This window comes from Planococcus ruber, from assembly GCF_022819085.1.
In the GTDB taxonomy this organism is placed as follows: Bacteria; Bacillota; Bacilli; order Bacillales_A; family Planococcaceae; genus Planococcus; species Planococcus ruber.
In genome coordinates this window covers 145,395-203,065 of the sequence record NZ_JALHAG010000001.1, presented here as the reverse complement: position 1 = coordinate 203,065, position 57,671 = coordinate 145,395, and the positions used below count along the sequence as shown (strand labels likewise).

At 45.8% G+C, this 57,671-nt stretch carries 57 protein-coding genes (1 of these 57 only partly in view); 18 read left to right on the top strand and 39 right to left on the bottom strand.

Annotated features, from left to right (window positions below; genetic code table 11):
- The 3 genes from pyc to MTR82_RS00955 all read right to left on the bottom strand — a co-directional run.
- Positions 1-2,564: the 5' portion of a pyruvate carboxylase gene (gene pyc, locus MTR82_RS00965; RefSeq protein ID WP_246807410.1), read on the bottom strand. Its footprint begins 877 nt before the window's first position; only the first 2,564 of its 3,441 coding nucleotides appear in the window; its start codon is at positions 2,562-2,564; its stop codon lies beyond the left edge, outside the window.
- 16 nt (positions 2,565-2,580) lie between these two features.
- Positions 2,581-3,747: an FtsW/RodA/SpoVE family cell cycle protein gene (locus MTR82_RS00960; RefSeq protein ID WP_052651063.1), complete on the bottom strand. Its 1,167-nt coding sequence runs from the start codon at positions 3,745-3,747 to the stop codon at positions 2,581-2,583.
- Between the two features lie 65 nt (positions 3,748-3,812).
- A complete protein-coding gene (locus MTR82_RS00955; protein WP_052651062.1) occupies positions 3,813-4,094 on the bottom strand; it encodes an Fpa/YlaN family protein in 282 nt (93 codons plus the stop codon).
- Between the two features lie 166 nt (positions 4,095-4,260).
- Between MTR82_RS00955 and MTR82_RS00950 the strand changes: the two genes are divergently transcribed.
- From MTR82_RS00950 to MTR82_RS00940, 3 genes are read left to right on the top strand one after another with little or no spacing between them, the layout of a single operon-like run.
- Positions 4,261-4,767 carry a hypothetical protein gene (locus MTR82_RS00950; protein ID WP_052651061.1) on the top strand — a complete coding sequence of 169 codons (507 nt, stop codon included), beginning with the start codon at positions 4,261-4,263 and terminating at the stop codon, positions 4,765-4,767.
- Positions 4,768-4,778: 11 nt separating this feature from the next.
- A complete protein-coding gene (locus MTR82_RS00945) occupies positions 4,779-4,982 on the top strand; it encodes a YlaI family protein (protein WP_052651060.1) in 204 nt (67 codons plus the stop codon).
- Positions 4,982-5,431: a hypothetical protein gene (locus MTR82_RS00940; RefSeq protein ID WP_246807409.1), complete on the top strand. Its 450-nt coding sequence runs from the start codon at positions 4,982-4,984 to the stop codon at positions 5,429-5,431. Before MTR82_RS00945 ends, MTR82_RS00940 begins: the two co-directional genes overlap by 1 nt.
- Here the strand turns inward: MTR82_RS00940 and MTR82_RS00935 are convergent.
- Both MTR82_RS00935 and typA read right to left on the bottom strand, forming a co-directional pair.
- Positions 5,425-5,754, bottom strand: coding sequence for a YlaH-like family protein (locus MTR82_RS00935; RefSeq protein ID WP_052651058.1), 330 nt, complete (start codon positions 5,752-5,754; stop codon positions 5,425-5,427). The genes MTR82_RS00940 and MTR82_RS00935 overlap by 7 nt on opposite strands.
- Positions 5,755-5,781: 27 nt before the next feature.
- A complete protein-coding gene (gene typA / locus MTR82_RS00930) occupies positions 5,782-7,629 on the bottom strand; it encodes a translational GTPase TypA (protein WP_052651057.1) in 1,848 nt (615 codons plus the stop codon).
- A 110-nt stretch (positions 7,630-7,739) separates the two neighbouring features.
- Between typA and MTR82_RS00925 the strand changes: the two genes are divergently transcribed.
- Positions 7,740-7,925, top strand: coding sequence for a YlaF family protein (locus MTR82_RS00925; RefSeq protein WP_052651056.1), 186 nt, complete (start codon positions 7,740-7,742; stop codon positions 7,923-7,925).
- 116 nt (positions 7,926-8,041) lie between these two features.
- On the opposite strand, the gene MTR82_RS00920 is transcribed toward MTR82_RS00925, so the two are convergent.
- Positions 8,042-8,833, bottom strand: a complete 792-nt coding sequence (locus MTR82_RS00920) for an inositol monophosphatase family protein (RefSeq protein WP_279576945.1) — start codon at positions 8,831-8,833, stop codon at positions 8,042-8,044.
- A gap of 85 nt (positions 8,834-8,918) precedes the next feature.
- Positions 8,919-9,113 carry a hypothetical protein gene (locus MTR82_RS00915; RefSeq protein WP_052651054.1) on the bottom strand — a complete coding sequence of 65 codons (195 nt, stop codon included), beginning with the start codon at positions 9,111-9,113 and terminating at the stop codon, positions 8,919-8,921.
- A gap of 158 nt (positions 9,114-9,271) precedes the next feature.
- Between MTR82_RS00915 and MTR82_RS00910 the strand changes: the two genes are divergently transcribed.
- Positions 9,272-9,910, top strand: a complete 639-nt coding sequence (locus MTR82_RS00910) for a YktB family protein (protein ID WP_246807408.1) — start codon at positions 9,272-9,274, stop codon at positions 9,908-9,910.
- A 13-nt stretch (positions 9,911-9,923) separates the two neighbouring features.
- On the opposite strand, the gene MTR82_RS00905 is transcribed toward MTR82_RS00910, so the two are convergent.
- On the bottom strand, positions 9,924-10,199 hold the full coding sequence (locus MTR82_RS00905) for a UPF0223 family protein (protein WP_052651052.1): 276 nt from the start codon (positions 10,197-10,199) through the stop codon (positions 9,924-9,926).
- Positions 10,200-10,219: 20 nt separating this feature from the next.
- The gene (locus MTR82_RS00900; RefSeq protein ID WP_246807407.1) at positions 10,220-11,185 is read right to left on the bottom strand and encodes an NAD(P)H-dependent flavin oxidoreductase; all 966 of its coding nucleotides are present in this window, start codon (positions 11,183-11,185) and stop codon (positions 10,220-10,222) included.
- 132 nt (positions 11,186-11,317) lie between these two features.
- Here MTR82_RS00900 and MTR82_RS00895 point away from each other — a divergent pair, with 132 nt between their 5' ends.
- Positions 11,318-12,787 carry an aminotransferase class I/II-fold pyridoxal phosphate-dependent enzyme gene (locus MTR82_RS00895; RefSeq protein ID WP_246807406.1) on the top strand — a complete coding sequence of 490 codons (1,470 nt, stop codon included), beginning with the start codon at positions 11,318-11,320 and terminating at the stop codon, positions 12,785-12,787.
- A 330-nt stretch (positions 12,788-13,117) separates the two neighbouring features.
- Here MTR82_RS00895 and MTR82_RS00890 read toward each other — a convergent pair whose 3' ends face one another.
- The 6 genes from MTR82_RS00890 to MTR82_RS00865 all read right to left on the bottom strand — a co-directional run bounded on the left by MTR82_RS00890 (position 13,118) and on the right by MTR82_RS00865 (position 19,919).
- A complete protein-coding gene (locus MTR82_RS00890) occupies positions 13,118-13,981 on the bottom strand; it encodes a polysaccharide deacetylase family protein (RefSeq protein ID WP_246807405.1) in 864 nt (287 codons plus the stop codon).
- Positions 13,982-14,067: 86 nt separating this feature from the next.
- On the bottom strand, positions 14,068-15,477 hold the full coding sequence (gene lpdA, locus MTR82_RS00885) for a dihydrolipoyl dehydrogenase (RefSeq protein ID WP_052651049.1): 1,410 nt from the start codon (positions 15,475-15,477) through the stop codon (positions 14,068-14,070).
- Positions 15,478-15,482: 5 nt separating this feature from the next.
- Positions 15,483-16,853, bottom strand: a complete 1,371-nt coding sequence (locus tag MTR82_RS00880) for a dihydrolipoamide acetyltransferase family protein (RefSeq protein ID WP_052651048.1) — start codon at positions 16,851-16,853, stop codon at positions 15,483-15,485.
- Between the two features lie 28 nt (positions 16,854-16,881).
- Positions 16,882-17,859: an alpha-ketoacid dehydrogenase subunit beta gene (locus tag MTR82_RS00875; RefSeq protein WP_052651047.1), complete on the bottom strand. Its 978-nt coding sequence runs from the start codon at positions 17,857-17,859 to the stop codon at positions 16,882-16,884.
- A 3-nt stretch (positions 17,860-17,862) separates the two neighbouring features.
- Positions 17,863-18,975 carry a pyruvate dehydrogenase (acetyl-transferring) E1 component subunit alpha gene (pdhA, locus tag MTR82_RS00870; protein WP_052651046.1) on the bottom strand — a complete coding sequence of 371 codons (1,113 nt, stop codon included), beginning with the start codon at positions 18,973-18,975 and terminating at the stop codon, positions 17,863-17,865.
- Between the two features lie 299 nt (positions 18,976-19,274).
- Positions 19,275-19,919, bottom strand: coding sequence for a YkyA family protein (locus MTR82_RS00865; RefSeq protein ID WP_246807404.1), 645 nt, complete (start codon positions 19,917-19,919; stop codon positions 19,275-19,277).
- A 342-nt stretch (positions 19,920-20,261) separates the two neighbouring features.
- Here MTR82_RS00865 and def point away from each other — a divergent pair, with 342 nt between their 5' ends.
- A complete protein-coding gene (gene def / locus MTR82_RS00860) occupies positions 20,262-20,828 on the top strand; it encodes a peptide deformylase (RefSeq protein ID WP_052651044.1) in 567 nt (188 codons plus the stop codon).
- A gap of 29 nt (positions 20,829-20,857) precedes the next feature.
- Here def and MTR82_RS00855 read toward each other — a convergent pair whose 3' ends face one another.
- Positions 20,858-21,628, bottom strand: coding sequence for a Cof-type HAD-IIB family hydrolase (locus MTR82_RS00855; protein WP_246807403.1), 771 nt, complete (start codon positions 21,626-21,628; stop codon positions 20,858-20,860).
- A gap of 284 nt (positions 21,629-21,912) precedes the next feature.
- On the opposite strand from MTR82_RS00855, the gene MTR82_RS00850 reads away from it, so the two are divergent.
- Both MTR82_RS00850 and rnjA read left to right on the top strand, forming a co-directional pair.
- On the top strand, positions 21,913-22,125 hold the full coding sequence (locus tag MTR82_RS00850) for a DNA-dependent RNA polymerase subunit epsilon (protein ID WP_052651042.1): 213 nt from the start codon (positions 21,913-21,915) through the stop codon (positions 22,123-22,125).
- A gap of 2 nt (positions 22,126-22,127) precedes the next feature.
- Positions 22,128-23,795: a ribonuclease J1 gene (gene rnjA / locus MTR82_RS00845; protein WP_052651041.1), complete on the top strand. Its 1,668-nt coding sequence runs from the start codon at positions 22,128-22,130 to the stop codon at positions 23,793-23,795.
- A gap of 209 nt (positions 23,796-24,004) precedes the next feature.
- Here the strand turns inward: rnjA and MTR82_RS00840 are convergent, their stop codons facing one another.
- The gene (locus MTR82_RS00840) at positions 24,005-24,664 is read right to left on the bottom strand and encodes a potassium channel family protein (RefSeq protein ID WP_052651040.1); all 660 of its coding nucleotides are present in this window, start codon (positions 24,662-24,664) and stop codon (positions 24,005-24,007) included.
- Between the two features lie 86 nt (positions 24,665-24,750).
- A complete protein-coding gene (locus MTR82_RS00835) occupies positions 24,751-25,044 on the bottom strand; it encodes a hypothetical protein (RefSeq protein WP_052651039.1) in 294 nt (97 codons plus the stop codon).
- 299 nt (positions 25,045-25,343) lie between these two features.
- Between MTR82_RS00835 and MTR82_RS00830 the strand changes: the two genes are divergently transcribed.
- From MTR82_RS00830 to MTR82_RS00805, 6 genes are all read left to right on the top strand, one after another.
- Positions 25,344-25,886, top strand: coding sequence for a helix-turn-helix domain-containing protein (locus MTR82_RS00830; protein WP_052651038.1), 543 nt, complete (start codon positions 25,344-25,346; stop codon positions 25,884-25,886).
- Between the two features lie 17 nt (positions 25,887-25,903).
- Positions 25,904-27,007 carry an ABC transporter ATP-binding protein gene (locus tag MTR82_RS00825; RefSeq protein ID WP_052651037.1) on the top strand — a complete coding sequence of 368 codons (1,104 nt, stop codon included), beginning with the start codon at positions 25,904-25,906 and terminating at the stop codon, positions 27,005-27,007.
- Entirely contained in the window at positions 26,997-27,821 is an 825-nt protein-coding gene (locus MTR82_RS00820) for an ABC transporter permease (RefSeq protein ID WP_052651036.1), read from the top strand. Before MTR82_RS00825 ends, MTR82_RS00820 begins: the two co-directional genes overlap by 11 nt.
- On the top strand, positions 27,805-28,605 hold the full coding sequence (locus MTR82_RS00815; RefSeq protein WP_246807402.1) for an ABC transporter permease: 801 nt from the start codon (positions 27,805-27,807) through the stop codon (positions 28,603-28,605). Before MTR82_RS00820 ends, MTR82_RS00815 begins: the two co-directional genes overlap by 17 nt.
- Before the next feature lies 1 nt (position 28,606).
- Positions 28,607-29,683, top strand: coding sequence for an ABC transporter substrate-binding protein (locus tag MTR82_RS00810; RefSeq protein ID WP_246807401.1), 1,077 nt, complete (start codon positions 28,607-28,609; stop codon positions 29,681-29,683).
- A 108-nt stretch (positions 29,684-29,791) separates the two neighbouring features.
- Complete coding sequence (locus MTR82_RS00805) at positions 29,792-30,982, top strand: MFS transporter (protein WP_246807400.1); 1,191 nt, start codon at positions 29,792-29,794, stop codon at positions 30,980-30,982.
- Positions 30,983-31,143: 161 nt separating this feature from the next.
- Here MTR82_RS00805 and MTR82_RS00800 read toward each other — a convergent pair whose 3' ends face one another.
- The 14 genes from MTR82_RS00800 to fadH form a co-directional block, all read right to left on the bottom strand.
- Positions 31,144-33,726, bottom strand: coding sequence for a VWA domain-containing protein (locus MTR82_RS00800; protein WP_246807399.1), 2,583 nt, complete (start codon positions 33,724-33,726; stop codon positions 31,144-31,146).
- Complete coding sequence (locus MTR82_RS00795; protein WP_246807398.1) at positions 33,707-35,440, bottom strand: vWA domain-containing protein; 1,734 nt, start codon at positions 35,438-35,440, stop codon at positions 33,707-33,709. The genes MTR82_RS00800 and MTR82_RS00795 overlap by 20 nt, the downstream gene beginning before the upstream one ends.
- Positions 35,441-35,452: 12 nt before the next feature.
- Positions 35,453-36,313, bottom strand: coding sequence for a DUF58 domain-containing protein (locus MTR82_RS00790; protein ID WP_246807397.1), 861 nt, complete (start codon positions 36,311-36,313; stop codon positions 35,453-35,455).
- Positions 36,310-37,302: an AAA family ATPase gene (locus MTR82_RS00785; protein ID WP_246807396.1), complete on the bottom strand. Its 993-nt coding sequence runs from the start codon at positions 37,300-37,302 to the stop codon at positions 36,310-36,312. Before MTR82_RS00785 ends, MTR82_RS00790 begins: the two co-directional genes overlap by 4 nt.
- A gap of 18 nt (positions 37,303-37,320) precedes the next feature.
- On the bottom strand, positions 37,321-38,721 hold the full coding sequence (locus tag MTR82_RS00780; RefSeq protein ID WP_246807395.1) for a cell envelope integrity TolA family protein: 1,401 nt from the start codon (positions 38,719-38,721) through the stop codon (positions 37,321-37,323).
- 12 nt (positions 38,722-38,733) lie between these two features.
- Entirely contained in the window at positions 38,734-39,576 is an 843-nt protein-coding gene (locus tag MTR82_RS00775) for an ABC transporter permease (protein WP_246807394.1), read from the bottom strand.
- Positions 39,573-40,508, bottom strand: coding sequence for an ABC transporter ATP-binding protein (locus tag MTR82_RS00770; protein WP_246807393.1), 936 nt, complete (start codon positions 40,506-40,508; stop codon positions 39,573-39,575). Before MTR82_RS00770 ends, MTR82_RS00775 begins: the two co-directional genes overlap by 4 nt.
- Positions 40,505-42,859: a nitroreductase family protein gene (locus MTR82_RS00765; RefSeq protein WP_052651025.1), complete on the bottom strand. Its 2,355-nt coding sequence runs from the start codon at positions 42,857-42,859 to the stop codon at positions 40,505-40,507. Before MTR82_RS00765 ends, MTR82_RS00770 begins: the two co-directional genes overlap by 4 nt.
- Before the next feature lie 102 nt (positions 42,860-42,961).
- The gene (locus tag MTR82_RS00760) at positions 42,962-44,077 is read right to left on the bottom strand and encodes an N-acetyldiaminopimelate deacetylase (RefSeq protein ID WP_246807392.1); all 1,116 of its coding nucleotides are present in this window, start codon (positions 44,075-44,077) and stop codon (positions 42,962-42,964) included.
- Between the two features lie 13 nt (positions 44,078-44,090).
- The gene (gene dapD, locus MTR82_RS00755; protein ID WP_052651023.1) at positions 44,091-44,804 is read right to left on the bottom strand and encodes a 2,3,4,5-tetrahydropyridine-2,6-dicarboxylate N-acetyltransferase; all 714 of its coding nucleotides are present in this window, start codon (positions 44,802-44,804) and stop codon (positions 44,091-44,093) included.
- Between the two features lie 64 nt (positions 44,805-44,868).
- On the bottom strand, positions 44,869-45,744 hold the full coding sequence (locus tag MTR82_RS00750; RefSeq protein ID WP_052651022.1) for a LysR family transcriptional regulator: 876 nt from the start codon (positions 45,742-45,744) through the stop codon (positions 44,869-44,871).
- Positions 45,734-47,212 (bottom strand): MDR family MFS transporter, encoded by a 1,479-nt coding sequence (locus tag MTR82_RS00745; RefSeq protein WP_052651021.1) that lies wholly within the window; start codon positions 47,210-47,212, stop codon positions 45,734-45,736. Before MTR82_RS00745 ends, MTR82_RS00750 begins: the two co-directional genes overlap by 11 nt.
- Positions 47,213-47,279: 67 nt before the next feature.
- Complete coding sequence (cbpB, locus tag MTR82_RS00740) at positions 47,280-47,723, bottom strand: cyclic-di-AMP-binding protein CbpB (RefSeq protein ID WP_052651020.1); 444 nt, start codon at positions 47,721-47,723, stop codon at positions 47,280-47,282.
- Positions 47,724-47,826: 103 nt separating this feature from the next.
- Positions 47,827-48,594 (bottom strand): 2,4-dienoyl-CoA reductase, encoded by a 768-nt coding sequence (gene fadH, locus MTR82_RS00735; protein ID WP_052651019.1) that lies wholly within the window; start codon positions 48,592-48,594, stop codon positions 47,827-47,829.
- Positions 48,595-48,754: 160 nt separating this feature from the next.
- Here fadH and MTR82_RS00730 point away from each other — a divergent pair, with 160 nt between their 5' ends.
- Positions 48,755-49,216: a YkyB family protein gene (locus MTR82_RS00730; protein WP_052651018.1), complete on the top strand. Its 462-nt coding sequence runs from the start codon at positions 48,755-48,757 to the stop codon at positions 49,214-49,216.
- Positions 49,217-49,268: 52 nt separating this feature from the next.
- On the opposite strand, the gene MTR82_RS00725 is transcribed toward MTR82_RS00730, so the two are convergent.
- The 5 genes from MTR82_RS00725 to MTR82_RS00705 form a co-directional block, all read right to left on the bottom strand.
- Positions 49,269-50,132, bottom strand: coding sequence for an NAD(P)-dependent oxidoreductase (locus MTR82_RS00725; protein ID WP_246807391.1), 864 nt, complete (start codon positions 50,130-50,132; stop codon positions 49,269-49,271).
- A gap of 226 nt (positions 50,133-50,358) precedes the next feature.
- Positions 50,359-51,582, bottom strand: coding sequence for a hypothetical protein (locus MTR82_RS00720; RefSeq protein ID WP_246807390.1), 1,224 nt, complete (start codon positions 51,580-51,582; stop codon positions 50,359-50,361).
- Entirely contained in the window at positions 51,579-52,733 is a 1,155-nt protein-coding gene (locus MTR82_RS00715; RefSeq protein WP_246807389.1) for a DUF58 domain-containing protein, read from the bottom strand. Before MTR82_RS00715 ends, MTR82_RS00720 begins: the two co-directional genes overlap by 4 nt.
- Before the next feature lies 1 nt (position 52,734).
- Positions 52,735-53,670 carry an AAA family ATPase gene (locus MTR82_RS00710; protein ID WP_246807388.1) on the bottom strand — a complete coding sequence of 312 codons (936 nt, stop codon included), beginning with the start codon at positions 53,668-53,670 and terminating at the stop codon, positions 52,735-52,737.
- Positions 53,671-53,697: 27 nt separating this feature from the next.
- A complete protein-coding gene (locus tag MTR82_RS00705) occupies positions 53,698-53,886 on the bottom strand; it encodes a hypothetical protein (protein ID WP_052651013.1) in 189 nt (62 codons plus the stop codon).
- Positions 53,887-54,112: 226 nt separating this feature from the next.
- Between MTR82_RS00705 and MTR82_RS00700 the strand changes: the two genes are divergently transcribed.
- Complete coding sequence (locus tag MTR82_RS00700) at positions 54,113-54,727, top strand: CPBP family intramembrane glutamic endopeptidase (protein WP_246807387.1); 615 nt, start codon at positions 54,113-54,115, stop codon at positions 54,725-54,727.
- A 55-nt stretch (positions 54,728-54,782) separates the two neighbouring features.
- Entirely contained in the window at positions 54,783-55,523 is a 741-nt protein-coding gene (locus MTR82_RS00695; RefSeq protein WP_246807386.1) for a hypothetical protein, read from the top strand.
- Between the two features lie 85 nt (positions 55,524-55,608).
- Here MTR82_RS00695 and MTR82_RS00690 read toward each other — a convergent pair whose 3' ends face one another.
- A complete protein-coding gene (locus tag MTR82_RS00690; RefSeq protein WP_052651010.1) occupies positions 55,609-56,052 on the bottom strand; it encodes a MarR family winged helix-turn-helix transcriptional regulator in 444 nt (147 codons plus the stop codon).
- 115 nt (positions 56,053-56,167) lie between these two features.
- A complete protein-coding gene (locus MTR82_RS00685; protein WP_246807385.1) occupies positions 56,168-57,517 on the bottom strand; it encodes a TrkH family potassium uptake protein in 1,350 nt (449 codons plus the stop codon).
- Between the last annotated feature and the right edge of the window lie 154 nt (positions 57,518-57,671).

Sequence of the window (57,671 nt, the reverse complement as noted above, 5' to 3'; positions counted from 1 at the left end):
TCTTCCCAGCGCATGCCGAGCCCGACAGCTTTTGCTTGCTGCTGCAGATTGCTGTACTGGCCGCCAGGCATTTCGTGGACATAGATCTCGGAATGCGGACTATTCATGCCGCTTTCAAAATCGCTGTAGTATTTGCGGACATCCTCCCAGTAATGGGACAGTTTTTCGATGGATTCAATATCCGTTTTCACTTCGCGCCCCGTGCCTTTCATGGCATAGTACAGGGAGTTCGCACTCGGCTGGGAAGTCAAACCGGCCATAGTGCCTAGAGCCGTATCAACGATATCCACTCCTGCTTCAATCGCTTTTGCGTACATATAGATGCCGTTGCCGCTTGTATCATGTGTGTGGAGATGGATCGGCAACGAAATGGTGTCTTTCAGTTCTGAAATCAAACGGTAAGCGGCTTCCGGCTTCAATAGGCCGGCCATATCTTTAATAGCCAGGATATGGGCACCAGCGGCTTCCAGTTCTTTTGCCATTTTCTTGTAATAATCGACTGTATATTTGTCTCTGCTCGGATCCAATATATCGCCCGTATAGCAAATAGCCGCTTCGGCCACTTTGCCGGATAAACGGACTTCATCAATTGCCACTTCCATGCCTTTAATCCAGTTTAGGCTGTCGAAAATTCGGAAAACATCAATGCCGGCTTCTGCCGAATTGCGGGCAAATTCCCGGATGACATTATCCGGATAATTTTTATAGCCGACGGCATTGGCGCCGCGGAAGAGCATTTGGAACAGGACATTCGGCACTTGTTTCCGCAGCTTTTCAAGGCGCACCCACGGGTTTTCTTTCAAGAAACGGTAAGAAACATCAAACGTGGCGCCTCCCCACATTTCCATAGAGAATAAATCATGCTGCAAACGTGCTGTTTCGTTGGCGATATTGAACATATCGTGAGAGCGCACGCGCGTCGCCAATAACGATTGGTGTGCATCGCGGAAAGTCGTATCGGTCAAGAGCACATCCTTTTGTTCATGAATCCACTTCGTCAGCCCTTCAGCTCCTTGCTCGTCCAAAATCTGCTTGGTGCCTGATGGCGGTGCATCCGCTAGAATGATCTGCGGCTTTCTTGGAGCTGTATGGATCGGCTTCGCCTTTTTCTCGATTCCCGGGAATCCGTTGATCGTCACATTGCCGATATAACTCAATAATTTCGTTCCGCGGTCTAAGCGAACCGGGAATAGGAACAGCTCTGGCGTAGAGTCGATAAAACTTGTATCAAACTCCCCTTTAATGAAGTTTTCGTGTTTTACCACATTTTCAAGAAACGGGATGTTTGTTTTGATCCCGCGGATCCGGAATTCCTGGAGATTGCGGTCCATTTTCGCCGCTGCTTCTTTGAATGTCACTGCCCAAGTGGATAATTTAACCAATAAAGAATCATAGAAAGGCGAAATGACAGCTCCCTGGAATCCATTTCCGGCATCCAGACGAACGCCAAAACCGCCGCCGGAACGATAAACCATCAGCTTGCCGGCATCGGGCATGAAATCGTTCAGTGGATCTTCTGTCGTCACGCGGGACTGGATGGCATAGCCGAAAAGCGGAATTTCTTTCTGCTCGGGAATGCCGATCACGTCACTGTGCAGCTCATGGCCGCGGGCGATATTGATTTGGGCATGGACGATATCAATTCCGGTAACCATTTCCGTAATCGTATGTTCCACTTGAATTCTTGGGTTTACTTCAATGAAATAAAATTCATCGTTTGCTACCAAGAATTCAACGGTTCCCGCATTTATGTAATCGATATTTTTCATCAGTTTAACAGCAGCGTCGCAAATGCGGTTGCGCAGTTCGTCGCTTAATGAATTGGAAGGAGCAATTTCCACGACTTTTTGATGTCGCCGTTGAATCGAGCAATCCCGCTCATACAAATGGACAATATTGCCGGCCGTATCCCCTAGAATTTGAACTTCAATATGTTTCGGTTTATCCACAAATTTTTCTACATACATTTCGTCGGAGCCAAACGCCGCTTTCGCTTCTGATTTCGCCCGTTCATATGCAGATGCCAATTCTTCCTCCGTTTTGACGATGCGCATGCCACGTCCGCCGCCGCCAAGAGAAGCTTTGATCATTAATGGGAATCCGGCCTTTTTGCTGAATTCAACCACTTCATCCAGCGATTCTACGGGTCCGTCTGTCCCTGGAATTACTGGAATGCCGGCTTGTATTGCCTGTTCGCGGGCTTTAACTTTATCCCCGAACATATCGAGGTGCCTAGAAGTCGGTCCGATAAAGGCAATCCCTTCCTCTTCGCAGCGCCGCGCAAAGTTCACATTTTCAGATAGGAAGCCATAGCCCGGGTGGACCGCGTCAGCTCCTGAATCTTTGGCAATACGAATGATGTCTTCAATGTCCAGGTAAGCGTCAATCGGTTTTTTCCCTTTGCCGACCAAATAGGATTCGTCAGCTTTATAGCGGTGATAAGAACCACTATCTTCTTGCGAATAAATCGCAACTGTTGGAATTTTCAGTTCAGTACACGCGCGGAAAACCCGAATTGCGATTTCTCCGCGGTTTGCTACTAAGATTTTGTTGATTTCTCTCACACCGCAGCAACCCCTTTTATTTTTTCGATTTTTCAACTTTATGGAACATGGAAACATTCATCAATACTCCCATAGCTAAAGATAACAAAATTACGGACGTTCCGCCATAACTTATAAACGGAAGCGTCACCCCTGTCAGCGGAATCAGCCCAGTCAAGCCGCCTAAGTTGACAAAGGACTGGATGCCGATCATGCTGGCGATGCCTGCGGCCAGCATGCGCGCCAATGGATCTTTGGTTGTCATGGCGATGGAAAGTCCGCGCAAGATGATAAAAGCCAAACCGCCTAAAACGAATAATACTCCGAACACACCGAGCTCCTCAGCAATGATCGACATGATGAAATCCGTATGCGGCTCCGGTACATAGCCAAGTTTTTGGATCGATTGGCCAAGCCCAAGCCCTTTCAACCCGCCTGATCCGATGGCCAAGTAGCCGTTGACGATCTGCAGCCCAAAGCCCAATTCATCTGTAAACGGATTGAAGAAAGCATCCAGCCGGCCCAGCCGCTTTTCGGTGAAAATGGCATCTGAAGCAAACACCATAATCGGGACGATAAAAATGGCTGCTGCACCAATTACGATAGAGGCAAGCTTTGCAAAAGATTTAAAGCGGATGCCGCTTGCTGCCATTACCGACAACCCGACCGCACCAATAATCATCATAGAACCCAAATCGGGCTCGAAAAACACTAAAATCAATACAAATGTCAAAATACTGACAGGCGGGATGATGGAATTGCCCAGTTCATTGATGGTGCCATTTCGGTATTTATTCGAGAATACGCCTGCCAAATAGAAGATGATGCCAACTTTTGCCACTTCTGACGGCTGGACATTCCCAAAGCCCAAGTTGATCCAACTGACGGCTCCACCGGCTGCCGAACCGATAAAGTGGACGAGAATCAAGCCGAGAAAAACAACTCCAAGCACGGTCATCATCATCCATTTTTTGTTGAAATGCTTATAAGGAAAAAACGCCGCTACGACAAAAACCGGGAAAGCGAACGCCAAGTTCTGGATCTGCTGTATGTAAAAACGGTCGGGCTCGCTGCCATACCGATTCACCGACCAGGCCATGCTCGAACTGTAGATCATGACCAGTCCGAAAAGGGTTAGCGCTATGTAGACAAAAAATAAAGGGTAGTCAAAGTTCTTTGCATATCTCTTGATGTATTGTTTCATGATTTCTATACCTCGATTTATTGGATTAGTAAAAAAACTCAAACAGGGTTCGTTTGAGTTTTAAGTCATTTATTTGTGTACGCATCATGAAGGATGGAAAGTTTCTTCTCCAGCGTATCCATTAGAATTTTGCCGGTTTCACGTTCAATAAGACCCAGCTTTACTGCAAAGTCGATTTCGCGCGAGAGGCCGAACATCTGAGTATCGAGCACTTCTTCGTATAAGGGGCATGAAGGCAAAGTCAAATGGTCCATTTGGACTTTGATCAGTTGCTCGATTTTTTCCGCATCTGCTTTGAGGAGTTCCAAAGCCTTCGCCTGATATGTTTGTTCTTCTGTATGTTCCATGAGGACTCCCCCATTAATTGATATTTATACCTAATAACCTGTTTAAAGTGTATCTTTTAATAGATGAAAATGCAAGCGTCTATCGGGCATAGAATTAATCCCTTTAGGATTTTGGCAGGAAAAGGTATACTTAATGGAGATCGATTATTTGATGGAGGGTTTTAGCATGGAAACTATCGTACCGTTTAAAGGTAAAGTGAAATTTAAGATTACATTGGATCCGACTGTTTGGATTTTTGATGACCGCAAACTTGACCTCACTACGTATTTCAGTGAAGAACGCATCATAAAAGACGAACTGGAAGAATATAAGCGCGGAATGGGTGAACATTGGTCGCGTGAAATTATGGAAGGCGCCACTGTACCGCCCACGCTGAATTCCGAAAAAAAATACAAAAGACAGGAAAAGCAGGAGATGATGACCGGAACTTTCGGCATGGTCTTAAAACCGTTCATTGAAACCGCAGAACCGGGAAAAGACGCGTCAAAAGCCGTCTTCGAAACCGCTTCCGGGGAATACAGCTTTCCTCTTGAAAGCGCCAAAGAACTGATTTTCAAGTTCAGCGAAAACGGAAAGCCGTTAAAAGAAAACGGCCCTGTCCACATTTTGCTGCCGGATGGATCGAACCAAGACGAGCCAATAACGGATGTGTTCGCCATCCGGGTTGAGTAGGAGGATGGAATATGCGAGTCCAATGTGTAATCTGCGATAAAATGGAAGAATTGGTCGATGATACGCTGGAGGCAAAACGCCTGCGCAACCGGCCCATCCATACCCATATGTGCAAGGAATGCCATGACCGGATATCCGAGAGAACGAAAGAACGGCTCGCAACGGGGGCGTTCCATTTTTACCGGAGTTCCCGCCAAATTGAGGATGACTTCTGATGAAGGCACTAAAAGGCATATGGATCGGCTTTTGGAGCGGGCTGCTTCTCGGGCTGCTCTTGAAGTGGATTCAGAAGGTCACAGGCGAACAAGTATACACATTATTATTAAATGTTGATTTCATCCCGGTCATTGGAAAGGCCAACTGGTCGGAGCCGGTGGAATTCACTTTTCATCTGGCCATCTCCCTGTTGATCGCCATTGTCTATGTATATTTGGCGAAACGCCGTCCTTATACCTTTGGCCAAATGACCTTGCTGAGCCTGTTTTTGTGTATTCCGACTTTTATCCTCTTTTTCCCTTTGTCTTCTTTGGCCGTTCGAACCGATGTGCCGGCCCTTACCGATATGGGCGCCTACCTTTACTGGATATTGGCGCATTTGACTTATGCCCTTGCGCTTCCCATTCTTTATAAAACATTTGAACGCAAAAACGCTGCATCTCAATGAGATGCAGCGTTTTCGCGTTTTTCACGCCATAGGCGGATTTTGTAGAGAATCAAAATCAACGCAGCAATGACTAGTCCTTCTACTACCGGAAGGAAGAAGGCCAAGAACGTTAAGCCTAATCCCCCGACAAAAAGGAAGATGCCGATTACTACATTTTTTCCGATAGGTAGTTTTTTTGCAAATCCTAGCTTATAAACGAAAGCCGACAGCAAGAAGATGACTGCAAAAAGTGCATATCCCGCAACTGTAAAATTCGGCAGATTTTCATATAAAACTCGGGCTACGGGATACATTCTGTCATAGACAAAAGCTTGCTCGTCCACAGATTATACATCCTTCCTATAAATCAATTATTCTTCGATCGCAACTTTCTTTTTCTTAGCCATGCGCTCGCGTTCGTTTTTATCTAGAATTTTCTTGCGCAAACGGATGTTTTGCGGCGTAATTTCGCAATACTCATCATCCGCCAAATATTCAAGCGCTTCTTCAAGACTCATTAAGCGAGCTTTTTTCAAAGTAGTTGTCTGGTCTTTGTTTGCTGAACGGATGTTTGTCGCAGCTTTAATTTTGACGATGTTCACTGTCAAATCGCTGTCGCGGTTATGTTCGCCGACAATCATGCCTTCATAGATTTCTGCACCGACTTCAACAAAAGCCGTACCGCGGTCTTCAATGCCTGTTAGGCCATAAGTTGAAACTTTTCCGCGTTCCATAGAAACCAACACCCCTTGACGGCGTCCGCCAACACGTCCTGAAACCACTGGCTGGTAGCTGTCGAACGTATGATTGATGATTCCGTATCCACGGGTTTGAGTCAAGAACTCAGTTGTGTAGCCGATCAAGCCGCGCGCTGGTACGTTGAATACCAAACGGACTTGGCCGTTTCCGTTGTTGACCATATCAAGCATTTCGCCTTTGCGTTCACCAAGCGATTCGATGATTGATCCTGTATACTCTTCCGGTACGTCGACTTGAACTCGCTCAACCGGCTCACAGCGAACGCCGTCCACCATTTTAACGATAACTTCAGGTTTTGATACTTGAAGCTCGAAGCCTTCACGGCGCATGTTTTCGATTAAGATGGATAAATGCAGCTCGCCGCGTCCTGATACGATCCAAGCGTCTGGCGAATCTGTCGGGTCAACGCGCAACGATACGTCCGTTTGCAATTGAGCATCTAAACGTTCCTGGATTTTTCTTGATGTGATCCATTTACCTTCTTTACCGGCAAACGGGCTGTTGTTTACTAGGAAAGTCATTTGCAATGTCGGCTCGTCAATGCGAAGGACCGGCAATGCTTCCTGATGGTCTGCCGGGCAGACTGTTTCTCCAACGTTGATATCTTCCATACCAGAGATGGCAATTAGATCGCCAGCTTCTGCTTTTTCAATTTCAACGCGTTTAAGGCCCATAAACCCGTGCATTTTCGTTACACGGAAGTTTTTGACGCTGCCGTCCAGTTTCATCAAGGCAACAGATTGGCCGACTTCGATCGTTCCGCGGAAAACGCGGCCGATTCCGATACGTCCAACATAGTCACTGTAATCAAGAAGTGCTACTTGGAATTGAAGTGGCTCATCTCTGTTATCGATTGGCGCTGGCACATGTTCCATGATTGCATCATAAATAACCTGCATATTTTCTTCTTGATCTGCAGGATCTGATGAAAGACTTGCAGTACCGTTCATACCTGAGGCGAAAACTACTGGGAATTCCAATTGTTCGTCATTAGCTTCAAGTTCGATGAACAATTCGATGACTTCGTCAACCACTTCTTCCGGACGAGCGAAATCACGGTCAATTTTGTTGACAACGACGATCGGCTTCAAATTCTGCTCAAGAGCTTTTTTCAAAACGAAGCGTGTTTGCGGCATACAGCCTTCATATGCGTCAACTACCAACAAAACACCATCAACCATTTTCATGATCCGTTCAACTTCGCCGCCGAAGTCAGCGTGTCCCGGTGTATCCAAGATGTTGATTTTAGCATCTTTATATTGAATCGCAGTGTTCTTCGCAAGAATAGTAATCCCGCGTTCTCTCTCGATATCGTTAGAGTCCATAGCACGTTCTTCAACGTGTTCGTTTGAACGGAAGATTCCGGATTGTTGTAGCAGCTGATCCACTAGAGTTGTTTTACCATGGTCAACGTGGGCAATAATAGCAATGTTTCTTAAATCGTTACGTAAGTTCGTCATACTTTCACTCCAATATTCTTTTTTCATGTCCATAACTGTGTTAGTATAGCACATGTAGGGGAAAAACCCTAAGATTTTATTTCGACTATAGGCGGCAGGAGGAAAAAAGATTGAAAAATATAAAATGGATTTTCGTATTCTATTCGTTTGCAGCTCTTGTATGCATGGCCGCAATCGGTGTTGCCGTGGGCTTCCGCAGCATTCCAGGAATTCTTTTTGCAATCATATTGCTTTGTGCAGTCATGGGAATGGGCTTTAAAAAGAAAAAAGAGATGCGGGAAGCTGGATTGCTGTAAATCCCCTCCCCTTAAATCTTCGCGCAATAAAGGAGTTGGCTCTGGAGAAAATCCAAAGCAACTCCTTTTTTTATTTCCTTTGGCCAGTGTCGGGTCTCACCGGAAGCCATTCCGCTTTACTTGAGGCGGATGTATTCCGACAATATACGATGATGGATCGATGGATTGGCTACAATAAAAGTATCTTGCTTCATCAGATTGGCGGGCTCTCCCTTGAAATTGGAAGTGACAGCTCCGACTTCTTCAGCAATCACTTTTCCGCCTGCTATATCCCAAGGCGATAAGCGCATCGAAATATAGGCGTCCATTCGGCCGCTCGCGACATAGGCAAGCTCAAGCGCAGCAGATCCGTAAGATCTTGTGCCTCTGACATGCTGGACTAAACGGATGGTGGCTTCATGGTCAATATAGCGGTTTGGCGTAATCCACGTGGCATTGATGCCGACAATCGATTCTTCGATGGAAGTATCGAACAAAGGCCGCAGCCGTTCATCATTGTAATAAGCACCGCCTCCTTGGATTCCATGGTACAAGTCATCATTTACCACATCGTATATGTATCCCAATTTGCCGATTCCATTCTCATAAATCCCTAACGAAATGGCGAAATTTCTTTTTTGATGCACAAAATTCATCGTGCCATCAATTGGGTCGAGCATCCAAACAACGCCTTCCAGATCTTCGAACGTATCTCCAAACCCTTCTTCCCCCAATATGCGGTGACCGGGAAAATCACGCCGAATGCGGCTAATGAAAAATTGTTCGATTTCTTTATCGATATTCGTTACCAGGTCATTTGCATCTGATTTCGTTTCAATGGTGATATCCACTAAAAATGAATTTCTGATGCGGTGGCCCGCTTCTTTAATTAGCGATTTAATATAAGTGTCCATGCTGTGCAAATCCAAGTTATTGCCTCCCTTTTTCCCTTCATTATAACGAAAAAGGCACTTACTGTCTTATCTCAGTAAATGCCCTTATATAATCAGTTTATTAAAGCGCATGAAGTGCCTCCAACTCTACATGTATTTCTTGAAGACGCTTTTTGCTTTTATCTTTTTGGTGTTCATCTTTTTGCTTCATAGCATCGAACAAAGAAGCAAGTTCGTAATCAAGTTCCAATTTCAAAACATGGATGTATTCTTTTTCTACTTCGGCTTTGCGAATGATTTGAATCATCTGTTTCATACTAAGCACCCCTTTCTCTCCACTTTTCGATAATTCAGTTTAATAATATGATTATTAGACCAATACCCCTTTAGCAGCTCAGGAAAACTTATTTATATTCTTTCTTCCCAAAGTTCGTTAAAATGAAACCTATGATTGCTATTTAAGGAGGAAAATAAGTGGAAACTTTTTGGACCCAACAAGACTTCGAAGTATTTGAAACGCCAGGCTTGGAACAGCGGATGGAACTGCTGGTTTCGAGGGTGCGCCCGAAATTTGAACAGCTGGGCACTGCATACTCAGCATTCTTTTCCGGAAAATCCGGCGAAGAGTTTTTCCCTCACGTCGCAAAGCATATGCGCCGTACGGTCAATCCGCCAAATGACAGCTGGGTAGCATTCGCTCCACACAAAAGAGGATACAAGGCTGTGCCCCATTTCCAAATCGGCTTATGGGAAAGCCATGTTTTTATTATCTTAGCCGTTATTTACGAAGCCCCTAACAAAAAAGCGATGGCGGAAGAATTGCTGGCATCTGATGTGCTTTCATCACTTCCGAAAGACTTTATGCTTTCTGGCGACCACATGAAACCGGAAGCCCAGCCGCTTGCAGATTTGGAAGAGGCAGGCGTTGAAAAGCTCGTGACAAGGCTTCGCGATGTGAAAAAAGGCGAACTGGTTATCGGGCGCCATATTTCAAGAGACGACGCTGCGGCTATGTCGCCTGAAGATTTTCATGCTTTTGCCGAAAGAACATTTACCGAATTATTGCCGGTCTATGACACGATGCTACAAAAAATAAAAATTCCGCAGCGCTAAGCTGCGGAATTTTTTATTTCTTCATTTTAATGATGTCTTCGTCGCTTCGCACTTTCATTTCTTTGATGACCGGAAAACTGGCATAGCCGCTTTCTTCTTCGAACTCGCGGAAATACGTTTTCTCTTCCGCTATCGACGGCACGATTTCTTTGAACCGGCGGTATTTTGCCATTAAGCTTTTCCGTTTGACTCCTTTCTCGTAGGCAAGTTCGATTGCTTCGAAAAAGGCAACGACATCCACAATTTCTTCCGTAGTCCAATCAATTGAAAAAGGGTATGAATAATCCATTTTACTTCCTCACTTTCGTGTCATGATGGCCATGACCATTTTTTCCGAATTTCTGTAGCTTGCGCTACCATTCGGTCGATTAATTCCTGTACAGAAGGCACGTCCTTGATCAGTCCGGTAACTTGTCCGGCCCAGCCAAATCCTTCTTCCTGCTTTCCTTCATATATATATTTCTTGTTGGCTTCTCCACTAACATAGTCTTTGATTGCTTCATAGCTCGGCTGTTCCGCTTCAATCTCCAAAATCCTGTCGGTCCAGCCATTTCTTAGCGTCCGGGCTGGGCTGCCGATGCTTCTTTTAATGATGACCGTGTCTTGCTCAGAACTTGCGATTAATGCGTTCTTATAGACAACCGAGGCGTGGACGCATTCTTTCGTCGCGATAAAGCGCGTTCCCATTTCGATCCCTTCTGCCCCAAGCGCATGGGCGGCCATCCAGCCGCGGCCGTCTCCAATGCCTCCGGATGCAATGACGGGAATGGAGACAGCATCCACCACTTGCGGGATGAGCACCATCGTCCCGATATCGTCTCTCCCTAAATGCCCGCCGCCTTCATGTCCGACCACCATGACGGCATCGGCTCCAAGCTCTTCCGCTTTTTCCGCCTGTCTTCTGGCTGCTACCAGCACGAGCTTTTTAATCGGCGTTCCTTCCAGCTGCTTGAAGATTGGCGTCGGATTTCCGCCAGTCATCGAAACGACCGGAACGTTTTCATCAATCGCCACTTGAAGCATATGGGAAAATTCACGGCCGTGGTCACCGATTGCAAAGTTGACGCCGAAAGGCTGGTCTGTCAATTCGCGGACTTTGCAGATTTCCTCTCTTAATTGTTCTGGCGTTGCAAGGCTCATCGCCGTGATTTGCCCAAGTCCTCCTGCATTTGATACGGCTGCAGCGAGGTCTGCATAGGCAAGATAAGCAAGGCCGCCTTGAACGATCGGCAGACGGATCCCGAGTAGTTCTGTTATTCTTGTTTGAAACTGCATGAAATCATTCCCTCCTCTGTCTTTATGTTATTCGGCAGGCAAAAACAATTTCCTTTTATTTTTATAGTATAGCGTTAATCAACATGCTATAATTCTTTTTGTTTTCATTTTTATAAAGCGAGGTGGCCCTTTGTGTCTCAATTAGAAACTCCGTTATTCGATGCGCTTCTTAAGCATCGCAACCGGCACCCCATTCAATTCCATATTCCTGGCCATAAAAAAGGCCAAGGCGTCGACCCGGCTTTTCGGGAATTTGTCGGCGATAATGTTTTATCGATAGACTTGATCAATATCGCCCCTTTGGATGATTTGCATTCGCCAAAAGGTGCGATTAAAGAAGCGCAGGAATTAGCTGCTAAAGCATTCGGCGCAGACCATACATTTTTCTCTGTCCAAGGCACGAGCGGGGCGATCATGACGATGATTTTAAGTGTTGTTGGACCAAACGATAAAATCCTGGTGCCGCGCAACGTCCACAAATCGATTATGTCGGCAATTGTTTTCGCCGGCGCGATTCCGATTTTCATCCACCCGGAAGTGGATCCGGAACTTGGAATTTCACATGGCATTTCGGCAGAAGCGGTTGAAAAAGCATTGAATGAATATCCGGACGCAAAAGCGGTCCTTGTCATCAACCCAACCTATTTCGGCGTCGCAGCTGATTTAAAGCGGATTGTGGACATCGCCCATGAGCGCGAGATACCGGTTTTGGTAGACGAAGCACACGGTGTCCATATCCATTTCCATAAATCGTTGCCGATTTCCGCGATGGAAGCAGGTGCTGATATGGCAGCGACTTCGGTTCATAAACTCGGCGGTTCCATGACGCAAAGCTCGGTGCTGAATGTCCGCGAAGGCCTGGTTTCTGCCAAGCGCGTTCAGTCGACGCTTTCCATGCTGACCACGACTTCGACGTCCTACCCGATTCTGGCGTCCCTGGATACTGCCCGCAGACAGCTGGCGATCCACGGTTTTGATTTGATCGACCACGCCATTCGCTTAGCGCAGGATGCACGAAAGCGAATCAATAAAATTCCACATCTCCATTGCGTAGGAAAAGAGATTTTAAACAGCTCCGCCACTTATGATATGGATCCGACGAAATTATTGATCAGCGTGAAAAATCTTGGCATCACCGGCCACCAGGCAGAAGAATGGCTGCGTGAAAATGCCAATATCGAAATCGAATTATCGGATCTTTATAACATTCTATGCTTGGTGACTCTTGGAGACAGCCGAAAAGAATTGAACCTCCTGATCAATGCCTTGCAAAGAATGAGCGTGGCTTTCGAGAGCGACGCCGCAATCATCGAACCGGTCGTTCTCTTGCCGGACATCCCGCGCCTTGCCATGACGCCGAGAGATGCTTTTTACGCGACCACAGAAGTTATCTCGATTGAAGAAGCCGTAGGCAGAATTTCAGCTGAGTTCATCATGGTTTATCCTCCCGGCATCCCGATTTTTATTCCCGGTGAGATCATTACGCAGGAAAACATCGAGTATATCGATATGAACATCAAAGCCGGCTTGCCGGTACAAGGGCCGGAAGACGATACACTGAAAATGCTGCGGGTCATTAAAGAACAGCAGGCGATCCGGTAATAGGAAAAGCGGAAGCAGCCGTTTAGATCCGAAAGGCATAAGACGGGCTGGCGCAGCGGCGGTTTTCAGCCGCTTAGCTAGAACGGCTTATGACCCGAGGATCTGGCTGTTGGAGTCTGGACAAAGAAAAGTGGAAGCGCCCGGTAAGCCCCGACAAGCGCTGGAGGGCTTTCAGGCTATGGCGTTCTTTGCCATTGCCTGAAAGACCGAAGCGTCTCGAGGGGCTGGGCGCTGGAGTCTGGACAGAGAAAAGCGGAAACAGCCGTTTAGGTCTGACAGGCAAAAGAATAGAAAAAAGTCCGGAAGCTAAAAGCTCCGGACTTTTTTTACTTAAGGCTGAAGTTCAATTTCATGCGGATCGACGAACGTATAGCCTTTTGCTTTCAGGCCATCGACGATCCCTGGGAGAGCTGCAGCCGTCCATTCCCGGTCATGCATCAACAAGTTTGATCCATTGTGCAAAAACTCCGTATTGACCATGATATCCGTCAAAGCTGCAGGGTCCATGTACTGTTTTTCCCAATCGTAGCCGTAAGACCAATTCATCAGCATCATGCCTTCTTGCTGTACAAGGGCCCGGCTGAAATCCGTATTGGCTCCGTGGGGTGCACGGAAGAATTTCGGCTTTTCGCCAATCACTTGTTCCACGGTTTCATTGACAGTCAAAATCTCCTGTTTTTGCTGGTCCTCAGAAATTGTCGTCAAATTCGGATGGGTCTGCGTATGGTTGCCAATCAAAAAGCCCATTTCATGGATTTTCTTCAAGTTCTCTTTTTCTGCCTCACTATCCAAAAAATGCCCATTGACAAAGAAAATGGCCGGTACATTCAGCTCTTTTAAAGTAACCGCCATGTCTACTGCATGTTTGTCCGGTGCGTCATCAATAGTGAGCAATACCGCTTCTGCCGGAGCATCTGCAATCGGCTCTACTCCCCAAGTAGCAGGATTTAAGCGATATTGAGGTTCTGGTTCTGCTTCTGACTCTACTTCTTCTTTTTCAATTTCTTCTTGCTCCGCTTCTTCTGCTTGTCCACTTTCTTCTTCATTTGCATTTTCAGTTTCTGCCGGCGTTTCTTCTGCCTGTTCTTCTACTGGCGCTGTTTCTTTTTCATTGACCGTTTCAGTCTGTTCATCGCTGCACGCTGCAAGCAGCGAAATACCAACTGTCAGTATTAACCATTTCATATGTACCATATCACTATCACCCTTTCGGTGCCATTCTATCATGAATAAAGGCATAAAAAAAGAAACCCGCATGAAAATGCGGATTTCTTCTTTCATTATTTAATGATATGGATTGGAGTTCCAAGTGCCACTTCTGCAGCTTCCATTGTAATTTCAGCCAATGTTGGGTGAGCGTGGATCGTCATTGCGATGTCTTCGACTGTCATACCCGCTTCAATAGCAAGGCCTAATTCAGCGATCATATCAGACGCACCAGCACCAACGATGTGAGCACCAAGCAATAAACCATCTGATTTGCGTGAAACAAGTTTCACAAAACCTTCAGATGCATTAAGTGCAAGTGCACGGCCATTAGCTCCGAATGGGAATTTAGCAGCAGCCGCTTCAAATCCTTGTTCTTTTGCCTGCTCTTCAGTTAAGCCGACGCTTGCAAGTTCAGGATCTGTAAAGCAGACCGCAGGAATTGCCAAGTAATCCACTTCTGATTTTTCTCCAGCAATCGCTTCTGCAGCGACTTTGCCTTCATAAGATGCTTTATGAGCAAGTTGAAGGCCAGGTACAACGTCTCCGATTGCATAGAAGTTAGGGATGTTTGTACGGCATTGTTTGTCGACTTCGATCAGACCGCGTTCAGACATTTTCACGCCGACTTCTTCAAGTCCCATTTCATCTGTGTTCGGACGGCGGCCAACTGTTACCAATACGTAATCCGCTTCAACGGTTTTTTCTTCCCCGCCAGCTTCGTATTTTACAGTAACGCCGTTTTCAGTTTCTTCTACACCTTTAGCAGATGCTTTTGTGATAACTTCAACGCCTTTTTTCTTCAAGCCTTTTTTAACGATAGCCGTCATTTGCTTTTCGAATCCAGCTAAGATATCAGGGGCACCTTCAAGGATAGTTACTTCAGATCCAAGGTTTGCATAAGCAGTTCCAAGTTCAGTTCCGATATATCCCCCGCCGATAACGACAAGTTTTTTAGGAACTTCTTGAAGTGCTAGAGCACCTGTTGAGTTGATGACGCGTTTAGAGAATTTGAAAGTTGGAATTTCCACTGGACGAGATCCTGTCGCAATGATTACATTTTTAAAAGTGTAAGTTTGCGAAGACTTTTCGTCCATCACACGTACTGAATTTTCATCTACGAAATAAGCTTCACCGCGAACGATTTCAACTTTATTTCCTTTTAGAAGCGATTCAACACCGCCAGTCAATTTTTTCACAACGCCGTTTTTGAAAGCCTGCGCTTTTTCAAAGTTAATAGATACTTCTTTTGCGACAATACCCATATCATCTGAATGCTGAGCTTCTTCAAAACGGTGACCCACTGAGATTAGAGCTTTCGAAGGGATACAGCCGACGTTCAAGCAAACGCCTCCGATATATTCTTTCTCAACGATTGTTACTTTTTGGCCAGTTTGCGCTGCGCGGATGGCTGCTACATATCCCCCAGGGCCTGAGCCGATGACGAGCGTATCTGTTTCGATTGGAAAATCTCCTACTACCATAATTTTTACGCCTCCATTAATAATAATTCAGGTTCGCTTAATAAGCGTTTGATGTGATTCAATGCGTGTTGCGCTGTTGCTCCATCAATCATGCGATGATCGAAGCTCAATGATAATGCTAACACAGGTGCAGCAACAATTTCACCATTTTTAATTACAGGCTTCTCAGCGATGCGGCCGATTCCAAGAATTGCCACTTCAGGGTGATTAATGACTGGAGTGAACCATTGGCCGCCGGCAGAACCGATATTCGTGATTGAGCACGATGCGCCTTTCATCTCAGCAGCAGTCAGTTTGCCTTCACGCGCTTTTGTTGCAAGTCCATTGATTTCATCAGAAATGGAGAATACGGATTTACGGTCTGCATTTTTAATGACAGGAACCATTAAGCCTTTCTCAGTATCTGCTGCGATTCCGATGTTGAAATAGTGTTTTTGGATGATTTCGCTTGTTTCATCATCGAAAGATGTATTCAATGCCGGGAATTCACGCAATGTGCTCACTAAAGCTTTAACGACATAAGGCAAGTAAGTCAGCTTGATTTCTTTTTCAGCTGCAATATCTTTGAACTTTTTGCGGTGTGCTACTAGTTCGGTAACGTCCACTTCGTCCATTAATGTAACGTGAGGAGCCGTATGTTTTGAATGCACCATCGCTTTTGCAATCGCTTTGCGGATGCCTGACATCTTCTCGCGCGTTTCCGGGAAGTCGCCTTCGGGAACAGCCGGCGCTTTTGGAGCTGCTGTTTCTTTAGCTGATTCTTTTTCAACCGCTTCTGCTTCAGGAGCAGTTTCAGCTGCCGCTTGCTCTTGCCCGCCGCTCAAGAACGATTCGATATCTTCTTTCAAGATGCGGCCATTATTGCCTGATCCTGAAACTTGTGTGATATCGACGTCTTTTTCTCTTGCAAATTTACGGACTGAAGGCATCGCGATCACGCGTGCATTCGGATCAGCTGGCGTTTTTGCCTGAGGCTGTTCGCCGGCTCCCGTTTCCGCATTTTTAGGCGCTTCTTCTTTTACGGGTTCTTTATCAACATTCTGGGCAGATTCAGCTGTTCCAGCCTGAACTTGCTCTTCTGTTTCTTCTTTGCTTTCAGAAGGGGCTGCATCTCCGCTTCCTTCGTTATCTGAAGCATCGTCGCTTTCGATCCGGACCAGCACGTCACCAACAACTGCTACTGTTCCCTCTTCAACGATGATCTCTTTGATTGTTCCTGATACAGGTGAAGGCATTTCGACAACTGCTTTGTCGTTTTGCACTTCAAACATGATGTCATCTTCTTCGATTCGATCTCCTGCTTTTACGAACCATTTTACGATTTCACCTTCATGGATACCTTCTCCGATATCCGGTAAACGAAATTCAAAAGCCATTAGTTTCACCCTTTCTTTTCTAAACGAATTAGAACGTTAACACTTTCTTAGCTGTTTCTATTATATCCTTCGAGTTTGGAAGCCAAACTTGTTCAGCTTGTGAGAATGGGAAAATGGAATCTGGAGCTGCTACGCGAAGTACAGGAGCTTCTAAGCTCAAAATCGCACGATCCATGATTTCAGCTACAACGTTTGCAGCAATACCCGCTTGTTTTTGGGCTTCTTGGACAACCATTGCGCGTCCAGTCTTTTCTACTGAAGCGACAATCGTTTCAATATCCAAAGGCTGGATCGTACGAAGGTCGATTACTTCTGCAGAATAGCCTTCTTTTTCAAGTTCTTCAGCTGCTTTCAAACTTTCTTGCACCATTGCACCGTATGCAATAATCGTCAAATCTTTGCCTTCACGTTTAATATCCGCTTTCCCTAAAGGAATTGTGTAAGCTTCTTCCGGAACTTCCTGGCGGCCTGAGCGATATAATTTCAAATGCTCAAGGAAAATAACCGGGTCGTTGTCGCGGATTGCAGAAATTAACAAACCTTTTGCATCATACGGAGTTGACGGCACAACCACTTTTAAACCTGGCTGTGAAGTCATCAGCAATTCTAGAGAGTCTGCGTGCATTTCAGGTGTGTGAACACCACCGCCGAAAGGTGAACGCAGCGTAATTGGTGCATTTAAGCTACCGCCGCTGCGGAAGCGCATACGAGCCATTTGGCCGCTGATTGAATCCATTACTTCATAAACAAACCCGAAAAATTGGATTTCCGGAACCGGACGGAAACCTTGCAGCGCAAGACCGATAGCTAGGCCGCCGATCCCTGACTCAGCTAGAGGCGTATCGAATACACGGTCTTCACCGAATTCTTTTTGCAATCCTTCTGTTGCACGGAAAACACCGCCGTTATTTCCTACGTCTTCCCCGAAAACAAGCACATTTTCATCGTTTTGCATCTCTGTTTTCAGAGCGTCGGTAATTGCTTGAACCATAGTCATTTGTGCCATCGCTTACTTCGACTCCTTTGCTTTGTAGATATCAAGTTGCTCTTGAACGTTGAATGGAACCTCTTCGTACATGATTTCCAATAGGTTAGTAACCGTTTGTTTCGGAGCACTATCGGCTTTTTTGACAGCCGCTTTAATTTCTTCTTTTGCTTTTTCAATTACTTCGTTTTCTTTTTCTTCGTTCCAAATGCCTTTCGCTTCTAAATATTTACGGAAGCGGATAAGCGGATCTTTCTTTTCCCATTCGCTGTCTGTGTCAGAAGTACGGTAGCGAGTCGGATCATCACCAGCCATTGTATGCGGGCCGTAGCGGTAGCAAAGCGTTTCGATCAATGTCGGACCTTCGCCACGAATTGCGCGTTCACGTGCATCGCGTGTTACTGAATAAACCGCTAATGGATCCATGCCGTCAACTAGAACGCCTGGGATTCCGGCAGCTACTGCTTTTTGTGCAATTGTTTTCGCAGAAGTCTGCAATTCACGCGGTGTAGAAATTGCATATTGGTTATTTTGTACAAAGAAAATGGCAGGTGCACGGAATGAACCGGCAAAGTTAATGCCTTCATAGAAGTCACCTTGTGAAGAACCGCCGTCTCCTGTATAAGTAACAGCAACTGCTTCTTTTTTGCGTTTTTGCATACCTAATGCAACACCTGCAGCCTGGATGTACTGTGCCCCGATAATGATTTGCGGCGGCAAGATGTTCAAGCCTTCAGGCATTTGGTTCCCCATGAAATGTCCACGCGAGAACAAGAATGCTTGGTGCAACGGCCAACCGTGCCAGATTAGTTGCGGAACATCACGATAGCCCGGCAAGATAAAATCTTCTTTTTTAAGCGCAAAATGAGACGCTAATTGAGACGCTTCCTGTCCAGCAGTCGGCGCGTAGAAACCTAGACGACCTTGGCGGTTCAATGAAATTGAACGCTGATCCAAAATACGCGTATAAACCATACGGCTCATTAATTCCTGTAATTCTTCATCGGATAATTTCGGGTCTGCCTGTTCGTTGACGATTTCACCTTCTTCGTTCAGAACCTGGACCATTTCAAACTTTTCTTCGATTGCGTGCAGTGTTTCCACTGGATCAAATTGCTGTGATTTTTTCGCAGCCATAAAAGCAACTCTCCTTTTATCTGTATTAAGATTTCTTTATTGATATAGTAATACAATTGCACATTCCTTCTCAGTATACGTTACTTGAATTGCATGGTCAATCATTGCGAACCGTTAGTTATCAAGCCTATTCTATAGAAGGAAATGCTTTGCGCTTAAAAACTGTACTACCGTTTCCAATAGCCCTGTATTATATCACAGGAAGAGTTAATCCTTCCTTTTATAGGACAGAAAAAGAGCTGCCCAAGTCTATAAGGCAGCTCTTTTCGTCTCTCTATTTAGGGTTTCTAAGCATTTCTTCATTTCTCTTCTTTTTCAAGCTCTTCAATCACATTGTCTTTCATCTCATTGAACTGTTCGGTCCGTTCATTGAAAACTGCCACAGTTTCTTGGACCGCTGTGTTTTTCTCATTTACTTCCATCGCTTTTTCCTGCAAAGCTTGAAGTTCTGTTTCTTCGTTCAGGAGCATATCGTAAAGCTCTTTTTGAAGGGCTGTCAGTTCTTCATAAGCTTCTGCAAAATCCGCATGCGCTTCGAAGCGTTCCTGCATTTTCGTTTTCAGCTCCGTTAAATCCGTTTTCAGCGAATCTTCATCGGTTTCTTCGATTACCGTGTCAATTGCCTTAAATTCTTCTTCGGCATTCTGCATCGATTCGTTTTCATTTTTCAGGAGTTCTAAACGCTGATCAGCCGATTCCATCGCCTCCTGCGCTTGGCTGCTTACTTCTTCTTGCTGCTCCTGAGTCAAGCCCATAATGGACTCGAATAATTGCTGTTCGTTCTTTTCCAGCTTTTCCATTTCACTTTGCGTATCCCGGTACTCTTTTTCAGCAGAAAATGTGTCTTGTAATACATTATCCAATTGTTCTCCGGCGTATTGCCCTGAACAAGCACTTAGCAATAAAGCACTCGAAAAAATCGTTGTCATAAAAACTTTTTTCACAAAAAAACCTCCTTATTACATAAATTAACTATAATATTCGTGATAGAAAAGCGCAAGTAGCCATGTAAGTTCGACGGGCATAAGACGGATTGCCGAAGCGGCGTATTCTGCCGCACAGGTGAGACGGCTTAAGTCCAGAGAACTTGGCTGCTGGAGTCTGGACAATAGAAAAGCGCAAGCGCCCAGAGAGCCCCGGCAGGCTTAAAACAGAGCAGGCAAATTTTAAGCCTATAAAATAGGCGCAAACGCAAATTCACGGGCAGTGTTGCTTTTTTCTTTCCGGCTTTCCCGTTCGTGCGTTATACTTAAGTGTAATGTGTCAGTATGAAAGGATGAATACACTTGATACTCATGAAAGATATAATCCGCGAAGGCCATCCTACGCTCCGTCAACGTTCGGAAGAAGTAAGCTTTCCGCTTTCCGAAGAAGACCGTAAACTTGCCGAGGACCTTTTGCAATATGTCATTAATAGCCAAGACGATGAAATGATCGAAAAATATGATCTGCGCCCAGGTGTTGGGATTGCAGCTCCTCAAGTCAACCAGGCGAAACGGATTTTCGCGCTGCATTTTGATGAAACAAGCGGCGAAAATCTAAGCTTGATTGCCATCAATCCTAAAATCGTCAGCCATTCTGTCGAAAAAGCTTATTTGACTGCTGGCGAAGGCTGTTTATCCGTAGACCGCGCTATTCCGGGATATGTTCCCCGCCATGCCCGCATCACCATCAAAGCTTTCAATCTAGAAGGCGAAGAATACAAAATGCGTTTAAAAGGGCTGCCGGCTATTGCTTTCCAGCATGAGCTCGATCATTTGAATGGCGTTATGTTCTTTGACCACATCAATCCTAAAAACCCGTTTGCCGAAATTGAAAATGCCATGCCAATAGGAAGAGACTCGGATGAATAATCCGAGCCTCTTTTTTTTGCTTATTCTATTTAAATTAGCTTCAAATGTTTGAATGCATTGGCGAGCCCGTCTTCATCCACATGATCCGTTACATAGGTTGCGCGCTTTTTCGTTTCTTCATGGCCGTTTGCCATCGCTACGCTAATGCCTGCCTTCTCCATCATCTGCAAATCATTCAAGCCGTCGCCAAAAGCAATTGTGTCTTCGAGGGTGTGGCCGGTTGCGCGGATTAAATGTTCAATGCCGCTCGCTTTTGTTCCGCCTTTCGGCAAGATGTCGCATGACACGCGGTGCCAACGGACAAATTGCATTTCCTTGAATGTATCATGATATTGCTGCTCTTCGTCTTCCTCACAAAAAACAAGCGCCTGGTAAATGTCATGGTCTTTATGAAAATCTTCCACCATTTCAGGATGAGGGAATTTTAAAGTTTTGATGCTTTCATCGATATCAGGATGGTAGTCAATGGATGAAACCATTTTTTTCTCATTCATGAAAACAATCGGGTGCGCGCGCTTTTCTGCAAATTCAACAATCGATGACAAAAGATCTGTATCTAGCGCTTCCCTGTGGATGCACTCATCTTCATGGACAATGTATTGGCCATTAAAAGTAATATATGTACGAATGCCCGTTTCTTTTAAAACTTTATTAATCATAAAAGGAGCCCGTCCGGTAGCGATAGCCAAATCATGTCCGTTTTCTTTCGCCTGGATCAATGCAGCTTTTGCACTTTCCGGAATTTCTTTTTTCGAATTCATCAATGTTCCATCAATATCCAATAACAATAATTTACTCATGCATCATTCTCCTATCAATTTTTTATTATAAAACAGCCCTCAATCTTTACATTTATCTGAAAATACAGTATAATGCATTTAAGGAGTGAGATAGCCATGCTGAAACTGAAACGTATGAAAAGAAGACTTCTCAGACAGCTAAACGGCATTATGAACAAAAAGAAAATCGCATAATCGGTTTAGCCCTTCTTAATAAATAAGGAGGGCTATTCTTTATTTTAAAACACGGTCATGATAATATAAAGAAAGTGAATTTAATTGAACGTGCAAAAGGAGAGCAAATTATGATTTTTAAAGTATTGTATCAAGAAAACCGTGCAGAGGTCCCAGTTCGCGAAAACACCAAGAGCCTCTATGTAGAAGCATCATCCGAGCGAGAAGTAAGATTCCACTTGAAAGACCGCAACTATAACATCGAATTTATCCAGCTGCTTGAAGGAAGCCATTTGGAATATGAACAAGCCAGCGAAAATTTCGAAGTTGAGAGCTTGGACTGACTATGAAATTTGTTAAGAATGATCAAACAGCTGTATTCGCACTCGGCGGACTAGGCGAAATCGGCAAAAATACGTATGGTGTCCAGTTCCAGGATGAAATCATTCTGATCGATGCGGGCATCAAATTTCCGGAAGACGATTTGCTCGGAATCGATTATGTTATTCCGGATTATACTTATCTCGTAAAAAACGCAGACAAAATTAAAGGCTTGTTCGTGACACACGGACATGAAGACCATATCGGCGGAATCCCTTACCTCTTGAAAAAGATCAACATTCCGGTCTATGGCGGCAAACTGGCTTTAGGCTTGCTGCGCAAGAAATTAGAAGAACATGGTTTGCTTCGCCAAACTAAAATGATTGAAATCGAAGAGGAAGATGTCATCAAATTCCGGAAAACTTCAGTCAGTTTCTTCCGTACGACCCACAGTATACCAGATGCTTTCGGAGTCGTCGTCAAAACGCCTCCCGGCAACATCGTCCATACTGGAGATTTCAAGTTCGATTTCACGCCGGTAGGCGAACCTGCCAACTTGTTGAAAATGGCTCAAATCGGAAGCGAAGGCGTGCTATGCCTGCTTTCTGATAGTACAAATGCTGAAGTTCCCGACTTCACGATGTCTGAACGCAAAGTCGGCGAGTCCATCAAGGACATTATGAGAAAAGTGGATGGCCGCTTAATTTTTGCAACATTCGCATCTAATATTTATCGCCTTCAGCAAGTGACAGACGAAGCTGTGGCTCAAGGCCGCAAAATTGCGGTATTCGGCCGAAGCATGGACAACGCGATAACAATCGGCCGTGAACTTGGCTATATTACCGCACCAGAAGATGCTTTCGTAGATACGCAAACATTGAACCGCCTGCCTGCCAATGAAGTGCTGATTCTATGTACAGGTTCCCAAGGCGAGCCGATGGCAGCTCTTTCAAGAATTGCCAACGGGACGCATCGTCAAATCCAGATCCAGCCGAATGATACGGTCGTTTTCTCGTCTTCCCCGATTCCGGGCAATACGAGCAGCGTCAACCGGACGATCAATTTGCTGTTCCGCGCCGGAGCAGATGTGATCCACGGCTCATTGAACAACGTCCATACTTCCGGACACGGTTCACAGCCGGAAAACAAATTGATGCTTCGTTTGATCAAACCAAAATTCTTTATGCCGATCCACGGCGAACACCGCATGCAAAAAATCCATGCCCAGTTAGCCGTGGATTGCGATGTGCCGCTGGAAAACACGTTCATCATGGAAAACGGCGATGTCTTGGCACTTAGCCAAAATGAAGCTTCTGTTGCCGGACGCATTCCTGCCGGAGATGTTTACATCGACGGAAGCGGCATCGGCGACATCGGCAATATCGTTCTACGCGACCGCCGTGTGCTTTCTGAAGAAGGATTGGTCATCGTTGTAGTCAGCGTTGATATGAAGAAAAACAAAATGGTATCCGGTCCGGACATCATCTCGCGCGGATTTGTCTACATGCGTGAATCCGGAACGATGATCTACGAGGCTCAGCAAATGCTGAACCGCCATTTAAACAAAAAGATCCATGGCAAAAACACTGAATGGGCTGAGCTGAAAAGCGATATCTCAGACGTGTTGGGGCCGTACCTATATGAAAAAACAAAACGCCGCCCAATGATCTTGCCGATCATCATGGAAGTCTAGAAAAGCGGAACCACCTGTTCAGCCCCGACAATCGCTGGAGGTTTTGAAGGCAATGGCATTCTTTGCCATTATCGGCAAGACCGAAGCGTCTCGTGGGGCTAGGTGCTGCAGACTGGACATCAGAAAAAAATTTCAACTATCATCAACAAAAAAAGCGTTCGTGTCAGGAATTCCTGACGCGAACGCTTTTTTTCTATTATCCTCCGTTTTCAGTTGAGGACTTTCTTTTCAAATCGGTTGATATCCGCATCCGACCCGATAATGATCAATACGTCGGCCAATTCGATTTCCATATCGGCCTGCGGCGATACTAAGATTTGGCCTTCTCTTTTAATGGCGACGATATTAATGCCGTATTTTGCGCGTATGTCTAAACCGATCAACGTTCGCCCCGCGAGCTTTTCATTGGCTTGGATCTCGGCAATGGAATGCTCATCCGATAACTCTAAGTAATCCAACACATTATTGGATAACATATTATGGGCGATTCGGATCCCCATATCCCGTTCCGGATGAACGACGTGATCCGCCCCTATTTTGTTCAACACTTTCGCATGGTAGTCATTTTGGGCTTTAACGGTGATCTTTTTGACGCCTATTTCTTTTAGCATTAATGTCGTAAGGATGCTCGCTTGGATATTTTCACCGATGGCGACAATGACATGTTCAAAATTGCGGATGCCGAGAGATTTAAGTACCGCTTCATCTGTCGTATCAGCGACAACTGCCTGCGTCGCGATGCTCGCAAATTCATCAACCCGTTCAGTATCTTTATCAATTGCCATTACATCTGCATCTTGTTCAATCAGTTCGCGGACAATGCTTCCACCGAATCGCCCGAGGCCGATGACTACAAATTCTTTCTTCATATACATCCCCCAAATTCTTTTATAGCCATTAGTTTAGCATATTCCCATCCAAAAATAGCGCTTAAAAAAAATAAACCCCCACTATGTCAGCGGGGATCCAATGGCCGTTTCGGCCGTTTTTCGCAGTATTCACAATGGATGTCGCTGCATTTTTCTTCACGCCACTCGTTGCAGCTCGAGCAATAGCTTGCGTCGAATTCGTCGTCGAAAGTCAAAGCAGACAAACACGTATGGCAATAAGTATGGACATCCATCCAATTGATAAATTGTTTATTCGCTACTAGGTAAAGACCTTGCTGGTCCTGTTTATAATTCATGATTGAAGATTTTTGGACAATACGGTTTTTAGGGTCCAGGAAAAAATTCATTTTGCCGTTCAAATTGATCACTCCCGAAAGATAGGTTACACATGGTCATCTTTTAATTATCATATCATCATATTTCAAAGTTAAAAGTGTTTTCTTTGCGTATTCACGTTTTACTCCATTTCTTTATAATAATAAAGTTTTGCGGTAAAAAGCAATGTTTAAGAAAAATTTTTTTTAAATTATTTATTATACTTGAAAAACGAACGGGTTTTTGTATAATGATAATTGCTGTTAGTAAACTTAAAGTATATTTTTACTAAACTTAATTTATTCAAAGTTTACTATTACTATATAAAACGAGGTGAAGCTGCGTGCAAATCGGAATGAAAATAAAGCGGCTGCGGCTAAAAAATGGATTGACGCAGGAAGAACTCGGTGAGCGGACAGATTTGAGCAAAGGCTTCATCTCCCAGTTGGAGCGGGATATGAATTCCCCTTCGATTGAAACGCTATTTTCGCTGCTGGAAGTTCTCGGCACGACGCCGAAGGAATTTTTTGATGACTCCGATAAAGAAGTGAAAGTTGTTTATACACCAAGCGACCATACAATCCACACGGACACGGAATCCGGCTATGAAATTGATTGGCTCATCACCACTTCCAATGAAAAGGAAATGGAGCCCGTCTATCTGACACTGGAAGAGAATGGGCAATTCAAACACTTTGAACCTTCCCTTGCCGAAACCTTCATTTATGTGCTTGAAGGCCGGGTACGCCTCGTCCTTGGAGACAACGAGTATCTTGCAAGTGCTGGAGATTCCCTTTATTATGAAGCTTCTGACCATCATCAGCTTATTAATGCCCATTCTGGAAAATCAGAAATGATCATTGTTGCCACACAATCATATTTGTAAATTTGGAGGGATACCTATTGGATACATCAATCATTCGTTTTGAAAATGTTTCGCAAATCTATGACGGGGCTGGCCCTGTCTTGAACGATGTCAGCTTTGAACTTGAAAAAGGAAAATTCTATACCCTTCTCGGCCCTTCCGGCTGCGGTAAAACGACGATCCTGCGTTTGATCGCCGGGTTTATTACACCGACCAAAGGCGATGTCTATATTGAAGGAAAAAAAGTCAATAACATTCCCGCCAACGAACGCCAAGTAAATACAGTATTCCAGGATTATGCCCTCTTTCCCCACCTTAACGTATTTGAGAATGTGGCTTTCGGGCTCCGCATCAAAAAGTTAAAAAAAGCGGAAGTTGAACGCCGTGTGAAAGAAGCTTTGGAATTCGTGAACTTAAAAGGATATGAAAATCGGGAAATCAGTGAAATGTCCGGCGGGCAGCGCCAACGCGTCGCGATTGCGCGGGCGATTGTCAATGACCCGGAAGTGATTTTGCTTGATGAACCCCTATCTGCGCTGGATCTGAAATTGCGGACCGAAATGCAGTACGAATTGCGTGAACTTCAGCAGCGCCTTGGCAAAACCTTTATTTTCGTCACACATGACCAGGAAGAAGCACTTGCCATGTCGGATGAAATTTTCGTTATGAAAGCCGGCGAGATCCAGCAAAGCGGTACGCCGATGGACATTTACGATGAGCCGATCAACCGATTCGTGGCGGATTTTATCGGCGAATCCAATATCGTCGCAGGTGAAATGATCGAAGACTACCGTGTCCGTTTTGCCAATAAAGAATTTGAGTGCGTCGACCAAGGGTTAAATCCCAATGAACAGGTTGAAATTGTCATTCGTCCGGAAGACCTTGAAATCACTTCCGTAAGCCAAGGAAAAATGGCCGTCACAGTCGATACCCAGCTATTCCGCGGCGTTCATTTTGAAATTTCCACTATTGATGAAGTCGGGAACGAATGGCTTGTACACTCCACCAAGAAAGCGGAAGTCGGCTCCCTGATCGGCTTGGATTTTGATCCGGAAGCCATTCACGTTATGCGCTTGAACGAATCCGAAGAAGCGTTTGATGCACGTCTCGAATCATATGGAGCAGAAGCCGATGAAAAGTAAAGGAGCACGCAGTTTCTATCTGATCCCCTATTATATTTGGATTGCGCTGTTTGTCATCGCGCCGATTGCATTGGTCGTCTATTACTCGTTCTTTGACCTGCAAGGAAATTTGACGCTCGAGAACTACCAGAATTTCTTTTCATCCGTCTATCTGCGGCTGACGCTGAGCTCGTTCTGGTATGCATTTCTGGTGACCTTCTTTTCGATTCTGATTGCTTATCCGACTGCCTACTGGCTGACGAAAACAAAGCATAAGCAATTGTGGCTGCTGCTGATCATTATCCCTTCATGGATCAATTTACTCTTGAAGACCTACGCCTTTATCGGAATCTTCGGCTTGTACGGCCCGGCCAATAAATTCTTGGCAGCCATCGGCATTGGCGAGCAGCAAATCCTGTTCACGGATTTCAGTTTCATTTTCGTATCGGTTTACATTTTTATTCCGTTCATGATTTTGCCGATCTTCAATTCCTTGGATAAATTGAATCCGGCGTTGATGGATGCATCACGTGACCTTGGCGCCTCATCCTGGATGACATTCAGAAAAGTGATTTTCCCGTTGACCATCAACGGCGTAAAATCCGGCGTCCAAGCCGTTTTCATCCCAGCGCTGTCGCTATTTGTCATTACGCGTTTGATCGCGGGCAATAAAGTCATCACGCTCGGTACAGCCATTGAACAGCAATTCCTGGTGACGCAAAACTGGGGGATGGGTTCAACGATTGCGGTGTTTTTAATCCTCTTCATGATCATCATTATGATGCTGACCGGGCAGCGGGAAAAAGGAGGCTCTGCAAATGGAAAAACTAAGTAAAAAAGCAAAAGTCTATTTGGCACTTGTCTTCTTTATCTTATATGCACCAATTTTTTACTTGATCTTTTATTCATTCAATAGCGGCGGAACGATGTCGAACTTCGACGGGTTTACGATGGAACATTATGCAGCAGTCTTTAACGACACGCGGCTGCTCATCATTTTGATGAATACGGTCATCATCGCTTTGCTGTCGTCATTGATTTCAACAGCGATTGGTGTTCTTGGGGCCATTGGCATTGTGTTCTTGCGAAATCGTAAAATGCGCAATGCGGTGCTGTCGCTGAACAATATTCTGATTGTCAGCCCGGACGTCATTATCGGTGCATCGTTCCTAATCCTGTTTACAATGATCGGCGTTAAGCTCGGATTCGCTTCTGTCCTGATTTCACATATCGCCTTCAGCATTCCAATCGTCGTCATCATGGTCTTGCCGAAACTGCAGGAAATGAGCAGCACGTTAATTGACGCTGCAGCAGATCTGGGTGCTACGAAACGCGATATTTTGACGCGGGTGATAATTCCCTACATCAAGCCGGGGATTTTCGCAGGATTCTTTTTAGCGTTGACCTATTCATTGGATGACTTTGCGGTTACGTTCTTTGTTACAGGAAACGGATTCTCAACGCTTTCCGTTGAAATCTATTCGATGGCGCGTGCCGGAATCACATTGACGATCAATGCACTTTCCGCCTTGATCTTTGTGATAACACTCGGCCTTGTTGTCGGCTATTACTTCTTTAACCAACGGGCACGGAATAGCATCGGAACAGGAGGCCATTAAGATGAAAAGCATAATTCAAGCTACAGTCGCGATTCTGGTCGCTTCTGCCCTGCTTCTTTACGGCGTATCCGTCCTTGAGAAAAGTTCCGCAACCACTGGCGGAGGATCGATTACCGTCTACAACTGGGGCGAATACATCGACCCCGAATTGGTCCAGCAATTTGAAGATGAAACCAATATCAATGTCGTGTACGAAACCTTCGATTCAAATGAAGCGATGATGACAAAAATCGAGCAAGGCGGCACGTCTTACGATGTCGCAATGCCTTCGGAATATGCCATTGAAAAAATGAAGGAAAATGATTTATTGATCCCGATCGATCACGAAAAAATTCCGAACTTAAAAAACATCGATCCGTATTTCCTTGACCTTCCTTTTGATCCGGGCAATGAATATTCCATCCCTTATTTCTGGGGAACTGTCGGTATCGCTTATAATCCGACTTTGCTGGAAGGCCAAACGTTCGAAAGCTGGGATGATTTATGGGACCCTACGCTGAAACAGGAAGTCATTCTGGTGGACAGTGCACGTGAAGTCATCGGAATGGGGTTGAACAGCCTTGGCTACTCCCTGAACTCGACAGATGTTTCAGAGCTCCGGGAAGCCACGGATAAACTGAAAACGCTCGGCCCGAACACAAAAGCCATTATCGGGGATGAAATCGTCGAAATGATGCGGCGCGAAGAAGCGGCTGTTGCTTTGACGTGGTCCGGACAAGCGGCAGATATGATGTGGATCAACGAAAACATCGATTATTCAGTGCCGGAGGAAGGCTCAAACTTATGGTTTGACAATATGGTCATTCCGAAGACTTCCAGCAATGTAGAAGGCGCCCATGCATTCATCAATTTCATGCTGGGAGCGGAAACGGCTGCCCAAAATGCAGATTATGTCGGGTATTCCACACCGAACCAAGCAGCGATTGAAATCATGGATCCGGAAGTGACAGGTGACGAGCGCTTCTATCCGCCTGAAGAACTTCGGGAACACCTGGAAGTGTACGAAAACTTAGGGCTGGAAATGCTCGGCATCTACAATGAATTATTTTTGGAATTCAAAATGGATATGGAAAATTAACAGGCAGCCAGCTGCCTGTTTTTTCTTTTGGCAAAAGGGTATGGTATTGAGTATCTTTGTGATAAAATTTAGGAACACGAAATATATACAGTGAAAGAAGGATACGCTATGGCCGCTAAATCAAATAAATTCGCGTTGTATGTATTGATGTTCAATATGTTTATCGCAATGAGCGGCATCGGCCTCATCATCCCGATCATGCCGGAATACCTGGCCACGTTCGGTGTCGCAGGCCAAGCACTTGGTACATTAATCGCCACTTTCGCTCTTGCTCAATTTCTTTTCTCTCCTTTATCCGGGCAATTGTCCGATAAATACGGACGCAAAAAGCTGATCATTGTCGGTTTGATCATTTTTGGGCTTTCGCAGCTTGTCTTCGGTCTCGCTTCGGATTTATGGATCCTGTACTTGGCACGTTTCTTTAGTGGCTTGGGAGCGGCTTTCCTGATTCCTCCGATGATGGCTTTCGTTGCCGATATCACCACTTTCGAAGAACGCGGCAAAGGCATGGGCCTTCTTGGTGCATCCATGTCGCTCGGCTTTATGGTCGGACCCGGCTTTGGGGGATTCCTGGCTGAAGTCAGCCTGCAATTTCCATTTTATGTGGCCACAACCGTCGCGTTACTTGCAGCAGTCATTTCCTTTATCGCATTGCCGAACGTCGCACCGACGATTCCAGCGGCTCCAGCAAAATCGGAGAACCTCTTGCAGCAATTAAAACGTTCGACCACAACTCCCTACTTCGTCATGCTATTGGTCATGCTGATTTTCGCTTTCGGATTGGCCAACTTCCAATCGACGATCGCTCTATATGTCGACAAGAAATACCAATTCACTCCGAAGGAAATTGCGGTCTTGATCACCATCGGCGGATTTGTCGGCGTCATCGTTCAAACTTTTGTCATCAATAAATTATTCAAGCGCTTCGGTGAAATGAAAGTCATCCTCGTCAACTTGCTCGTTTCTGCTGGAGCGATGATAGGGATTCTTTTTGTCAACACGTTTTGGACGATTCTTTTAGTCGCAGCTGTCTTCTTTACAGCGGCCTCGCTGCTGCGCCCGGCCATCAACACCTTGATTTCAAAGCTTGCCGGGAATGAGCAAGGATTTGCCGCTGGCATGAACAATGCGTATATGAGCCTCGGGAACATGTTCGGGCCTGCGATGGCAGGAATTCTCTTTGATATCGACCTGAGCTTCCCTTATATTTTCGGAACAGCTATTTTGATTACGTGCTTCTTTATTGCAAGCAACTGGTCAGCGAAAAAACAGCAGCTGCTCGCAACAAGCAGAAGCTAAGAAAAGCGGAAGCGCCCGTATAGATTCGAAAGGCGTAAGACAATCTGGCGAAGCGGCATCTTTTCAGCCGCATAGCCAGAGTGGCTTATGTCCCGAGAATCTGGGCGCTGGGAGTCTGGACAATAGAAAAGCGCAAGCCCATTAAAAAAGCGAAAAAGAGGTCACTCCCTCTTTTTCGCTTTTATTAATTGTTCGATTGTCTGCGGCGGTGCTTCTTGAATTGGCGAAGCGGCCGCTTTTGTTTTTTTCATCGAAGGAATCAATCGAAGGCCGAATCTGCGGATCGTAATATCCGCGAAAAATAGCAGCATCGCAAGCAGCAGCAGGAAATGCTGGATCGGCTGATTCGTCCCGCTTTCGTAGGGGATATCCCGAAGCGACTCTTCCAGCGATTCTAAAACTCTCCCTCCGCTTCTCTCAGCTATTGAAGCAAGCAAAGCGGTGTTCGGTCCACTCAGACGATATTCCTCGCCGTAAGGGATTGTCAGGCCGGTCTTATAAGCTTCCCGGTCTTCATTTCGGATGCTGAAGAAGACCAAGCCCGGATCTGCATCCAGCTTCACTTCCAATTTTCCTGGCGCCACCGGTTCACTTTGCATAGGGATTTCCATTCCTGTTTCGTCGATAACGGCCACTTCCATAATGGCCGATTGCCGAGTCGGGTCTTCAATGGTGTAGACGCCTTGCTGCTTTCGGGCCACAGTAAAGGGGATTTCATCAAACGACGGCAAAAGTTCAGAAACGGAACGGTTCCAAAACGACGGCCAATTTTTCCAAGCTTGAAAATCTCCGCTCCATGCACTGCTTCCCGACGTATAGGCAATCGTTTTGCCAAGGCCGTAATTCCACGACGCAAGCACCGGGTCCCCTTCCTCACTTTCCAAAGCGACGGAAGCTGATGGCTTAGCCGTTGTGGCAATATATGCATTCATTTGCGGCACGCCATCAGAAAACAAATCACTCCAAGGGCTGTCATAGACGATCGGATAAAACGGTTCATCTACGATATAAGTCCGGGACATCATGATTGTTTCCCTCGAAAGAATGGCCGGAATCGTCGTGGCATCCGCCACTTCATAAAACCGGCCGTTGCCGGTTGCAGCCAATTCTTCGAGCAACCTGCTGTCCGCGTCTTGTCCGATTGAAACCGTCGATAACGTAATATTGTCCTCCTTGCCGCCTTCGATCAAGCTCGTGTAATCACTCGGCGGGGATTGTCCGTCCGTCAGCAAAATAATGTGTTTCCGCTGAAGCTCCAGCCCTTCCAACTGCCCGTAAGCTTCTGACAATGAACGATAGATTTCTGTACCGCCGCCTGGCGTAACAGAAAGAATCTTATCAGCTGCCTCCTTTGGATCCGCCAGTTTTTCCGTGTCGACAATTTGCCAAGGCTGATCGTCAAATGCGATTACGCCGACTGTGTCATCTTTCCGAAGAAGTTCGACAGAACGGGCGGCCGCTTCCTTCGCCAATTCCATTTTCACGCCAGCCATGCTTCCGGAGCGGTCCATAACGATGACGAGCCCAAGAGAAGGCAGTTCGTGTTTGCCTTTGACTTCCATTTCGACCGGCAACAGCCGTTCAATCGGCGATTTAAAATAGCCGCCTAGCCCGTAGCTTTGATCTCCGCCGATCATCATGAATCCGACACCGAATTGTTTGACTGCCTGTTCGATGACTTCCATTTGCTGGCCTCCGACGGAAGTTCCGGAAACGTTGTCAAAGATGATGCCGTCATACTGCAGGATCGAAGAAAGGCTCGTCGGAAGCTCGTTGGAGTCGATAGTTGAAGTCCGGATATTTTCACGATCCAGCAAACCCGGAATCGGACTCGGAGTGCTTCCACTCACGACCAATAATTCAGGCTTCCCTTCTACTTCCGTGACACTCACCAACGAATTATTTTCCAAATAGCGGTCTTCTCCCATTTCCAATCGGGCTTCATATTTCAATAATCCTTCTTCATTTGCAGGATAGCGATAGGCAAACAAATTTTCTCCATCAACTAACTGGATGCGATGCCGGTCAAATTCTTCATCATTTTTGGAAAGAACCAGCTCCGCTTCCCGTTCTCCATCTGACTGGATGTTTAAGGAAAAGGCCTGGGATTCTCCTATAAAGGCCTTCGCAGGCGTCTCAAACGCAGTAATCGCCGCATCTTGTGAACTCGCCTGCTGGATAGGCAAGACATCAATTTGAATCCGATCACTTTGAAGCCGGTTCAGGCTTTCGAGCGCAGATGCTTTCGTTTCATTGCCATCGGAAATCAGCACGAGGCGTGTTGCCAAATCCGTATCGCCGCTATGGGCAGCAAGTTCCAAAGCTTGTGCAATATTTGTATGATCAGCCATTCCCGTACTTTGATCGAGCGGCAATGCACGCTGTTCCGGAGACACCGGCAACAGCGTCTGAAAATCTTCTGCAAACGTATAGACGCCGATATGCTGGGTATCTTTCTTTTCCGCCATGGCTGCTTCGATCGATTCCGCGATCGCCGTTTGCGCTCCTTCCATGGAAGCGGAATGGTCCATCAGGTAAATGATTTGCTGGTGTTCGGCTGGCCGGTAAATCGACGGCATGGCTAAGGCAAAAATCAATGCAGCTACTGCCGCCATGCGCAGAACAAAAACCAGCCGGAAGAAAAAACTGCCGAGTTTGAAGTTTCGAAATCCGCTATAGGCAAAGTAAATCAATGCCGGTACAAGCAGCCAAAGAAAGAGAGGTTCATCTAATCGCAATTCCACGGCGGTACACCTCCCATTCGACTAGCAGCAATAATAAGACAATGGCAATAGCCCAAGGAATCAAAGGATAATGAATCGTTTCATCCTCTTCTGATGCTTGGCCGATCGCATAAGATGCACCGGATGCCAACGTTTTTTCTTCTGAACTCAACTGCACAATCATCTGCATGGATCGGCCGTCCCCGTTCACTTCATAAACGCCGGGCTCTGCTGGGGCTATAAAAGGCCCTTCCCCTTCTAAATAAGAGCCGACATACTCTTTGCCTTTGAACAATTCCCATTCTCCTGCATCAGAAGCAAGCGGGACGGAGCGATGCTCGTTCGGCTGAAAATAGCCTAAAAAAGCTTCGCTTCCCGTCAATTCATTTGCGGCACTCCATAAGAATAATGGAAAAGAGGGATCCAGCGGCCAATTGGTCGATTGGATATCCGAAAGAATCGCAATATCGCCTTTCGGACTTAGTTGGATAAAAGGTTTTCCATCGATTTCTGCAATCGTTTCATAAGCATCAAATCCCGGGTAAAGCGCTGAAACGTAGACATTTTCCAAATCGGCATAAGTAAACAAAGGATGTGAAGTGGTTTCAATTGCTCCTGAGACTTCTGCTGCTTCGGCATCATTTCTGCCGATCAACAGAATCGGTGAATTCAAATCAAACAGTTCGGTTTGATTGGTTGCAAGCATTGAACCGGTCCGGTCTTTGAACTGCGACGGATCGGCAGCCGCCACCTCCATTCCAATGGATTCAAACCCTTTCGACACCAAGGAATGGAGCGACGAATCCACTACCACCCCTGTCGATTCTTGCTGCACAAACGAGAGCATCCGGTTATCTGCCGCATAGTCATCATTGACTTGGATTTCAGCAGTCCATAAATCTTCTGCAGGCAGGTTTTCAAACGGCACCAATCGTTCCTCTCCCGCCTGCAGCTCCAATTCCGCTTCTTTTGAAACGCCGCCAGCAGATAGCGTGACCGTCCCTTTCATCTGTTCTTCGCTTTCATTGACGACTTGCACAATCGCCCGCAGGCCTTTTTCGGATTGGGACAATCCAAATTGCCGGATGGATGCATTAGCCAATTTCTCGCTGCTAGAATGGACGACGAAAGACTGCTCTGTTTTTGACGCTAATGCTTCACGCGCAAATGCATCCGTGAAGATATGGATGACGGTCGATTCATCTTTCACTAAAGATTCCGCAAACAGGATCGTTTGGTCCATCTGGGCTTCTTCATAGTTAACCTCCAGATTTTCGATGCTTGCTAAAAGCTTTTTCTGATCCCGTTCTTCTCGGACAGCGACTTCGGGTGTTTGGCCGGTCTTAATAACCGTGACGGGTTTCCCGCCTGCTTGGCCGACCAATTCCGCCATGGCGGTTTTCTGCTGATCGAAGCGGCTTGGCGAACCGGCAAGCATAGATGCAGAAGTGTCTACTATAAAAATCAATTCATTGCCTTGGACCGTCTCTGACTCCCAATACGGTTCGATCAATCCGAAAACGCAAAGAAGCAAAGCAGCCATTTGCAGGTAAAACAGCAAATGATGCTGTAATTTTTTCAGATAGGGTGAGGCTTGAATTTCTTTCATCATTTCTTGCCAAAATAGAACAGATGAGACATTTTTATTTTGATATTTTTTCCGGAAAAAATAATAAAGGAACACAGCAAGCGGCATGATTGCTGTCCAAATCCAAATCCAATTTGCTATTCCCATGCGCCGCTCCCCCTATTCAATCCATTTTTTCCGAGCCAATTGATGAATCATAACTTGTTGGATGCCGTCTTCAATTTGGATGGGCATATAATGGACGCCGTGTTTTGCACATAGCGCTTCCAAAGCCCTATTGTGCAGTTCCCGCTTCTCCAGATAAGCCTCAATTGCCTGGCGCGTCATCGTTACATTTAAATCTGAACCGGTTTCCTCGTCAATAAGGCGCATATCCCCATCAAAATTCGGAAGCCTTTCTTCAGCAGTGGATAGATGGAGAAAACGGATATCGTGCGCGTATTTCGGCACTTGCTTAAAAAACAGTTGCCATTCTTCCAGCTCTTCCAAACCATCTGAAATAATAAAGAGAACCGTAGAATCTTTCGCACTGTAAAAACTCGCATTTTTTGCAAAAGAATGGCTTTGAGGATCGGGAAGGCTCACCATAAAATGTTCAAAGAGCTTTCTCGCCGACTTGCCTTTTTTCTTAAAAGGCGATGCTGACGCCTCCCCCGCTGAAATGCTCAACCGGTCATCCTTGCTTAATACCATTGCCCCCAATGAAAACGCCAACTGCTTTGAGAAGAGCCATTTTTCTCTCATCGATTTCGAATCATCCATTAAGATATGGACCCGCATTTCCTGTTCATCCAAATACCGTTTGATGTAAACTTTTTCCGTCCGGGCAAAGACATTCCAATCGATATGCCGAACATCGTCTCCAGGATGGTATTCCCGAAAATCCGAGAAATCGAGCGAAGACCCGAATCGGCTGGAACGGTGCGACCCTTTATGATGGCCGCGGATCTTTGCTTTCGTGGCGATGGAGTATCGGCTTAACCGCTTCGCCCAATCCCCTGGCAATTGCAGCCCACTCATTTTAATGCGCCTCTTCCGGCAGTTTCCAAAATTGTTCCGATGAGGTCATCCACCGTTTTTTCAGCCGCTTCTCCTTCATAATTCAACAAAATCCGATGCCTTAATACAGCTGGGGTAACATATTTCAAATCACCGATCGATACATGGAAACGGCCTTCCGCCAGTGCCTTCGCTTTGGCCAGTTTGATTAGGCTTTGAAGGCCCCTTGGCCCGCTGCCATATTGGACAAATTGTTTAATTTCATCAAAATGGGTATACTCCGGATTTGACTGCTGGATGATGTCGACCCCCACCATGAGGATGTCTTCCGCAATCAATACCTCTTTGACCATTTGCTGCGCTTCGATTAAAGAGGCGGTATTCATTTTCTTGACGAGCGAAACCGTTTCGGCCCCGGTTGTTCTTCGGCTAATTTCTGCCAGTTCTTCGCGGTTTGGATATGAGACGAGAATTTTGCAGAGAAAACGGTCCATCTGGGCTTCCGGCAACGGATAAGTCCCTTCCATTTCAATCGGGTTCTGCGTTGCCAAGACGAAAAACGGGCGCGCCATTCTTTTCGTCTCCCCTAAAATCGTCACCGTTTTTTCCCCCATCGCTTCGAGCAGGGCGCTTTGTGTTTTTGGCGTTGCCCGGTTGATTTCATCCGCTAAAACCATCTGATGGAAAATCGGGCCTTCCTTGAATGTGAATTGCTGCCTGCCTTCCGCATCCCTTTCGATAAGGCTCGTGCCAGTAATATCAGAAGGCATTAAATCCGGTGTAAATTGGATGCGGGAAAAACTCAAGTCCATTACGTCTGAAATTGTCCGGATCAGCATCGTCTTCCCAAGTCCAGGCAACCCTTCGAGCAACGCATGGCCATCCGCTAAAATCGCATACAAAGAAAATTCCACCGCTTGATCTTGCCCGACGATAAATTTGCCGATTTCATCCTTGACATCTTGCAGTCTATTGCTCATTTCCTTAAAATCTTCCGGTGTGTACGCCATAAATTCCCCTGCTTTCTATTATTCAGATTCAACTGTTGAGAAATACTGTTCCACGACCTTTTGCAGGTCTGGCGGCAATGCCAAACGATCGGCACTTGTAAAATAAGAATCGGTGTAGTCGCCCACTACTTCAGAATACGGACGGACCGTCCCTTTTGTAGCCGGGACAACTCCTTCTTGTTCTTCTGCAGCATTGCCTTCGCCAAGCTCTCCCTGATCGACAGTCGTTTCACTATCTCCGCCTATCCGAGAAGGGACGGTCAAAAGTTCCCGGCTTCCTTGCCCAACTCCGAATCCGGAACCTCCTTGGCCTTGACCCTGTCCTTGGCCTTGACCTTGGCCTTTCCCCTGTCCTTGGCCTTGACCTTGTCCTTGACCCTGTCCTTGGCCCTGACCTTGTCCTTGACCCTGGCCTTGGCTTTGCCCTTGTCCTTGGCCTTGTTGCTGACTCTCCCCATTGCTGCCGCTTTGAGATTCAGTATTGGCGTTGCCGCTGCTTCCGCCGGATTTGTTTTCGGATGTTGAAGAACTTTCTGTGCCTTCTGATGCTGCTCCTTCGTTATTGGAAGCTTCTGGATCTGCGGCTCCGGCAATTGTCTGTTGAAGAGGAAAACTTACGGGTTTTCCCATATTGCTTAAAACGGTCTGTGTTTTTCCCGCTTGTTCAGCGAGCTGTTTCGCTGCATTTTCAACATCCGCATGTTCCTGTTCTGCCCTTTTCCCTTCTGCAGCTAATTGCTGTTCCTGCTGGGCCATTTCCTTTTGCTTCTTGACCACTTCTTTCAGGGCTTCTTCAGCAGTTTCGCTTTGTTCCACTTTCTTTAAAACTTCTTGCAATTCCTCTTTGACGATTTCTGTTTGGGCATCCTTTTGCAGATCTGCAATTTTTTCTTTTATTTCTTCGATCACAGCTTGTTCCTTCTCAATATCTTTGGCCTGTTCCTGAAGCGTACTTGGAAACAAAAACGAGATCATCAGCAGCGATCCGGTGATCAGCGAAGCCAGCAGCCATTTTCCCTGAAACCATTGCTGCGGCTCTTTTTTGAATAATTGATAGCTGTAAGGGATGACTTCCGCAGTCTGTCTAATCAATGCTTCCGTCAGCTTGTTTTGTTCCTGTATTTTCCAAGAGGTCAATAGAAGATTATGGGGCGTAAAACGATCCAATTGTTCTACTGCTTGGCCGATTTTCGGCATGTCCTTATAGGAAAAAACAAGGCCGCCAATTAAAAAGAGGGAGCCGGCAGCATATGCATAAAATTCATAATAAGGAAGGACGAACAACCGGGAAACGAGAACGAGTAAAAATGCAGATAAAAGCCCTAGGAATAGCGCTATTTGAAAAGACCGGGTCATGTGCACGAGCTTTAACCGAACAGCAGCTTTTTTTACATAGCGGATCAATTCCCGATTGTTCATGAATATCCCTCCTTATTTGTATTTATTCATATTTACGCGCAAACGTTTAACGGCTAGCCATAGCGCGCCGGCTGTCAGCAAACTGTAAAATACCAAATAGCCGACCCATAGCGGCAGTTCGATTGCTGTCATCGTCTGGATTTCCTGGGCAAATCCCGGCTGCAATAGCGTGAGCATCACGATGGCCGGATTGATGCTTGCCCATAAATAGGAAAATGGCGAAAATGTCGGTGTGCCGGTTCCAAGCGTTGAAATTTGAATGGACAGCAGCAGAAAAAATGCTGTCACGACTGATAAAAAAATCATGGTTCCGTACGTGACGATCATCGAGACGATTGTCTTTCGGATAATGGTCGAATACATGACGCCAATGCTTCCGATGGCCAGCAGCGTCAGAAAATAGAAAAGAAAGATGACGACAATCTGGAGCGGATCAACGCCGCCGTACAAGAATACCAAACTATAGATAGGCAGTCCGGATACGATCATCAACAGCAGGAACGCGATCGATGAAGTCATTTTCCCAAAAATGATTTGAAAAGATGTTTGCGCCGTTGTCAATAAAATATTCAAGGTCTGCTTTTCTCTTTCGGTGCTGATTGTCCCTGCTGTTAAGCCGGGGGTGATGAAAAGAATCAATCCGAGCTGGATATAAGTCATCATGCTGAATAAAAGAAAACTTTCATCCGGACGGAAAAATCCGCTGCCGGTCAATGAAGTCGTCAAAAAGATGAAGCCGAAAACAAATATGCTCATCGCCATTAAATAGAAGAGAATGCCGGTGAAGCTCTTCATGCTGCGGAAACGCAATTTCACTTCTTTTATGAGTACAGGATTTGCGATGAGTGTTTTCATTTAACTTCCACTCCTTTCATAATGGCCATGAAGACATCTTCCAGATCTGTCTCTTCTTCGGCAAATGACAAAATCGGGAGCGAGCGTTCCATGGCTTGCCGCAGCAAGCGGATTTGGTCTTCTTCGGTTCCCCGGTATAAAAATTCGATGGACTGCTTTTCCGGTTTTTCAACTAATTTTGAAACAAGCGGGTCATTTTCAAAGAAAGCCATCGCTTCTTTTGCCGGCCCGGCCAGTTTTACTTTCAATACCTTTTCGCTTTGCAGATGCGCTTGGATTTCATGCACGGAACCTTGGGCGATCAATTTTCCAGCGTCAATCACGCCAATGCTGTCGCACATTTCGGCAAGTTCCGGCAAGATGTGGGATGAAATCAGGATGGTTTTGCCCATAGATTTCAATTCCTTTAAAATATCCCGCATTTCGACGCGGGCTCTTGGATCAAGCCCAGAAGCCGGTTCATCCAAAATAAGGATTTTCGGATCGTGGATCAAGGACCGGGCCAGGCATAGCCGCTGTTTCATTCCACGGGACAGCAGGTCAACGTAATCATATCGTTTATGCTCTAAATTGACGAGTTCCAACAGCTTAGGTATAAGGGCTTCACGCTCTTTCGGCGTTAATCCGTAGCTTGCCCCGTAGAAGTCCAAATACTCATTTGCTTTTAACTGATCGTAGACGCCGAAGAAATCCGGCATATAACCAATTTGTTTTCGCACTTCATGCGCATTTTTGGTAACGCTCATCCCATCGATAAAAGCGTCGCCGGCAGTCGGCTGAAGCAAAGTTGCCAAGATGGAAAACGTAGTGGACTTGCCAGCTCCGTTTGCCCCTACAAATCCAAAGACTGTGCCTTCTTCGATCGTTAAATTTAAATCCTGCAGCCCATAAAATGAACCGTATTTCTTTGTTAATCCGACGATTTCAATCACGGAGCAACCACCCCTTTCAACTTGATTTTAGGCAGCGTGATTTCAGGCGCATTGCCGTCAGTATTGGCATCGACAACAAAATTCACTACCCCTTCTTTTGAAATATAGTCGGTTAAGTTTTTTGTCAGGGCGGACTGGTTTTCTTCTATTTTTTCAAGTTCCCCTGTAGAAAGATTGCGAATGGCCACTTCGCCTTTTGTATTGCCTCTCGAAATTTCCAGTGTCTGCCACTCTGTTTTATCGAGCTGCAATGCTTTCGGCGTCTGATAAGTCATTTCAATCTGGCCGCCATCCAAATAATACAGATAAGGGTCAGGAGCAACATTTTCAAAATAAGTCGACGGATTTGCAGCTGCCACTTTTAAAGTCAATGCTTCAGCCGGCAAATCAAGTTCTCCAGTCAAAGTCGTTTCCGGGCTGAAAGGCTGCGCAACCAAATTCATCGCAGAAACGGATGCCCGCTGATCTTTAAGCGAGACCGGAACAATTGCATCTTTCGTATAGGCAATCACATAAGGCGAACTGTCATCTGCCTGCATTTGGTTATATGAGGCGGATAAAATCGTTTGCTTTCTGGCAGTTTCCAATTCCTCTTTGTCTTGGATCTGCTGATATGCGTAATTTGTGGAAATCGGCGAAATGGAGGCCAAAATATCCGATTGGACTTTTGCATTTACCGCCAATTCTTCTCCCGGATTTAAATTGCCTAAAGACATGATTCGGGTTCCTGTCCAAATGGAAACGTCTTCGAGCGCAAATGGGAAGTTATTTTTGACCGTTCCTGTCAATTGTTTGTTCTCCACTTTCAGCTGAACATCAAAATCTCCGGTATTCTCTATATACGATTGGCCTAGAATCGATCCCACTGACCAATAGCGCATATTCCGCATCGTCAATTGGTTGCCTGAAGCTTGACGCTCCAAAATCGCACCGTCTTGCGGCGACGCTTCTGAAAACTGGTTATTCAACAAGCTCGTCATAGAAGTCGAAGAAGGAGCCGTAAATTGATAATTCCCTCCTTTATTTGACAAGAGGGTATTCATGTAATAGCCATTTAATCCGCCGTCCGTGTCGACTTTAAAGAAGCCGGTCTGTTGGATTTGCGGATTGGCGATGCGGTCTTTCGCTCCTACCGCAAACAAGCCGATTGACGTAATTACAGCAATTGCCGGAATAATCACCCATGCAAGTTCACGTTTATCGCGTTTCTTCAAAAGAATATACAGCACCGGGATAATTAATACGATGTAGAAAAACACGATGGCAACTGTCCAAAATTTGGAAACCGCAAAGCTTTCGAACAGTTCATTCACATTGCCAACTTCATACGACATGTATTCCAATGTCGATTGGCCTTGGTTAAATTGTTGGTTGCTGATGGATATCGGCAATAAGCCTTCCATCATTTCCGCATACCCTTGCTGCGAACTCACTTGGCTGTCTCCAAGCGAAAAAGCAGTTTGCGTAATGGAACCTGCCCCCATTTGCTTCTTGGCTGCCAAGACAGCAGAACCTTGGGTCAATAAAGCTTCTGCCCCTTCATTCAATGAAGCTTGGAAAGCAGGAAGCTCTTTTTCAAGTCCAGGAACCGCCAATTGAACCGGCTCTCCAAGGCTCAATGGCAAATCTTCTGAGAGTTCACCCATCGCCGCTTGAATATTTTCAGTTGAACCGACAACTAGACTGCCTCCCTGTCGGACCCACTGCATAATCGCATTGCGATTTGCTTCTGGCAGATCACTGAATGAAAATTCATCAATCAGCAAATGATCAATGGTTTCCCACGCCATCGCTTCTGTCGGCAACGCAAATCGATTCATTTGATTTAAATGAAACACTTGGGTCGACTCGCTGCCCGTCGGCGCTACTTTACTCAACTGCAAAAGCCGGTCCGAGTTTTCCGTCAATGTGGCAAGAAACAGGGAAGAAGGCGAGTAGAAAGAGGGAGTCAGATTTTTATCCCCTTTAACTTCGATTTGTTTTCCATCTTCCCAACTGCCTTCATACAAGAAAATGCTGCGAGAGGCATTTCCCATCGACATCATATCGGATAATCCCGGCACTGCCACTTGGATCGTTTTGGTTTCTCCTTCGGCCAGTTCAACCGGCACGGAAATCCCAGCACCCAGACTGTAAGTTTCGCTGTACCCTAAAACTAAATCTCCTGAAAAATTATCGCCATTGTTAACTAATGTAAATTGGATAGGCACTCCGCTTTCATACTTCACCTTATTGGCAAATCCCGCTTCTGCATCGACGGAAATATTTGCAGCCGCCAAAGCAGTTTGTGGCAGGACAAAAATGAGTAGAATGATTGCGCTGGCACTGATTGCCAGCCATCGCTTGAACATATGAACCCCCCCCTATTATTCTCTCTATTAAGTAGTACGCTGTTGAACGGATTTAGTTCCATCTGCATAGAAAAAAAGCGGCCAGCTGCACGCCGGCCACTTTTAAAGTTGCTTGAAAAATTGATGGATAAACTTCGGCAATATTTCCAGCACCGATTCGTTTGGATTCAATCTGGAATGATGCAGCCCAAACTCCGAATCTACTCCAGCCCAAAACATGACACCTGGCAATTCCTCTGTAAAATAACCAAAGTCTTCGCCGGTCATAGCCGCCTCGCTTCTTTTTGCCAAAATGCCAGTATAATTTTCAGCGAATCTTAAGAATGCTTTGGCCAATTCTTCGTTATTGTTCACTTCCAAATAACTTGAACCGTAGTCAATCGATATTTTGCATTGATAGCCTTCTTCAATTGCCCGGCACATCGCTTCTATCCGCTGTTTCACTTTCAGCATCGACGGCAGATTCAAGGTACGGATGGTTCCTTCAAGCCGTGCTTTTTCAGCGATGATATTTTGGACCGTTCCTGCAGTGAACTTCCCGACCGTCAGGACTGCTGAATCCATCGGGTTCACGTTGCGGCTGACAATCGTCTGCAGCTGCATCAGCAGCGCGGCTCCCGCAACGGCCATGTCTTCCGTTAAATGGGGAAACGCCGCATGTCCGCCTTTCCCATGAAGGTCGATAAACAATTCAGAGGTATTCGCAAATAACAGTCCGGGTTTTGTCGCGACCGTTCCAACCGGCAACTCAGGAGCAATATGCAAAGCATAAATTTGGTCCGGCAAAAACGAAGGCTGTTCGTTTTTTAGCCATTCCCGGAAAGGCAAGGCACCCCCCGGCCCTTCTTCTGCCGGTTGAAATAAAATCACGGCATCATCAGCAATCGGATCTTCTATCAGCCTCTCAAGAAGCCCGATGGCATTGGCCATATGGATATCGTGTCCGCAGGCATGCATAAATCCAGGATGAGTGGATTGAAAATCATGGCCTGTTTCTTCTTGTATCGGAAGGCCGTCAATATCGGTGCGCCAACCAATAAGCTTTGTTGGATTCAAGCCCCGGACTTTAACAGCCAGTCCGGTTTTCCATTGGATGATTTCCAGGCGCTCCTGTGGAAAAGCCGATAGAATATCCTTTAAATACGATTGCGTCTTCACTTCCTGAAAACCGATTTCCGGAATTTGATGCAGTTCTCTTCTGATTTTCACTAAATCCATCTGTGTTCCCCGATTACAACTGGCGAAGTTCGTGTTTGATTTCCGTTTTCGCCCGTGTTTTTTCATCCATCAATTTTAAAACGCGCGCCGGCGTGCCGCCAACCACTGCATTTTCAGGAACATCTTCAATAACGATTGCGCCTGCTGCGACAACTGCGCCTTTTCCGATGCGAACGCCTTCGAGTACCACAGCGTTTGCGCCGATCATGACATTATCTTCCACAATTACCGGTGTTGCAGATGCCGGCTCAATAACGCCCGCTAGTACTGCCCCCGCGCCAATATGGCAATTCTTCCCTACCGTTGCACGGCCGCCAAGGATAACGCCCATGTCAATCATTGTGCCATCGCCGATGACTGCACCAATATTGATCACAGCACCCATCATGATGATGCAATTATTGCCGATTTCAACATTCTCACGGATAAAGGCACCTGGTTCGATACGGCTGTTGATGTTTTTCATATCCACTAACGGAATCGCTGAATTTCTGCGGTCATTTTCAACTACTGAATCTTCAATAACTGCCGCGTGCTCTTCTAGCGCTTTCTGGACGTCAGCCCATTCACCGAAAACAACTGCGTTATTGCCTTCGCCAAACACTTTAGCTTCTTTTCCAAAATCCAAGGCCGCTACGTTCTGGCCTTTTATGTAAACTTTCACAGGTGTTGATTTTTTTGCGTTCTGTATGTACGAAATAATTTGTTCTGCATTCATTTGTTCCATTATTCTACCTCTTTCCATAAGTTATGCTGTAATTATAACGGACATAGCGATTAAATTCATTACTTTAGCTTAATAAAGCGGCATGTTTTTTGACTATATCGACAAATGCCTCAACTTGGCGAAGTTGAAATGCAGCATCATAGCCGATCAGCCACGTATCCCTTGTCAATTCCAACTCTTCTGCACTGCTCGAAAGCGGCATCATATGGACGCCTTCTGTCCCGCTTAAGGTAATCGACGGCAAAATTGCATAGCCGATGCCGTTGACGGCCATCTGCTTGCACGTTTCAATCTGGTCAACTGTAATTTGGCGTTTGGGATTGGATGAGAAATGCTTTTGCCACCATTGCTGGATTTCTTCATAGTAATTCGAATCGCTTTTAAATTGGATAAACGGCCTTTCCGTTTTTACAACTTCATCAAGCGACTGGATCTCCTTATCAACCAAATACAGCGTATCTTTGAACAAATGGATTTTCGGCCCTTTCCAGTCCGTATGCCCTCGCACAATCCCGATATGGGCTTCGCCTTCATAAAGCGCACGGACAATTTCTGAGCTCCATCCGGTGATTAGCTGTATTTTCGCCTCCGGATAGAGCGTCACGAAATCTTTTAAGACTTTCGGCAGCCAATTTTGTCCGATGATCGTGGCACAAGCGATTTTTAAAGTCCCGTGGACTTTTGACGTCAAGGTGTGAAGAATTTCAAAAACTTCTTCTTTGCGCTGAATCATTTCATTCGCATATTCAATGACCAGCTCGCCCGCAGGCGTCGGGGTCAGCCCTTTTTGCGAGCGGATGAACAGTTGCTCACCCCAATCTTTTTCGATCGTCTGAAGCCTTTGGGAAAGCGCCGGCTGTGAGAGAAACAACCGTTCCGCCGCTTTTCGCATATTCCCTTCTTCCGCTAAAATTTTCAGGATCAATTCTTCATTCGACATCAGCGCCTACTCCTTTCTTTCTTGGCAAGCCGAAGATCAGCAGGAAACTGATGCCGGCAAATAGAGCCGTCACGGCATAGACATTATGCAGCGCACCGCCGAGAGCTTCCTGCAAATAAACCATAGATTCGGCGGGTATCATTTCCCTTCCTTTTTGAGTCAGCAATTCGTTCACTGAATTTAAATTCAAATCCAGGTTATGCTCCTTGAAATACTTCAAAAGAGATGAATTCAACAGGCTTCCAAGCAAAGCTACTCCGATGGTACTTCCCAAATTCCGCATGAATACATTGGAAGCTGTTGCCGACCCGCGCTGCTCGTATGAAACGGCTGCTTGGATGGAAACGATAAACGAAGTGCTTGTCAGCCCCATCCCGACACCTACAAAGAAACTCGACATTGCCGCCCATAACGGGCCAAATCCCGGTTCCATGAAGACAAAGAGAAGTGTGCCAATGACGAGAAAGACACCCCCAGCCAATGAAGTTTTAAAATAGCCGAACTTGATCAGCAGCCTTCCTGAAAAGAATGAGGCAATCGGCCAGCCAATCGACATCGCAGTCAAAGTGAATCCAGCCACTGTCGCCGACTGCTCCATCACTCCTGTGACATATGTAGGCAGATAACTCGATACCGCTATTAAAATTATGCCGGTAAAGAGCGAAACAAGATTCGCATATAAAATGGAGCGGTTCCGCCAAATATCGAACGGCATCATCGGATCCGCTGCTTTTCGCTCAACAAGAATGAAGAAAGCAAAGGCGATCAATGCCCCGCCGCAAAGGGCTGCGGACTGAACCGACACCCATGGAAATCCGACGCCGCCTTCTACAAGCCAATATAAAAAGGCCGTCAAGGAAACCGTTAAAAGAAACGCCCCCATATAGTCGATTGAAGGCTTCGACTTTTTAGCCGGCTCTACCAAAAACAGCATGACGCCAAGCAAAGCCAGGATGCCTAAAGGAATATTCACCCAGAAGACATATTCCCATCCGATGGTTGCTACGAGAACTCCGCCGATCGCGGGACCCGTAACAGCCGAAATGCCCCAGACACTTGATAGATACCCTTGGATTTTCGCCCGCTCTTCCGCCGGATAGATATCGCCGACAATCGTGGTAGCAATCGGCAAAACGGCACCCGCACCAATTCCTTGGATAAAACGATAAAATATCAGCACTTCCATTGAATCAGCTAATCCGCAGAGCAAAGAACCGAACAGGAAAAGCAGAACGCCGATGGCAAAAATCGGCTTTCGCCCGAATATATCCGATAATTTCCCGTATAACAGGACAGTAACGGTACTCATGAGCAAATAAGAAGAAAAGACCCAGCTGTATTTTGCAAAACCGCCCAAATCGGCGGAAATGCTCGGCATAGCGGTTGAAACGATGGTTGCCTCTACTGCCCCGATAAACATGGCAAGCATGACGGCCGCAAGCACCAATGGCCTATTTGTTTTTTTCATTTCTATGACCCTTCCTTCAATTGACAGAAAAAAGGCCTCAAAATGAGACCTTCTTAACACTTCAACATTATTTTCTTAATTGATAGATCTGCTTTTTTAATTGCTTTAAGATAACGCGGCGCGTAAGAATCCCCATAAACATGCCTTCAGCATCCACTACACATAGAAAGTTTTGGTCAATCAACAAATCCAAAGCGCGTTGAAAACGTTCCGTGATATTGATCAGCGGCAAATCTGTCTGCATAATTTCGTCGACTTTTATATCGGGCAAACGTTCATATTCAATGTGTTCCAAGCCTAAAATCGCATCCGTAATCCGCTGGGCATTGATCAAACCGCAAAAACGGTATTTAGGATCCAATACAGGAATAGCGGAGTAGCCTGTTTTTGTTAAGACAAGCAATGCATGTTCGGCGCTATTGCCAAGCTGCACATGTGCGACTTTTTCCGATGAAATGATAAATTCTTCAATTGGTGTATCTAAAAAATCTCTGCTAGGTAATGAAATCATGTACTCTTCTCCTTTTGCATCCTAAACGAGTCACACTATTTTCTTAGATTTCATCATAACATCTTTAGTCGAACTATTCTATTTTGTTCTTTCGCTTTCCGTATTAAAATGGAAATTTATTTAACCATTGACCGCCGTCCAACGTAACAATTTCGCCGTTCATATAAGATGCTTTGTCTGACATCATGAAAGCCGCCAGTTCTGCCACTTCTTCCGGTTTGCCCAGACGGCCGATCGGAATCGACTCCAATGTCCGCTTCGCCGCTTTTTCGGATTCCCATAATTTGTCCGCTCCGCCTGTACGTTCAATCGGGCCAGGGGCAATGCCGTTTACCCGAATGCCGAACTGCGTTCCCCACTCTACAGCCAGCGTCCGGGTCAACGACATGACGCCGGCTTTTGCTGCAGCGGAATGGGCCACGCCAGCGCCTGCATTCCAGGCATACGTTGCCAGCATATTGATGATGTTTCCTTTGATGCCGTTCTCGATCCAATAATTGCCGACCGCATGCGAACAGAAGAATGTCCCGTTCAGCACAATATCTATGACGGACCGCCAGCCATTCGGCGTCAGCTTTTCAGCGTGGACAATGAAATTTCCGGCGGCGTTATTGACCAGGCCGTCAATGCTGCCGAACGTTTCATGCGTGAATTTCACCATCGCCTTCGCATGCTCCGGTTCCCGGACATCCATTTGAAAAGCTTCCACCGACCCCTTCTGTGCAGCAATCGTTTTAACCGCTTCATTCAGTTTTTCCATATCGCGTCCTGTAATGACAACATTGGCGCCTTCTGCTGCAAATTTTTGTGCCATATGCAGCCCCATTCCGCTTGAACCGCCTGTTACGATGATCGTTTTTCCCGTTAGCATGATCCATTTCCCCTTTTCATTAGTTTCCCCATCTTACTGACTCGCAAAGAAATTGATTTTTGTAAATTCACTCTTTGCGTCGGTATACACCCGTACCGATTTTTGATATGATGAATCTGTATTGCACTGTAAAAGAATTGCCAAAGAAAGGAATGAGTCCATGTCCATAAAGAAAACAGATTCTGATATCGCCCAAGCCATTTTCACGGTGAACAGGCACGCGAAAACCGCGCCGGACAATCAATATCTGTATGCATTGAAAAAAGAAGCACTTTCCATGATGATTCTTCAAGAACGTGCCCAAAAGATCGGGCTTCACTTCAGCAAAAACCCCCGGAAAAGTCAACAGCAATCTTCAGTCCTCGTAAAATGCGGAGATTATTATTTCCACATGCTTCCGAAAAAAGAAGACTTTGAAAATCTTGAACATTTGGGCCAGCTCGATGAATCTTACCGCAATCCGCCTAGCCGCATGAACTTAAAGATGGCGAAAGAATTATTGAGTGAATTGACCGGCCTGACGCCGAAGAAAAAAGAAGAACCGAAAAAGCCATTCACGAAATCCTACCAACCCCGGCAGCTGGATCGATTCTATACGCCGAAAAAATCCTATTTCGATTGATTTACACACCGAAAGCCTTAACGGCTTTCGGTGTTTTATTTTTTTACCGTTTTTAGGATTCTTTATAGTAGTGGATCAAAGCCTGCGTGCCGTTTTCTTCAAAGCCTTGACCGGCCAGCTCTTCATACATCCCCAGAGAAAGGCGCAGCCCCGGCAGGTCTAAGCCCATCCCTTCCGCTTCTTCTGCCGCAATTTTCATGTCTTTTATAAAATGCTTAATATAGAAGCCCGGCGCAAAATCTTCGGCAATCATTCGAGGAGCCAAATTGGATAGGGACCAGGAACCTGCTGCTCCCGATGAAATCGACCGCAAAACGGTTTCAGGATCAAGGCCTGCTTTTTTGGCATAAATCAATGATTCACAGACACCGATCATATTCGTTGCAATATTGATCTGGTTGCACATCTTCGTATGCTGGCCAGCGCCTGCAGGCCCTTGATAGACAATATTCTCACCAAATAATTGCAGCAGCGGTAGCGATTTTCTAAAAACCGCCTCATCCCCTCCGACCATAATCGAAAGAACCGCATTCTGCGCTCCAATGTCACCGCCTGATACCGGCGCGTCCAAAGCTTCGATGCCTTTTGCTTTCGCTTCTTCGAAAATGCGCTTCGCAAGATTCGGTTTCGAAGTGGTCATATCCACAAGCGTACTCCCTGCTCTTGCGTTCTCGAGCAGCCCATTTTCACCGAAATACACTTCCTCAACATCCGCTGGGTAGCCGACCATTGTAAATACGACCTCTGACCGTTCTGCCACTTGTTTCGGCGACTCCACCAAAATTGCGCCTTTCTCCACCAGTTCTTCCGCTTTTTTAGCGGTGCGCGTATAGATCGATACTTGATGCCCCGCTCCGAGTAAATGCTCGACCAAACTTTTTCCCATGACTCCGGTTCCGATAAAGCCTATTTCCATATGTAACATCTCCTTCAAGTTGTATATTCAGTTTAGCAAAAATCTTCTGATCATTCATCCCTATTTCTTAGTTTGCACGCTTTCCCTTTCAGCATAAATTTCAAAATGGCAAGCCTGCCTAAAAAAAGGCAAAAAAAGAAGCCGACCCGTATACCGGACCGACCACAAAAGGGGGAAATGAGAATGTTGCTGTGTTCAAGTGTACTATGCCCGCTGCTAACTCCTTTTAAACATCTTTTTCAAAAAAATTTTCTTTCAATTTTTGGATTTCATTTATAAACGGCCAGGCATCTTTTTCGGATATCGAGCCTTCGCCATAGCGGACCAAATCATAGGTTTCGAGAAACTCTTCAGAAACCGGCCACGCCATGCGGTTTGCCCACTCTTTGACCGTTTCAAACTCTTCCCGTCCTTTGCCTGCTGCTGCAGCTTCCTTCGCAAAAGTACGGAACGCTTCTCGGACTGCTTGAAGATCCACTTCACCATAAACCACTTGGCTTTTCGATTCAGTTTCTACGGTTTCAGGAATAGTTTCAAAACGTTCGACCGTCACTTCGTTTTCGGGTTTTTCGCTTCCTTTTTCCACAGTCACTTTCTTTAGCCAAAAGATCAACGCAATAATCGCCGCTGCACCCCCTACAGCCAAAAAGATTTCAGACGGAAAATCAAAACTGCCGGACGCGATCATTTCCTGCGCCTGTTCTTCGCTTTCCTCCGGCCCTAACTTTTCTAAAGTCGCTTTCATTTCGGATTCGGTAGACAAACCGGACAGGTAGTCGGTCAGTTTTTCCATAAGTCCCGCAAACGGCCATAGAATGACACGAAGGACTCCGGCAAGAGCCAACGCCGCCCCTTGCCGTACCTCATCCCCCAAAAGCCAAACGAGCAAAGAGGATCCCCCAGACAGCCCAAGTACCGCCAACACAGTACCGACTGCCTGAACTAGTTTTGCCCCTTGCGTTCTCGCTGCCAAATAGCGATAAGCCATGCGGAACAGCACGTAAAACACAAGAGCACCTGCAACGATGGCGAAAATGGTCGTTGAAGAATTTGCTAATGGGCCGAACAAGTCGACAACCAGGCTCGCTGAAAAGAGGAGAACGAAAACAAGCAGAAATTTTCCATCTGAATTTGTTCCATCATCATAAATGGAGAATCGGGCATGCAGCCGGTAAAGAGTTAAGAGGCCCATGAAAACGGCCATCCACCCGGATGCGCCCAGCAAAACAGCGATCGGAATTAAGGCCATCGATAGTGCGGCGATGATTCCGACTCCATAAGGCCTTTTAGCAAAAAAGATAAAACTGAGAACGGCAGCTGCAAAGCTCAAAATGAGCCAAATGAAAGCGAGCGGCAAGTCCGCTTCATTTCTTAGAAAAACAAGGAGGAGCGAAATGGCGAATGCATCGAGCATATAGTTGCCGGCTGAAAGGAAACGTGCGTTCATCATGCACTTTCACTCCCTTTCGCGCCATTCAGCATTTTCAAGTCTGTCCTCTTGCTCCATCTTGAAGCAAACTCCATTGCATCTGTCGGATCTTCCAACAGAAAATAGGTCGTGAATGGGAGCTCTGTATGGATATCCAAATGCGCCAGCATCGAACGGAACGGCATGGTGGAATGGTTCTTCGAGATCAATGAAAGAACATCCAACGCTTTTTGGCGCTGCGTCTGCCCTTCGCCGGAAGCCAGATACAGATACGGTGTTTTTCCGGCGGAACGGATATTAATCGCTAACGAATACGGAATGCCTTCTCTATAGCAATGTTCTATATAGGAAGCCACTTCTTCTATTCGCTCTTCTAAATTGGTGATGGTTGCATAATGGGAAGCGACATTCATGACAAACAAGATCGACTCATTCGCCACACGTTCAACGATTCTCGTTTGATAAGTCTGCATTCTCGCACTGGCTTTCCAATGGATTTGATTGAATTGATCCGACGGCACGTAGTCTCTTGTGCCGATCGGCTGGAACGGATCTTCAAACAGCGAATGCTTTAAATTGAATTGGCCAGGCCGTTGATGGGAAGGCGCATAATGGAAGCGATTCTTTCCGAGTTTTGGGTAGACGAGCTGCTCCTGCAAAATCATCAGTTTGTATTCCAGTACAATATTTCCTTCGCCGAAGGGATGCGGGACGCTGAGCTCCATCTTTTTCAAGCGTGCTAAACCGCGCTGCTTTGCGATCAAAGGCACGTTTAACACAACTGTCTCATTGTGCCCCACCGTTAAAGGCAAATCCATTTCGACGAGCTCCCCGTAATTCACCAACCCATCGCTCTTGGGCTGAACAGCGTCAGAAAACCAGATTTTCAAGTTGCCGCCCCAAATCGGCAATCCTTTATTCGCAAACACCAAATCCCAGGAAGTTTCACTTCCGTTCAGCACCCGCTTCCGCGTCTTGTCGTTTTTAAATTCCAGCCCAGTGCCGACTTTTGTAAAATACAGCCATTGAAGACCCACAATCGCAGCGATAAAGGCAATAACGGCAGCAGCAGTGAATTGCAGAAAAACCAATGACAGAAATAAAAACATCAGCAAGAAGCCGAAAATCCATTTTGTGTTTTTGGCATGATCGTCATGACGGGTCCACATCATGTCAGATCGCCTCAACAGGCAAAGGAATGGATTCTGAAATTTCCTGAAGCACATCAGCCGGCTTTAAAACCAGCATGCCTTCTGCTGAAAGGAGCAGACGGTGCAAAGCGACTGGCTCAAGCACATATTTCACATCGTCAGGCGTGACATAATTCCGGCCATCGATAAAAGCTTTTCCTTGGGCCGCATGGACAAGAGCCAACGCTGCACGCGAGCTCAAGCCCAGTTCGATCATTGGATGCTCGCGTGTAGCGCGGACCAGGTTAAGGATGTATTTTTCAACATCTTCGTGGATTTTCACTTTTTTCGCTTCCTCTGACCAGCGATGCACGTCTTCAATCGAGGCTACTGCCTGGATCGCTTTCTTATGGGAGGCATTGTCCCGGAAGTTTCGGATGATTTTCATTTCTTCCTCTAAGGTCGGATAGCCGATCTCCAGCCGAAAGAGAAAACGGTCCAATTGAGCGGCAGGCAACGGGAATGTGCCTTGCTGCGACTCTACCGGATTTTGGGTAGCGATCACAATGAAAGGGTTGGGCAGCTGCAGCGTCTCTCCATCAATTGTAGCCTGCTTTTCTTCCATAGCTTCCAGCAGACTCGATTGGGTTCTTGGAGTCGCCCGGTTAATTTCATCTGCCAATAAAAGATTTGTCAAAACGGCTCCCGGCCGCAATTGGAATTCCTGGATCTTCGGATTAAAGAAACGGATGCCTGTCACGTCGGATGGCAAGACGTCCGGAGTAAACTGCAAACGCCGAAAGCCGCCGGTAAACGATCCAGCGAATGCTTTCGCCATCCAGGTTTTCCCCGAACCCGGCACACTTTCCAGCAGGACATGCCCTTCCTGGATCAGCGCAATCAACATAAAATCGATTTCTTTCTCTCTGCCGACAATCAAGCCGTTCAAATGATTTTTAACTTCTCTCACTGTCCCCATAGTGCTCCCCCTTGTATGTAAAGCTGCTTATTTCGATGGTTCTTCTGTATAAGTATAAACCGTGATGCCGTGATGATAAGCTACCCCGCGAAAATGCTTAAAATCCGGCCGTTCAATTAATATTTTGCGGAATTCCAAAAAGTTTTCTTTTTCAATGGTGATGGATTCCAATTCGCCATTTTTTAGCTGCTCGAGCATTTCTTCATAATTGGTCATAGAATATTCTCCTTTCGCCCCCAAATGATGGGTTGTCGTCTGTTATAATAATTATTGGATATCTTAAGCTTTCATGTGTAATATAGGCAGCTCTATCCTTTGGATCGAATCGTTTTAAAAAATTGGTCTTATTTAACAGTATACAACATTAACATAACTTACACAGTCTCAGCCAAGCCGTTCTGGATTTTTAAAGACGGCTTTTCATTTTTAGGAGGATTTTTTCATGTTCACTTTTTTTAAGAACCATAAATTGATTTTATTTATCCCGGTAGCCCTGTTTTTATATGACTTGGCTTTTCGGGATACTGCCATTTTTTGGTATATGTACACTTTTTCCATTTTGGTCTTGATGTCTATCGCGATGCTCTATACAAAAATATTGGATGAAATGCCGACATGGAAGTCTTTGATCTATGGCATAGTATTCGGCAGTTTAATCTATGGCTTGATCGCAGGCGGATTTCAACTGATGCACTGGTCTCCGCTGCCAGTGGAAAGATCCGTGCAATCGTTTCTCAACACGTATGCCCCTACCTCAATTTGGCATTATTTGCTGCTGATGTTTCTAATCGTGCCGGGAGAAGAAATTTTCTGGAGAGGATTTGTCCAGCAGGAGCTGAAGAAATACGTATTCGGGAAATGGACGATCTTCCTTTCAAGTGCCCTATTCGCGCTAGCGATCGGCATCAGCGGTTTCTGGCTTGGCGCCCTTGCAGGCTTCGCTGCCGGCCTTGTTCTTGGCGGCTTATACGAATGGAAGCGCAGCATGCCTTTGCTTATCATCACTCATCTCGTTATGATAGTATTATTGTTTCTTATAGCGCCATTGGCTGCCTAAAATGAAACATATTGGCAGGCTGATGCGTCAACTAGAGTAAAGGGAGGAATTTTTTATGAAAAAGAATTTATTATTTGCGGCATCTATTCTAGCAATCGGCGGTTTCTTGGCTGCATGCGGGTCGGAAGAAACCGCTGATGAAAATACCGGCTCATCTCCGGACAAGGCAACGGAAGAAGTGGTAGACAACGAAACCGCTGAAGAAACGCCGGCAGAAGAGGCTGCTGAGGATTCAGAAGCCGTTGAAGAAACGGACGAAGCAAATTCTGAAGAAACGGACGAAGCAAATTCTGAAGAAACAGAAGCTCCTTCTGACGCTGACAGCGATACAGAAGAAGCGGCCGAAACGGATGAAGCAGCCGAAGAGCCGGAAGCAGAAGGCACCGTTATCCAAAGCCCTGAACAGGCATACGAAATGACGGTATTGCCAGCTTACGAGCTGACTTCTGAAGAGCCTGGAAAAGATTCTCTTTTCCTTACTTCCGATTCTTCCGTCTTCATGCGTGTTGAAACTTTTTCCCCTGATGATATCGACTTTGCTTATGCGGAAGACATTATGAAACAAACCGTCCAAGCTTCAAGCAGCGAAGGCGAATTAACTGAAGGTGCAACACTTCAAGGAGACGATTTCATCAACTCCTCGGTTTATGAAATTCCGGGCAAAGAAGGAAAAGTGACAGGCGTCGTCTTTGAAAAAGAGGACCTCATTGTCCGCCTGACAATTTTCGATAAAACTGCGGTTGATGCAACGCCTGACTTTATAAAAATGGGCCAAACCATCGACTCAACCAACTAAACAGCAAAAAAGCAGCCCTTGCAGGCTGCTTTTTTTGGTGCCAAATATGGGTTTAGACTCAAAGCTGTAAAAAGCTCCGCTTTTATTAATAAGACAAATCCTTGATGGACAATCCAAGTTTCTTCATCAATTCAATCGCCTGCTCTTTTTCTTCGCTCGACAAGGCATTTGTCAGCTCGTGAAGATGTTTTTCATGTTCCGGGAAAATCCGGCTCATAAATTCATTTCCGGCTTCAGAGATTTCCGCATAAGTGACGCGGCGGTCTGACGGGCAATTGACGCGCGTAATATAGCCTCTTTTTTCCAGCTTATCAATTACATACGTGATGGACCCGCTCGCTAACAGAATCTTTCCGCCAATTTTCTGCAATGGCTGTTTGCCTTTATGATAAAGAAGCTCCAACACCGCAAACTCGGTTGGGTTCACGCCATTTGCTTGGAAAAATTGATTGGTCTGTTCCGAAATCGCTTTATGGGCTCGCGACATCACGATAAATAATTTCAACGATTGCTTGATATCTTCATTCATTCTTTTCACTCATCTCCGATTAAAAATCTATTATACCAATTATAATGGTTAAATCGAAAAAAGGCACGGTTTATAGTCTTTTTGTGGCTTTTCTGTATTTAAAGGCAGCAAATCATTACCCGATGATCACGCGCTCTTTAGGATAATGGAACTTTGTTGGATCCGTCTTTCCACCTATCGTGAAGAGGAACGATATCAAACCGACACGTCCGATAAACATCAGGGCCATGATGATGAATTTACCGGGACCTGACAAGTCTTCGGTAATGCCAAGCGACATACCGCAAGTCCCAAACGCTGAAGTGATCTCAAAAACAATTTCAATCAGGCTGGCTTCTGGTTCTGTTAAGATCAACGCCATGGTAGCTACCAAAACCATGAATCCTGCCAGAATAATCACGGCATAGGAGCGAAATACATCGATCAGTTGAATTTCTCTCTTAAAGATTTGAATCGTGTTCTTTCCTCGCGCAAAATTGATCAGGAACAGTATCGCAATGGCAAAAGTCGTTGTCCGAATACCGCCGCCGGCTGAACTTGGCGATGCCCCAATAAACATCAAGGCACTCATGAACAGATTGGTCGCTTCACTAAATTGTGTAATATCCATCGTTGTCATTCCGCCAGAGCGGGAAGAAACGGAATGGAACATCGCAGCAAAAAGAGTTTCATGCCAAGAGTAGGCTTTGAAAGCTTTAAACGATTCGAAAGCCAACAAGACAAGGGTCCCGATCACGAGTAAGGCTCCGAACGTCGCAGTCGTAATTTTAGTGAACAAAGAAAAGCGGAATTTCTTGTTTTTATGGGATAAAAATTCTTTCAGCTCGATCAATACCGGGAATCCGATTGCCCCTAAGATGATCAGGATCATATTAATGATCTGCACAAAATAATCATTGAAGTAAGGAGTCATCGACTGGCCAGTAATATCGAATCCGCCGTTGGTTGTGGCACTGACGGAAGCAAAAATTCCGTGAAGCAGAGCCTCGTCGAATCCATCAAAATACTGGGTGAAATACAACGTAAAAATTACGGCTCCAACTGCTTCGATCAGCAGAAGGATTTTAATGATTTCGCGGATCAGCTTGACCGCTCCGGACATATTGAATTGATTGTGGTCTACCATGATCAATTGGCGTTCTCTAAGCCCGATTCGTTTCCCCACCAATAGCCAGAAAAACGTTCCAATGGACATGATGCCGATTCCGCCTAATTGCAGGATGAACAGCAATACCGCAATGCCAAAAATCGAATAGGTTTCCGAAATATTGATGACCGTTAATCCGGTTACGCTAACTGCACTTACAGCTGTGAATAATGTATCAATCCAACTGATTTTAATCCCGGGCACATGCACATTCGGCAAGCTGAGCAGCAAAAAGGAAAAGGCAATCGCTACGAAATAATACGAAACGATTACCTGTGCAGGCGTCAAAGACTTTATTTTTTGAAGCGTTTTATTCATAGATTTTAATTCCCTTCGGCCTTATCTTCTTTCCTTATTCTATGAAAAGAATGTTAAAAAAGAAAGGGGAAAATAAATTACTTTTCTTATCCGAACAAAAAGAGCAGAAGCTGAGCTTCTACTCTTTTCCGTTTTTCCCGTTATGATTTCCAGG

Bases quoted from the DNA above. Each gene is read 5' to 3' on its own strand.
- MTR82_RS00960 (WP_052651063.1), bottom strand. From the start codon at position 3,747: ATGAAACAATACATCAAGAGATATGCAAAGAACTTTGACTACCCTTTA.
- MTR82_RS00955 (WP_052651062.1), bottom strand. From the start codon at position 4,094: ATGGAACATACAGAAGAACAAACATATCAGGCGAAGGCTTTGGAACTC.
- MTR82_RS00950 (WP_052651061.1), top strand. From the start codon at position 4,261: ATGGAAACTATCGTACCGTTTAAAGGTAAAGTGAAATTTAAGATTACA.
- MTR82_RS00945 (WP_052651060.1), top strand. From the start codon at position 4,779: ATGCGAGTCCAATGTGTAATCTGCGATAAAATGGAAGAATTGGTCGAT.
- MTR82_RS00940 (WP_246807409.1), top strand. From the start codon at position 4,982: ATGAAGGCACTAAAAGGCATATGGATCGGCTTTTGGAGCGGGCTGCTT.
- typA (WP_052651057.1), bottom strand. From the start codon at position 7,629: ATGACGAACTTACGTAACGATTTAAGAAACATTGCTATTATTGCCCAC.
- MTR82_RS00915 (WP_052651054.1), bottom strand. From the start codon at position 9,113: ATGAAACAGATGATTCAAATCATTCGCAAAGCCGAAGTAGAAAAAGAA.
- MTR82_RS00905 (WP_052651052.1), bottom strand. From the start codon at position 10,199: ATGGATTATTCATACCCTTTTTCAATTGATTGGACTACGGAAGAAATT.
- MTR82_RS00900 (WP_246807407.1), bottom strand. From the start codon at position 11,185: ATGCAGTTTCAAACAAGAATAACAGAACTACTCGGGATCCGTCTGCCG.
- MTR82_RS00890 (WP_246807405.1), bottom strand. From the start codon at position 13,981: ATGGTACATATGAAATGGTTAATACTGACAGTTGGTATTTCGCTGCTT.
- lpdA (WP_052651049.1), bottom strand. From the start codon at position 15,477: ATGGTAGTAGGAGATTTTCCAATCGAAACAGATACGCTCGTCATCGGC.
- MTR82_RS00880 (WP_052651048.1), bottom strand. From the start codon at position 16,853: ATGGCTTTTGAATTTCGTTTACCGGATATCGGAGAAGGTATCCATGAA.
- MTR82_RS00875 (WP_052651047.1), bottom strand. From the start codon at position 17,859: ATGGCACAAATGACTATGGTTCAAGCAATTACCGACGCTCTGAAAACA.
- pdhA (WP_052651046.1), bottom strand. From the start codon at position 18,975: ATGGCTGCGAAAAAATCACAGCAATTTGATCCAGTGGAAACACTGCAC.
- MTR82_RS00855 (WP_246807403.1), bottom strand. From the start codon at position 21,628: ATGAGTAAATTATTGTTATTGGATATTGATGGAACATTGATGAATTCG.
- MTR82_RS00850 (WP_052651042.1), top strand. From the start codon at position 21,913: ATGATTTTTAAAGTATTGTATCAAGAAAACCGTGCAGAGGTCCCAGTT.
- rnjA (WP_052651041.1), top strand. From the start codon at position 22,128: ATGAAATTTGTTAAGAATGATCAAACAGCTGTATTCGCACTCGGCGGA.
- MTR82_RS00840 (WP_052651040.1), bottom strand. From the start codon at position 24,664: ATGAAGAAAGAATTTGTAGTCATCGGCCTCGGGCGATTCGGTGGAAGC.
- MTR82_RS00820 (WP_052651036.1), top strand. From the start codon at position 26,997: ATGAAAAGTAAAGGAGCACGCAGTTTCTATCTGATCCCCTATTATATT.
- MTR82_RS00815 (WP_246807402.1), top strand. From the start codon at position 27,805: ATGGAAAAACTAAGTAAAAAAGCAAAAGTCTATTTGGCACTTGTCTTC.
- MTR82_RS00810 (WP_246807401.1), top strand. From the start codon at position 28,607: ATGAAAAGCATAATTCAAGCTACAGTCGCGATTCTGGTCGCTTCTGCC.
- MTR82_RS00805 (WP_246807400.1), top strand. From the start codon at position 29,792: ATGGCCGCTAAATCAAATAAATTCGCGTTGTATGTATTGATGTTCAAT.
- MTR82_RS00795 (WP_246807398.1), bottom strand. From the start codon at position 35,440: ATGGGAATAGCAAATTGGATTTGGATTTGGACAGCAATCATGCCGCTT.
- MTR82_RS00790 (WP_246807397.1), bottom strand. From the start codon at position 36,313: ATGAGTGGGCTGCAATTGCCAGGGGATTGGGCGAAGCGGTTAAGCCGA.
- MTR82_RS00785 (WP_246807396.1), bottom strand. From the start codon at position 37,302: ATGGCGTACACACCGGAAGATTTTAAGGAAATGAGCAATAGACTGCAA.
- MTR82_RS00780 (WP_246807395.1), bottom strand. From the start codon at position 38,721: ATGAACAATCGGGAATTGATCCGCTATGTAAAAAAAGCTGCTGTTCGG.
- MTR82_RS00775 (WP_246807394.1), bottom strand. From the start codon at position 39,576: ATGAAAACACTCATCGCAAATCCTGTACTCATAAAAGAAGTGAAATTG.
- MTR82_RS00765 (WP_052651025.1), bottom strand. From the start codon at position 42,859: ATGTTCAAGCGATGGCTGGCAATCAGTGCCAGCGCAATCATTCTACTC.
- MTR82_RS00760 (WP_246807392.1), bottom strand. From the start codon at position 44,077: ATGGATTTAGTGAAAATCAGAAGAGAACTGCATCAAATTCCGGAAATC.
- dapD (WP_052651023.1), bottom strand. From the start codon at position 44,804: ATGGAACAAATGAATGCAGAACAAATTATTTCGTACATACAGAACGCA.
- MTR82_RS00750 (WP_052651022.1), bottom strand. From the start codon at position 45,744: ATGTCGAATGAAGAATTGATCCTGAAAATTTTAGCGGAAGAAGGGAAT.
- MTR82_RS00745 (WP_052651021.1), bottom strand. From the start codon at position 47,212: ATGAAAAAAACAAATAGGCCATTGGTGCTTGCGGCCGTCATGCTTGCC.
- cbpB (WP_052651020.1), bottom strand. From the start codon at position 47,723: ATGATTTCATTACCTAGCAGAGATTTTTTAGATACACCAATTGAAGAA.
- fadH (WP_052651019.1), bottom strand. From the start codon at position 48,594: ATGCTAACGGGAAAAACGATCATCGTAACAGGCGGTTCAAGCGGAATG.
- MTR82_RS00730 (WP_052651018.1), top strand. From the start codon at position 48,755: ATGTCCATAAAGAAAACAGATTCTGATATCGCCCAAGCCATTTTCACG.
- MTR82_RS00725 (WP_246807391.1), bottom strand. From the start codon at position 50,132: ATGGAAATAGGCTTTATCGGAACCGGAGTCATGGGAAAAAGTTTGGTC.
- MTR82_RS00720 (WP_246807390.1), bottom strand. From the start codon at position 51,582: ATGATGAACGCACGTTTCCTTTCAGCCGGCAACTATATGCTCGATGCA.
- MTR82_RS00715 (WP_246807389.1), bottom strand. From the start codon at position 52,733: ATGATGTGGACCCGTCATGACGATCATGCCAAAAACACAAAATGGATT.
- MTR82_RS00710 (WP_246807388.1), bottom strand. From the start codon at position 53,670: ATGGGGACAGTGAGAGAAGTTAAAAATCATTTGAACGGCTTGATTGTC.
- MTR82_RS00705 (WP_052651013.1), bottom strand. From the start codon at position 53,886: ATGACCAATTATGAAGAAATGCTCGAGCAGCTAAAAAATGGCGAATTG.
- MTR82_RS00700 (WP_246807387.1), top strand. From the start codon at position 54,113: ATGTTCACTTTTTTTAAGAACCATAAATTGATTTTATTTATCCCGGTA.
- MTR82_RS00695 (WP_246807386.1), top strand. From the start codon at position 54,783: ATGAAAAAGAATTTATTATTTGCGGCATCTATTCTAGCAATCGGCGGT.
- MTR82_RS00690 (WP_052651010.1), bottom strand. From the start codon at position 56,052: ATGAATGAAGATATCAAGCAATCGTTGAAATTATTTATCGTGATGTCG.
- MTR82_RS00685 (WP_246807385.1), bottom strand. From the start codon at position 57,517: ATGAATAAAACGCTTCAAAAAATAAAGTCTTTGACGCCTGCACAGGTA.